53 protein-coding genes and 1 tRNA gene (1 of these 54 cut by a window edge) are annotated in these 56,084 nt (G+C 68.8%); 29 read left to right on the forward strand and 25 right to left on the reverse strand.

The annotated features are described in order from the left end of the window. The 4 genes from DFQ59_RS00075 to DFQ59_RS00090 form a co-directional block, all read right to left on the reverse strand. A partial coding sequence (locus DFQ59_RS00075) for a P-II family nitrogen regulator (protein WP_281268232.1) occupies positions 1-124 on the reverse strand: 124 nt, incomplete at its 3' end. A gap of 79 nt (positions 125-203) precedes the next feature. Beyond that, the gene (locus tag DFQ59_RS00080; protein ID WP_114277637.1) at positions 204-875 is read right to left on the reverse strand and encodes a TorF family putative porin; all 672 of its coding nucleotides are present in this window, start codon (positions 873-875) and stop codon (positions 204-206) included. A gap of 318 nt (positions 876-1,193) precedes the next feature. Next, positions 1,194-2,516, reverse strand: a complete 1,323-nt coding sequence (locus DFQ59_RS00085) for an ammonium transporter (RefSeq protein WP_114277638.1) — start codon at positions 2,514-2,516, stop codon at positions 1,194-1,196. 19 nt (positions 2,517-2,535) lie between these two features. Continuing rightward, positions 2,536-2,874, reverse strand: a complete 339-nt coding sequence (locus DFQ59_RS00090) for a P-II family nitrogen regulator (RefSeq protein ID WP_114277639.1) — start codon at positions 2,872-2,874, stop codon at positions 2,536-2,538. Between the two features lie 368 nt (positions 2,875-3,242). On the opposite strand from DFQ59_RS00090, the gene DFQ59_RS00095 reads away from it, so the two are divergent. From DFQ59_RS00095 to rep, 7 genes are all read left to right on the forward strand, one after another. Continuing rightward, the gene (locus DFQ59_RS00095) at positions 3,243-3,515 is read left to right on the forward strand and encodes an accessory factor UbiK family protein (protein WP_114277640.1); all 273 of its coding nucleotides are present in this window, start codon (positions 3,243-3,245) and stop codon (positions 3,513-3,515) included. Positions 3,516-3,570: 55 nt separating this feature from the next. Then, on the forward strand, positions 3,571-5,151 hold the full coding sequence (locus DFQ59_RS00100) for a YifB family Mg chelatase-like AAA ATPase (protein WP_114277641.1): 1,581 nt from the start codon (positions 3,571-3,573) through the stop codon (positions 5,149-5,151). A gap of 151 nt (positions 5,152-5,302) precedes the next feature. Then, entirely contained in the window at positions 5,303-7,054 is a 1,752-nt protein-coding gene (locus DFQ59_RS00105; protein WP_114277642.1) for an HD domain-containing phosphohydrolase, read from the forward strand. Positions 7,055-7,148: 94 nt separating this feature from the next. Further along, positions 7,149-8,249 (forward strand): dTDP-glucose 4,6-dehydratase, encoded by a 1,101-nt coding sequence (gene rfbB, locus DFQ59_RS00110; protein WP_114278439.1) that lies wholly within the window; start codon positions 7,149-7,151, stop codon positions 8,247-8,249. Next, positions 8,234-11,422, forward strand: a complete 3,189-nt coding sequence (locus DFQ59_RS00115) for a PAS domain-containing hybrid sensor histidine kinase/response regulator (RefSeq protein WP_114277643.1) — start codon at positions 8,234-8,236, stop codon at positions 11,420-11,422. The genes rfbB and DFQ59_RS00115 overlap by 16 nt, the downstream gene beginning before the upstream one ends. Positions 11,423-11,542: 120 nt before the next feature. Continuing rightward, a complete protein-coding gene (locus DFQ59_RS00120; RefSeq protein WP_170141973.1) occupies positions 11,543-14,911 on the forward strand; it encodes a response regulator in 3,369 nt (1,122 codons plus the stop codon). 79 nt (positions 14,912-14,990) lie between these two features. Continuing rightward, a complete protein-coding gene (gene rep / locus DFQ59_RS00125) occupies positions 14,991-16,997 on the forward strand; it encodes a DNA helicase Rep (protein ID WP_114277645.1) in 2,007 nt (668 codons plus the stop codon). Between the two features lie 98 nt (positions 16,998-17,095). On the opposite strand, the gene DFQ59_RS20420 is transcribed toward rep, so the two are convergent. After that, the gene (locus DFQ59_RS20420; protein ID WP_211314726.1) at positions 17,096-17,584 is read right to left on the reverse strand and encodes a c-type cytochrome; all 489 of its coding nucleotides are present in this window, start codon (positions 17,582-17,584) and stop codon (positions 17,096-17,098) included. A 271-nt stretch (positions 17,585-17,855) separates the two neighbouring features. Here DFQ59_RS20420 and DFQ59_RS00135 point away from each other — a divergent pair. The 3 genes from DFQ59_RS00135 to DFQ59_RS00145 all read left to right on the forward strand — a co-directional run bounded on the left by DFQ59_RS00135 (position 17,856) and on the right by DFQ59_RS00145 (position 27,409). After that, positions 17,856-17,932 (forward strand) — tRNA-Arg (locus DFQ59_RS00135). A gap of 589 nt (positions 17,933-18,521) precedes the next feature. Beyond that, the gene (locus tag DFQ59_RS00140; protein ID WP_114277646.1) at positions 18,522-27,122 is read left to right on the forward strand and encodes a glycoside hydrolase family 94 protein; all 8,601 of its coding nucleotides are present in this window, start codon (positions 18,522-18,524) and stop codon (positions 27,120-27,122) included. Positions 27,123-27,226: 104 nt separating this feature from the next. Further along, a complete protein-coding gene (locus DFQ59_RS00145) occupies positions 27,227-27,409 on the forward strand; it encodes a PLDc N-terminal domain-containing protein (RefSeq protein ID WP_211314727.1) in 183 nt (60 codons plus the stop codon). A gap of 161 nt (positions 27,410-27,570) precedes the next feature. Here the strand turns inward: DFQ59_RS00145 and DFQ59_RS00150 are convergent, their stop codons facing one another. Both DFQ59_RS00150 and DFQ59_RS00155 read right to left on the reverse strand, forming a co-directional pair. Further along, complete coding sequence (locus DFQ59_RS00150; RefSeq protein WP_114277647.1) at positions 27,571-27,762, reverse strand: Thivi_2564 family membrane protein; 192 nt, start codon at positions 27,760-27,762, stop codon at positions 27,571-27,573. A 161-nt stretch (positions 27,763-27,923) separates the two neighbouring features. After that, complete coding sequence (locus DFQ59_RS00155) at positions 27,924-28,496, reverse strand: lipid-binding SYLF domain-containing protein (protein ID WP_114277648.1); 573 nt, start codon at positions 28,494-28,496, stop codon at positions 27,924-27,926. Positions 28,497-29,029: 533 nt separating this feature from the next. Here DFQ59_RS00155 and DFQ59_RS00160 point away from each other — a divergent pair. From DFQ59_RS00160 to DFQ59_RS00180, 5 genes are all read left to right on the forward strand, one after another. Then, the gene (locus tag DFQ59_RS00160; RefSeq protein WP_114277649.1) at positions 29,030-29,704 is read left to right on the forward strand and encodes a hypothetical protein; all 675 of its coding nucleotides are present in this window, start codon (positions 29,030-29,032) and stop codon (positions 29,702-29,704) included. 236 nt (positions 29,705-29,940) lie between these two features. Next, entirely contained in the window at positions 29,941-30,558 is a 618-nt protein-coding gene (trhA, locus tag DFQ59_RS00165; protein WP_114278442.1) for a PAQR family membrane homeostasis protein TrhA, read from the forward strand. Positions 30,559-30,764: 206 nt separating this feature from the next. Further along, positions 30,765-31,070: a DUF1840 domain-containing protein gene (locus DFQ59_RS00170; protein WP_114277650.1), complete on the forward strand. Its 306-nt coding sequence runs from the start codon at positions 30,765-30,767 to the stop codon at positions 31,068-31,070. 32 nt (positions 31,071-31,102) lie between these two features. Next, positions 31,103-32,056 (forward strand): DnaJ C-terminal domain-containing protein, encoded by a 954-nt coding sequence (locus DFQ59_RS00175; RefSeq protein ID WP_114277651.1) that lies wholly within the window; start codon positions 31,103-31,105, stop codon positions 32,054-32,056. A 4-nt stretch (positions 32,057-32,060) separates the two neighbouring features. After that, complete coding sequence (locus DFQ59_RS00180; protein ID WP_114277652.1) at positions 32,061-32,387, forward strand: chaperone modulator CbpM; 327 nt, start codon at positions 32,061-32,063, stop codon at positions 32,385-32,387. Positions 32,388-32,433: 46 nt separating this feature from the next. Here DFQ59_RS00180 and DFQ59_RS00185 read toward each other — a convergent pair whose 3' ends face one another. From DFQ59_RS00185 to DFQ59_RS00235, 11 genes are all read right to left on the reverse strand, one after another. Next, complete coding sequence (locus DFQ59_RS00185; protein ID WP_114277653.1) at positions 32,434-33,315, reverse strand: F0F1 ATP synthase subunit gamma; 882 nt, start codon at positions 33,313-33,315, stop codon at positions 32,434-32,436. Continuing rightward, positions 33,312-34,865 (reverse strand): alternate F1F0 ATPase, F1 subunit alpha, encoded by a 1,554-nt coding sequence (locus DFQ59_RS00190; protein WP_114277654.1) that lies wholly within the window; start codon positions 34,863-34,865, stop codon positions 33,312-33,314. The genes DFQ59_RS00185 and DFQ59_RS00190 overlap by 4 nt, the downstream gene beginning before the upstream one ends. Beyond that, a complete protein-coding gene (locus tag DFQ59_RS00195; protein WP_114277655.1) occupies positions 34,862-35,692 on the reverse strand; it encodes a F0F1 ATP synthase subunit B family protein in 831 nt (276 codons plus the stop codon). The genes DFQ59_RS00190 and DFQ59_RS00195 overlap by 4 nt, the downstream gene beginning before the upstream one ends. Positions 35,693-35,695: 3 nt before the next feature. Beyond that, positions 35,696-35,968: a F0F1 ATP synthase subunit C gene (locus DFQ59_RS00200; RefSeq protein WP_281268205.1), complete on the reverse strand. Its 273-nt coding sequence runs from the start codon at positions 35,966-35,968 to the stop codon at positions 35,696-35,698. A gap of 39 nt (positions 35,969-36,007) precedes the next feature. Next, positions 36,008-36,703 carry a F0F1 ATP synthase subunit A gene (locus tag DFQ59_RS00205; protein WP_114277657.1) on the reverse strand — a complete coding sequence of 232 codons (696 nt, stop codon included), beginning with the start codon at positions 36,701-36,703 and terminating at the stop codon, positions 36,008-36,010. Further along, positions 36,693-37,016, reverse strand: a complete 324-nt coding sequence (locus DFQ59_RS00210) for an ATP synthase subunit I (RefSeq protein WP_114277658.1) — start codon at positions 37,014-37,016, stop codon at positions 36,693-36,695. Before DFQ59_RS00210 ends, DFQ59_RS00205 begins: the two co-directional genes overlap by 11 nt. Next, a complete protein-coding gene (locus tag DFQ59_RS00215; RefSeq protein WP_114277659.1) occupies positions 37,009-37,347 on the reverse strand; it encodes an AtpZ/AtpI family protein in 339 nt (112 codons plus the stop codon). The genes DFQ59_RS00210 and DFQ59_RS00215 overlap by 8 nt, the downstream gene beginning before the upstream one ends. Further along, complete coding sequence (locus tag DFQ59_RS00220) at positions 37,340-37,729, reverse strand: F0F1 ATP synthase subunit epsilon (protein ID WP_114277660.1); 390 nt, start codon at positions 37,727-37,729, stop codon at positions 37,340-37,342. Before DFQ59_RS00220 ends, DFQ59_RS00215 begins: the two co-directional genes overlap by 8 nt. Beyond that, entirely contained in the window at positions 37,719-39,155 is a 1,437-nt protein-coding gene (gene atpD, locus DFQ59_RS00225; RefSeq protein ID WP_114277661.1) for a F0F1 ATP synthase subunit beta, read from the reverse strand. Before atpD ends, DFQ59_RS00220 begins: the two co-directional genes overlap by 11 nt. A 152-nt stretch (positions 39,156-39,307) precedes the next feature. After that, complete coding sequence (locus DFQ59_RS00230) at positions 39,308-40,015, reverse strand: Crp/Fnr family transcriptional regulator (protein WP_245937129.1); 708 nt, start codon at positions 40,013-40,015, stop codon at positions 39,308-39,310. A 215-nt stretch (positions 40,016-40,230) separates the two neighbouring features. After that, positions 40,231-40,935 carry a Crp/Fnr family transcriptional regulator gene (locus tag DFQ59_RS00235; protein WP_114277662.1) on the reverse strand — a complete coding sequence of 235 codons (705 nt, stop codon included), beginning with the start codon at positions 40,933-40,935 and terminating at the stop codon, positions 40,231-40,233. A gap of 414 nt (positions 40,936-41,349) precedes the next feature. On the opposite strand from DFQ59_RS00235, the gene DFQ59_RS00240 reads away from it, so the two are divergent. The 3 genes from DFQ59_RS00240 (at position 41,350) to DFQ59_RS00250 (ending at position 42,718) form a co-directional block, all read left to right on the forward strand. Next, complete coding sequence (locus DFQ59_RS00240; protein ID WP_114277663.1) at positions 41,350-41,844, forward strand: glycine zipper 2TM domain-containing protein; 495 nt, start codon at positions 41,350-41,352, stop codon at positions 41,842-41,844. 325 nt (positions 41,845-42,169) lie between these two features. After that, a complete protein-coding gene (locus tag DFQ59_RS00245; protein WP_114277664.1) occupies positions 42,170-42,385 on the forward strand; it encodes a glycine zipper 2TM domain-containing protein in 216 nt (71 codons plus the stop codon). A 150-nt stretch (positions 42,386-42,535) separates the two neighbouring features. Then, positions 42,536-42,718, forward strand: a complete 183-nt coding sequence (locus DFQ59_RS00250) for a hypothetical protein (protein WP_114277665.1) — start codon at positions 42,536-42,538, stop codon at positions 42,716-42,718. Positions 42,719-43,069: 351 nt separating this feature from the next. Here the strand turns inward: DFQ59_RS00250 and DFQ59_RS00255 are convergent, their stop codons facing one another. The 4 genes from DFQ59_RS00255 to DFQ59_RS00265 form a co-directional block, all read right to left on the reverse strand. Beyond that, complete coding sequence (locus tag DFQ59_RS00255; protein WP_114277666.1) at positions 43,070-44,395, reverse strand: cation:proton antiporter; 1,326 nt, start codon at positions 44,393-44,395, stop codon at positions 43,070-43,072. 306 nt (positions 44,396-44,701) lie between these two features. After that, complete coding sequence (locus tag DFQ59_RS20425) at positions 44,702-44,833, reverse strand: hypothetical protein (RefSeq protein WP_281268206.1); 132 nt, start codon at positions 44,831-44,833, stop codon at positions 44,702-44,704. Between the two features lie 124 nt (positions 44,834-44,957). Beyond that, positions 44,958-45,374 carry an AF1514 family protein gene (locus tag DFQ59_RS00260; RefSeq protein WP_114277667.1) on the reverse strand — a complete coding sequence of 139 codons (417 nt, stop codon included), beginning with the start codon at positions 45,372-45,374 and terminating at the stop codon, positions 44,958-44,960. A 237-nt stretch (positions 45,375-45,611) separates the two neighbouring features. After that, positions 45,612-46,055 carry a hypothetical protein gene (locus DFQ59_RS00265; RefSeq protein ID WP_147275133.1) on the reverse strand — a complete coding sequence of 148 codons (444 nt, stop codon included), beginning with the start codon at positions 46,053-46,055 and terminating at the stop codon, positions 45,612-45,614. A gap of 329 nt (positions 46,056-46,384) precedes the next feature. Between DFQ59_RS00265 and DFQ59_RS00270 the strand changes: the two genes are divergently transcribed. Further along, positions 46,385-46,750: a phasin family protein gene (locus tag DFQ59_RS00270; RefSeq protein WP_114277669.1), complete on the forward strand. Its 366-nt coding sequence runs from the start codon at positions 46,385-46,387 to the stop codon at positions 46,748-46,750. A 71-nt stretch (positions 46,751-46,821) separates the two neighbouring features. Here the strand turns inward: DFQ59_RS00270 and DFQ59_RS00275 are convergent, their stop codons facing one another. Continuing rightward, on the reverse strand, positions 46,822-47,082 hold the full coding sequence (locus tag DFQ59_RS00275) for a hypothetical protein (protein ID WP_114277670.1): 261 nt from the start codon (positions 47,080-47,082) through the stop codon (positions 46,822-46,824). Positions 47,083-47,219: 137 nt separating this feature from the next. Here DFQ59_RS00275 and DFQ59_RS00280 point away from each other — a divergent pair, with 137 nt between their 5' ends. Then, entirely contained in the window at positions 47,220-47,714 is a 495-nt protein-coding gene (locus tag DFQ59_RS00280) for a retropepsin-like aspartic protease family protein (protein ID WP_114277671.1), read from the forward strand. A 381-nt stretch (positions 47,715-48,095) separates the two neighbouring features. Here the strand turns inward: DFQ59_RS00280 and DFQ59_RS00285 are convergent, their stop codons facing one another. Together DFQ59_RS00285 and DFQ59_RS00290 are read right to left on the reverse strand one after the other, a co-directional pair. Next, complete coding sequence (locus tag DFQ59_RS00285) at positions 48,096-49,583, reverse strand: DEAD/DEAH box helicase (RefSeq protein ID WP_114277672.1); 1,488 nt, start codon at positions 49,581-49,583, stop codon at positions 48,096-48,098. A gap of 223 nt (positions 49,584-49,806) precedes the next feature. Continuing rightward, positions 49,807-50,130, reverse strand: a complete 324-nt coding sequence (locus DFQ59_RS00290) for an HPF/RaiA family ribosome-associated protein (protein ID WP_114277673.1) — start codon at positions 50,128-50,130, stop codon at positions 49,807-49,809. Positions 50,131-50,300: 170 nt separating this feature from the next. Here DFQ59_RS00290 and nhaR point away from each other — a divergent pair, with 170 nt between their 5' ends. The 9 genes from nhaR to DFQ59_RS00330 form a co-directional block, all read left to right on the forward strand. Beyond that, positions 50,301-51,200, forward strand: a complete 900-nt coding sequence (gene nhaR / locus DFQ59_RS00295; protein ID WP_114277674.1) for a transcriptional activator NhaR — start codon at positions 50,301-50,303, stop codon at positions 51,198-51,200. Positions 51,201-51,399: 199 nt separating this feature from the next. Beyond that, positions 51,400-51,549, forward strand: a complete 150-nt coding sequence (locus DFQ59_RS19670; RefSeq protein WP_170141975.1) for a hypothetical protein — start codon at positions 51,400-51,402, stop codon at positions 51,547-51,549. Beyond that, positions 51,546-52,049, forward strand: coding sequence for a Na+/H+ antiporter subunit E (locus DFQ59_RS00300; RefSeq protein ID WP_245937130.1), 504 nt, complete (start codon positions 51,546-51,548; stop codon positions 52,047-52,049). Before DFQ59_RS19670 ends, DFQ59_RS00300 begins: the two co-directional genes overlap by 4 nt. Further along, positions 52,042-52,305, forward strand: a complete 264-nt coding sequence (locus tag DFQ59_RS00305; RefSeq protein WP_114277675.1) for an MrpF/PhaF family protein — start codon at positions 52,042-52,044, stop codon at positions 52,303-52,305. The genes DFQ59_RS00300 and DFQ59_RS00305 overlap by 8 nt, the downstream gene beginning before the upstream one ends. Further along, entirely contained in the window at positions 52,298-52,582 is a 285-nt protein-coding gene (gene mnhG, locus DFQ59_RS00310) for a monovalent cation/H(+) antiporter subunit G (protein WP_114277676.1), read from the forward strand. Before DFQ59_RS00305 ends, mnhG begins: the two co-directional genes overlap by 8 nt. Next, positions 52,579-53,535 carry a hydrogenase subunit MbhD domain-containing protein gene (locus DFQ59_RS00315; protein ID WP_114277677.1) on the forward strand — a complete coding sequence of 319 codons (957 nt, stop codon included), beginning with the start codon at positions 52,579-52,581 and terminating at the stop codon, positions 53,533-53,535. The genes mnhG and DFQ59_RS00315 overlap by 4 nt, the downstream gene beginning before the upstream one ends. Position 53,536: 1 nt before the next feature. Next, positions 53,537-53,821: an NADH-quinone oxidoreductase subunit K gene (locus tag DFQ59_RS00320; protein WP_114277678.1), complete on the forward strand. Its 285-nt coding sequence runs from the start codon at positions 53,537-53,539 to the stop codon at positions 53,819-53,821. Continuing rightward, positions 53,814-55,271 carry a complex I subunit 5 family protein gene (locus DFQ59_RS00325; RefSeq protein ID WP_114277679.1) on the forward strand — a complete coding sequence of 486 codons (1,458 nt, stop codon included), beginning with the start codon at positions 53,814-53,816 and terminating at the stop codon, positions 55,269-55,271. The genes DFQ59_RS00320 and DFQ59_RS00325 overlap by 8 nt, the downstream gene beginning before the upstream one ends. Next, positions 55,268-56,084 carry the 5' portion of a complex I subunit 5 family protein gene (locus DFQ59_RS00330; RefSeq protein ID WP_114277680.1) on the forward strand. The gene runs 686 nt beyond the window's last position, so 817 of the gene's 1,503 nt are visible here — the first part of the coding sequence; its start codon is at positions 55,268-55,270; its stop codon lies off the right edge, out of view. Before DFQ59_RS00325 ends, DFQ59_RS00330 begins: the two co-directional genes overlap by 4 nt.

Raw genomic sequence — 56,084 nt, forward strand, 5'->3', positions numbered from 1 at the left:
GACCCTTCTGCCGCCCGAAACCCTTCACCTCGGTGACCGTGATGCCCTGCACCCCCACCTCCGAGAGCGCCTCGCGCACGTCATCCAGCTTGAAGGGCTTGATGATTGCCGTTACCAGCTTCATGAGTCCTGTTCCTCCGTCCGGGGCCCGCCTGGCGCGGGCCCCTGTTGCGTGTGTCCGATGCCGTTGTCGTCCGGCCGTCTCAGAAGCTCTTGCTCCAGGAGACGAAGGCGATCACGTCATCACCGTTGGGATTGCCCGCCTCTTCCTCGGCCTGGGAGAGGCTCAGGGTGAAGTCGCCGAAATCACCGGCGCTCTTGCCCAGGTCCACCTGGTAGTGGGTGTAGTCATCGGCGCCGCTGTAGTCGAAGTCGTAGTGGCCGACGGTGAAACCGAGGCTGAACTCCTGCGGCAGGTCGAAGCTCAGGCCGGCGTAGTAGTAGAGATCACCTTCGGTGAAGGCGCCGTCATCCACCTCGCTGGCCAGGGTGTAGTTGAGGCCGGCGTTGAACATCAGGTAGCTGGCGCTCACACCCAGCTCGAGGAAGTTGGCGTCCCAGGAGGAGGGGTAGGTGTAGTAGAACAGCCCCACGTCGTAGCCGAACTCGCCCACCGAGCCGCCATAGCCGCCGTAGAGATCGAGCTCGTGGCCGGTGTCGTCGCCGAACTTCACGTTGGAGGCCCAGGTGCCGAGGTAGAAGCCGCTGTCATGGCTCCAGTCCACGCCACCCTGCACCGCCGGGCCATTGTCGCTCTGGGTGACGCCGCGCCAGACATAGTCGCTGGTGACGCCGATGTTGGCCGACAGCTCCGCCTGTGCCGCGCCGGCGCTCAGCAGCAGGCCCACGGCCAGGGGAAGGGTCTTCTTGATCATGTGTGCACTCTCCTGAATCACTAGGGTCGAATCCTGCGGGGCCTGCCTGGGGCCGTCACCCCGAATCAAAAGTCTTGCCACCCGTCCTTTGCAGAAGACGTGCCACTATTGAATTACCATTAATAAACAGTTTCTTATATAGGATTCCGCCCTCCAGCCACGCATCAATGGAGGGCTTGCCGCCGGGATGCGCACCAACCTGGTGCACGCCGGACCGGGTCAGCGGTGGCGGCGCACGGGAAACGTGCCGGGGCGGTTGCCGCGATGACAAAAGAAACGGGCGCCGAAGCGCCCGTCGATGGGGTTGGGAGCGGCTTCTCAGAGCACGTAGCCGCGCTCGTCGTGGGCCGCCAGGTCGAGACCCTGGGTCTCCGCCTCCTCGCTGACCCGCAGGCCGATGGTGAGATCCAGCACCTTGAGGATGACGAAGCTCAGCACACCGGTGTAGACCAGGGTGAAGAGCACCCCCAGCAGCTGCACCCAGACCTGTCCGCCGATGGTCACGCCCTCGGCCAGCCCCGCGCCACCCAGGGCCGCATCGGCGAACACGCCGGTGAGCAGCGCGCCGATGATGCCGCCCACGCCGTGCACCCCGAAGACATCCAGGGAGTCGTCGTAGCCGAAGGCGCGCTTCAGGCGGGTGGCGGCGAAGAAGCAGCCCACGCCGGCGGCGACGCCGATGGCGAGCGCCCCCATGGGGCCGGCGGTGCCGGAGGCCGGGGTGATGGCCACCAGCCCGGCCACCGCGCCGGAGGCGATGCCCAGCACGCTCGGCTTGCCGTGGCTCAGCCACTCGCTGAACATCCAGCCCAGCGCCGCCGCCGCCGTGGCCAGCTGGGTCACCGCCATGGCCATGCCGGCGGTCCCGTTGGCGGCCACCGCGCTGCCGGCGTTGAAGCCGAACCAGCCGACCCACAGCATGGAGGCGCCCACCACAGTGAGGGCCAGGTTGTGGGGCGGCATGGCGGTGGTGGGCCAGCCCTTGCGCCGCCCCAGCATGATGGCCGCCACCAGCCCCGCCATGCCGGCGTTGATGTGCACCACCGTGCCGCCGGCGAAGTCGAGCACCCCCAGGTCCCACATGAACCCGCCGTCACCGCTCCAGACCATGTGGGCGATGGGCGCGTAGACCAGCGTGAACCACAGCCCCATGAACCAGAGCATGGCGGAGAACTTCATGCGCTCGGCGAAGGCGCCCACGATGAGCGCCGGGGTGATGATGGCGAAGGTCATCTGGAAGGTCATGAACACCGTCTCCGGCACCGTGCCGGTGAGGCTGTCCACCGTCACCCCGCCCAGGAACGCCAGGTCGAGGCCGCCCACGAAGGAGCGCAGGTTGGTCACCCCCGCCTCCATGCCGGCGGTGTCGAAGGCCAGGCTGTAGCCGTACAGCGCCCACAGCACCGACATCAGCGCGGTGATGGCGAAGCACTGCATCAGCACCGAGAGCACGTTCTTGCTGCGCACCATGCCGGCGTAGAACAGCGACAGACCGGGAATGGTCATGAACAGCACCAGGGCCGTGGCGGTGAGCATCCAGGCGGTGTCGCCGGAATCGGGACCCGCCGCGTCGGCCGCCAGGGCCAGGCCCGGCCCCGCCAGCAGGGCGGCGAATGCCAGGAATCGGTTTGCGGTTTTCATCGGTATGCCTCTCCCGGCCTCACAGAGCCTCATCGCCCATATCCCCGGTGCGGATGCGCACCCCCTGCTCCAGCACGGAGACGAAGATCTTGCCGTCGCCGATCTTTCCCGTCCGGGCGGCGCCCGTAATGGCTTCGATGACCCCCTCCACCTGGGCGTCCGGGACCGCGGCCTCCAGTTTCACCTTGGGCAGGAAGTCCACCACGTACTCCGCCCCGCGGTAGAGCTCGGTGTGGCCCTTCTGCCGCCCGAAACCCTTCACCTCGGTGACCGTGATGCCCTGCACCCCCACCTCCGAGAGCGCCTCGCGCACGTCATCCAGCTTGAAGGGCTTGATGATTGCCGTTACCAGTTTCATAGGATCTGTTCCTCCGTCCGGGGCCCACCGACCCCGCCACCGTTCCCACCGTGCCGCGAAGTGCCGCACGGCATCCACCCGGATATGAGCAGCTTCCGTGCCAGTTGCAGGAGCCACGGATTATCAATGGGTTAGAATGGGGCCCGGCCCCCGGTATCCGGAATTGCGCCCCGATCCGCACCAATCTGGTGCACGCCCTCCATGTCCACCGGCACGTGATTTTCGTAAACTGGGGCGGCACACCGCATCCGGCCGCTGCCGGAGATCCGGTAGTGATGCGGTAAACTGGTCTCCCATGCAGGCGCGACGGGCTCCCGCGGAGCGCGTCCGGCCGCCGGGACCTTCAAACCTGCCGAGGAATACAACCGGTGCTCGACCCGAAACGACTCGATGAACTCTCCCAGCGCCTCGCCGGCGCGGTGCCCGGAGCACGGGAGATGCGCTCGGAGCTGGAGCGCAGCTTCCGCGCCCTGCTCAGCTCCACCTTCGAGAAGCTGGATCTGGTCAGCCGCGAGGAGTTCGACGTCCAGGCCCAAGTGCTCGCGCGCACCCGGGCCCGGCTGGAGGAGCTGGAACGGCAGGTGGCGCTGCTCGAGCGCCGCCTGCAGGATGACCCGGGAGCCGCCACCCCGGGCCACTGACGGGCCACGGCCCCGCGACGGCAGGAGCGCCGCCGCCTGACGGACAGGGAAGTCCATGCCACAGGATCCTGACATCACGCCCGCCGCGCACGCGGGCGCCGCGCCGTCCGCCGCCCGCGGCGACGGCAAGCCCGGGCTGGCCGTGGTGCTGAGCCGCGCCGCCGCGGGCCTGCACGCCCCGCTGGTGAGCGTGGAGGTGCACCTGGCCAACGGCCTGCCGGGCCTGTCCATCGTCGGGCTGCCGGAGGCGGCGGTGCGCGAGAGCAAGGACCGGGTCCGCGCGGCGCTGCAGAACGCCGGCTTCCAGTTCCCTCCGCGGCGCATCACCATCAATCTCGCCCCCGCCGATCTCCCCAAGGAGGGCGGCCGCTTCGACCTGCCCATCGCCGTGGGAATCCTCGCCGCTTCCGGCCAGCTGCCCCGCGCGGCGCTGGCGGACGTGGAGTTCCTCGGTGAGCTGGCCCTGGGCGCGGCCCTGCGCGGCGTGCCCGCCCTGCTGCCGGCGGCCCTGGCCGCGGGCCGGGACGGTCACCGCCTGGTAGTGCCGCGGGAGAATGCCGACGAGGCGGCCCTGCCCGGTGCGGCCGAGATCCTGCCCGCCGGGCACCTGCTGGGCGTCTGCGCCCACCTGCTGGGCCGGGAGCGGATCACACCCCACCACTACCGGCCCGGCCCCGTCGACCCGGCCGACGGCCTCGACCTGGCCGAGGTGCGCGGCCAGCACCGCGCCCGCCGGGCGCTGGAGATCGCCGCCGCGGGCAGCCACAGCCTGCTCCTCATCGGCCCCCCGGGCACCGGCAAGACCATGCTCGCCAGCCGCCTGCCGGGGCTGCTCCCGCCCATGTCCCACGCGGAGGCCCTGGAGGCGGCGGCGGTGGCCTCCATCAGCGGCACGCCCTTCCAGCCCGGGCGCTGGGGCGTGCGCCCGTTCCGCGCCCCCCACCACACGGCCTCGGGGGTGGCGCTGGTGGGCGGCGGCACCACCCCCCGTCCCGGTGAGATCTCCCTGGCCCATCACGGCGTACTGTTCCTGGACGAGCTGCCCGAGTTCGACCGCCGGGTGCTGGAGGTGCTGCGCGAACCGCTGGAATCGGGCCGCATCACCATCTCCCGCGCCGCCCGCCAGGCGGAGTTCCCCGCCCGGTTCCAGCTGGTGGCGGCCATGAACCCCTGTCCCTGCGGCTACCTGGGCGACCCCTCGGGGCGCTGCCGCTGCAGCGCCGAGCAGGTGCTCCGCTACCGCGCCCGCCTCTCCGGCCCGCTGCTCGATCGCATCGACATGCACGTGGAGGTGCCGCCGCTGCCGGCGGAAGCGTTGACCGCGGCCGACCCGCGCGCCGAGACCAGCGCGGCGGTGCGCGAACGGGTCTGCGCCGCGCGCAAGCGCCAGCAGGCCCGCTCGGACCGCCCCAACGCCATCCTCGACGAGCGCGCCATCGACCGCCACTGCCGCCCCGACGCGGCCGGCCGCGCCCTGCTGGCCCAGGCCACGGCACGGCTCGGGCTCTCCGCCCGCGCCCACCGCCGCGTGCTCAAGCTCGCCCGCACCATCGCCGACCTGGACGGCGCTGAGGCCCTGTCGGTGACCCACCTCACCGAGGCCATCGGCTACCGGCAGATGGACCGGACCCGCTGAGCCGAACCGCCGGACACAATTTTTCACGGCCCGGGGAATCCGAATGTGGCGACATCGCCCACGCCTGTGCAATTCTCGGTTCTGGAGGTGGTAACCACGTGTCACCGCGTGGGTTTTTCCTGCCTGTTCCGGGACTGCAGCAGAGGATTGCATGACTCCACGCCGACGCGGCCCGCACTCCCCCGCCCTCAGGGCCGCGGGGCTGTTCCTCGCTCTCGGCGGAGGCTGGATCCTGCTTACCGACCTCATCGTCGAACGACTGAGCCACGATGCCGCGATCCGGTCGTGGCTGCAGCACCTCAAGGGCATCCTCTTCGTTATCGGCGCCAGCCTGGTGGTCTACCTCATCGCCCGCCGCCGTGAACGGAGTGAAACCGAACTGCGCGAGAGCGAGGCCCATTTCCGGGCGCTCTACGAGAATGCCCCGCTGGGCTACCAGTCGCTCGATGCGCAGGGACGCATCCTGGACGTCAACCGTGCCTGGCAGGAGACCCTGGGCTACGAGCGCGGAGAGGTCATCGGGCGCTGGTTCGGGGAATTGCTGCCAGAGACCCAGCAGGCCTTGTTCCGGGAGCGTTTTCCCCGTTTCAAGCATGACGGCCATATCCACGCGGTGGAATTCGACCTGCGCCGCAAGGACGGAACCTACCTGACGGTCATCTACGACGGCCGCATCGGCCTGGACAGCAACGGGCACTTCCTGCGCACCCACTGCATTCTCGAGGACATCACCGAGCGCAGGCGCGCCGAACTGCACCTGCGCCGCCTCAACCGCGCCCTGCGCACCCTGTCGGAGTGCAACCAGGCGCTGGTGCGCTCTCCGGACGAGTCCAGCCTGCTGCAATCGATCTGCCGGACCCTGGTGGAGCAGGGCGGCTACCCCCTCGCCTGGATCGGCTTCGCCGGGCAGGACGCCGCGAAAACCGTCCTCCCGGCGGCCCATGCCGGCGCCGGCGGCGACTACCTGAACCGGATCACCGTCACCTGGGGGGACGACCCCCTCGGCCAGGGTCCCGTCGGCCGTACCATCCGCACGGGAGAGCCGGTGGTGGTGCGCCGGATCGAGGCGGACCCGGACTTCTCCCCCTGGTTCGAGGTGGCCCGGGAGCATGGCTTCGGTTCCATCGCCGCCCTGCCCCTGTTCAACGGCGATCAGGTCGCCGGCTCGCTGGCGGTCTATGCGCGGGAGCCGGAGGTCTTCGACAAGGAGGAGATGGCCCTGCTGGGGGAGCTGGCCGACGACGTGAGCTATGGCCTGCGCGCCCTGCACACCAGCGCGGAGCGCGACCGTATCCGCGGGCATCTCGGCCAGGCCCTGCTGCAGACGGTGCGGGCCGTGGCCCGAACCGTGGAGGCCCGGGATCCCTATACCGCCGGTCACCAGGAGCGGGTGGCCGAACTGGCCACGGCCATCGCCACCGAGATCGGCTGGGACACAGAGCGGGCGGAAGGGTTGCGGCTGGCGGCGCTGATCCACGATATCGGCAAGATCTACATCCCGGCGGAGATCCTGACCCGGCCCGGCGCCATCACCCCCATCGAGATGAGCCTCATCAGGACCCACGCCCGGGTGGGCTTCGAGATCATGCAGGATGTCGTGACGCCCTGGCCCCTCGCCCGGGCCATTCTCCAGCACCACGAACGTCTCGACGGCAGCGGCTATCCCGAGGGGCTGACGGGCGATGCCATTCTGCCCGAGGCCCAGATCCTCGCGGTGGCCGACGTGGTGGAGGCGATGGCCTCCCACCGGCCCTACCGGCCGGCACTCCGCATCGAACAGGCGCTGATGGAGATCGAGGCTGGCCGCGGCAGCCGTTACAACGGGATGATGGTGGATGCCTGCCTGCGGGTGTTCCGGGACCGGGGCTTCCGCTTCAGCATCCGCGCGGACGATCCGGCCTGAGACATGCCAACGGGGCCGGGCCGGACGCGCACACTCACGATCGGAGCCTGGAACCGGTATGCTGTGGCGGATTGAAGGGGAGAACGGCCTGTCCATGCAGACCCTGATCGTCACCGGCGGCGCCGGCTTCATCGGCGGCAACTTCGTGCGCCACGCGCTGGCGCACGGCGCGGCGCGGGTGGTGGTGGTGGACGCGCTCACCTACGCCGGCCACCGCGAGAGTCTCGCCGGGCTGGAGGAGGATCTGCGCTTCGAGTTCGTGCGGGCGGACATCGGCGACCGCGCGGCCATGGCGGCGCTGTTCGGGCGCGTGGCGCCCGCGGCGGTGGTGAACTTCGCCGCCGAGACCCACGTGGACCGCTCCATCGACGACCCGCTGCCCTTCGTCACCACCAACGTGCTGGGCACGGCGGTGCTGCTGGAGGCGGCCCGCCGCCACTGGCGCGCCCTGCCGGAGGCGCAGCGGAGTTCCTTCCGCTTCCTGCATGTCTCCACCGACGAGGTCTACGGGACCCTCGGGCCGGAGGGGCGCTTCAGCGAGACCACCCCCTATGCGCCCAACTCCCCCTACGCGGCCAGCAAGGCCGGGGCCGACCATCTGCTGCGGGCCTGGCACGAGACCTACGGCCTGCCGGTGCTGGTGACCAACTGCTCCAACAACTACGGCCCCTGGCAGTACCCGGAGAAGCTGATTCCCCTGATGGTGCTCAACGCCCTGGAGGGGCGGGCGCTGCCCATCTACGGCGACGGGGGCAACGTGCGCGACTGGCTCTTTGTTGAGGACCACTGTGAGGGCATCGCGCGGGTGCTGGAGGCGGGGCGTCCCGGGGAGCACTACAACATCGGCGGCGAGTGCGAGCGCAGCAACCTGGAGGTGGTGGAGGGGATCTGCGCGGTGCTGGAGCGGGTGCGCCCGGCGGCGGCGAACCCGGCCCTGGCGGCGCGCGGCATCACGAGCTACGGGGCGCTGAAGACCTTCGTGCCGGACCGGCCGGGCCATGATCGGCGCTACGCCATCGACGCGGCGAAGATCCGCGCCGAGCTGGGCTGGGCGCCCCGGCACGACTTCGAGGCCGGGCTGGAGGCCACCGTACGCTGGTACCTGGAGAACGCCGGGTGGTGCGCGGCGGTGACCCGCGATCACTATGATGGCGGCCGCCTCGGACTGGGAGCTGAGCCGTGCCCCAGCATCTGACCCACCTCAAGCCCGTACCCGCCTCCCCCGCGCAAATCCCCCTGGGAACCCGACTCACCCCGCTCTACGGTGCGCTGGCCGGCGGCCTGGTGGGCCTGGTCTTTCCCGCCGTGGCCTGGAGCGTGGACATTCTCGCTTCCGGCCTCGACTTCTCCGCGGCCAGCGTCGCCGCCGTCCATGCCCAGAGCCTGTGGCACTGGCTGCTGGATCTGGCGCCCCCGGCACTCGCCTTCACCGGCTTCCTCGGCGGGCGCCAGCGGCTGCATGCCGAGCAGGAGCTGCGCCGCCGCAGCCTCGAGCTGGCTGCGAACGAACACTATCTGCGGGTGCTCCTGGAGAGCCTGGCCGACGGGGTCATCACCATCGACGACCGGGGCGTCATCCAGGGCATCAACTCCCGGGCGGCGAAGATGTTCGGCTACACGCCCGGGATGCTGGTGGGACGCGACCTGGCGCTGCTGATGCCCGAGCCCTACCGCCAGGCCCACAACGACGCCTTCATCCGCCACCTGGCGAACGGGCCCGGACAGCCGCTCGGCGAGGTGCGCGAGCTCAGCGGGCAGCGCGCCGACGGCAGCATCTTTCCCCTGGAGCTGAGCATCGCCGAGGTCAAGAGCGTCGCCGCGCCGCTGTTCGTGGGCACGGTGCGGGACGTCAGCGCCCGCCGCGCCCGCGAGGCCGAACGGCGGCGCCTGGTCCAGGCGCTCGAGTCGAGCGCCGACGCGGTGATGGTGACCGATGCCGATGCCCGCATCATCTACGTCAACCCCGCCTTCTGCAGCATTACCGGCTGGCCCCGGGAGGAGGCGCTGGGACAGCTGCCGAGCATCCTCAAGAGCGACCGGAATCCGGCGGAGGTCTACGCCGAGCTCTGGCACCGGATCACCCACGGCGAGAACTGGAGCGGCCGCATCCTGAACCGCCGCCGCCCGCGGGCCGAATCCGACCCGCCGGTGCCGGAGTACTACTGGGCGGCGGTGACGGTCACGCCGATCCGCGACCAGGGCGACAAACCGCTCGGCTTCGTTGCCATCCACCGCGATGTCACCGCCGAGGTGGAGGCGGAACAGCACGACGCCCTGCTGCGTGAATCGGCCGAGGCCCGCGCCCGCATCGCCCGCCACCTGCAGGAGGGCGGGCCGCTGCGCGAACGCCTGCGCCGGGTCCTGGAGTGCCTGGTCCATCTCGACGGCCTTGATCTGCTCCACCAGGGCGCGGTCTATATCCAGCCGGAAGGCGGCGATCATCTCCTGCGCTACCTGATCCACGGTGATCCGCCCGAGAATCCCGGGTTCGAGCCGCCGCCCCGGCTCCCCCTGGAGGCGCTCGCCTACGGGGAGCCCACCCCGGAACCGGCCGTCCGGTTCGCCGCACTGTGCAGCGATTCCGGCTGCGCCGACCACTGCCCGGCCCCCGGCCCCGACCACGGACACCTCCTCGTGGCACTGGGGCATGGCGGGAAGCAGCTCGGCACCCTGTTCCTCTTCACCCCCCCGCAGGCCGGACTGGAGACGCCCCATCTGGAGACCCTGCGCCAGGTCGGCGAACAGATCGGCCTGGCCATCAGCTCCGACCGCGTGCACCGGGCCCTGACCGAAGCGCGCCGCAACGCCGAGGGGGCGGCGCGGGCCAAAAGCGAGTTCCTCGCCAGCATGAGCCACGAGATCCGCACCCCCATGCACGGGGTGCTGGGCATGCTGGAGCTGATCCGCAACACCCCCCTCACCGAGGAGCAGCACGAGTACGTGGACACGGCGCGCAGCTCCGCCGACAGCCTGCTCAACCTCATCAACGACATCCTCGACTTCACCAAGATCGAGGCCGGGCGCATCGAGCTGGCGCAGCTGGAATTCGACCCGGCACTGCTGGTGGAAGAGGTGACCTCGCTGCTGGCCCGCAGCGAGTCCGCCAGCGGGCTGGAGGTGGCCTGCCACATACCGGCCCCGCTGCCGGCCCTGGTGCGCGGGGATCCCTTCCGCCTGCGCCAGGTGCTCACCAACCTGGTGGGCAACGCGGTGAAGTTCACCGAGGCCGGCGAGGTGGTGGTGCGCGCGGAGGTGGAGGCCGCCACGGAGGGCGAAGTCCGGCTCCGCTTCACCATCCGCGACACCGGCATCGGCATCGACACGGCCACCCGGGAGCGCCTGTTCCAGGTCTTCTACCAGGCCGACTCCACCGATACCCGGCGCTATGGCGGCACCGGGCTGGGACTGGCCATCTCCAAGCAGCTGGTGGAGCTGATGGGCGGCGGGATCGGGGTGGAGAGCCGCCCCGGCCTGGGCAGCACCTTCTGGTTCAGCGTGCGCCTGGGCCGGGTGGCCGATGCCGGCCGGCCGCGGCTCGCCGAGCTCGCCGGGCTGAAGGTGCTGGTGGTCGACGACAACGCCACCAACCGGCTCATCCTGCGCGACTACCTGCGCCACATGGGCCTGGAGGCCGTGGAGTGCGTGGACGGCAGGACCGCCCTGGAAAAGCTCGAGGCCGCCGCCGACGCGGGCAGCCCCCTGCCGGTGGCCCTGCTGGATCTGCAGATGCCCGGCATGGACGGACTGGAGCTGGCCCACCGCATCCGCACCGACGCCCGCCTGGCCCGGACCACCCTGGTTCTGCTCAGCTCCATCACCCCCGGCGACAGTGAACGGGCCGGTATCGACGCCTGGCTGATGAAGCCCGTGCGCCAGGGCCAGCTCCAGGATGCGCTGCTCACGGTCCTGCGCCACGACCGGCCGGCCCGGCCGGACCCCGTGCTGGAACCGAAGAGCCTCAGCGGCCGTATCCTGCTCGTGGAGGACAACCCGGTGAACCAGAAAGTGGCGCGCAGCATGCTGCGGAAACTGGGGCTGGAGGCCGAGGTGGCCGCCAATGGACGGGTCGCCATGACGATGGTGGAGTCGGAGCGGTTCGATGTCATCCTGATGGACTGCCAGATGCCGGAGATGGACGGCTTCGAGGCCACCACCGCCATCCGGCGCCTGGAGCAGGAACGGGGGCTGCCGCGCACCCCCGTCATCGCCATGACCGCCGCCGCCCTGGCGGGCGACCGCGACCGCTGCCTCAGCGTGGGGATGGACGACTTCCTCAGCAAGCCGGTGAAGCTGGGCGTGCTGCGCGAAGCGGTAATGCGCTGGCTGCCGGACGCCGGAGCGCGCGAACCGGTTCACAATTCGGAGTAGACTCGACAGCCGGATACCCGCCGCGCCGGCTTGACATTCCCGCCCCAGGGCGGATGAATTGAACCCCGATAACCATAGCGACAGTTCGGGAAAATGGCAGGGCCGCGGTGCGCGGCCTGGATGGAGACCCGAAAAGGCTACATGAGCACCCCGGAGCTGACCCACAACGGCACCATCCTGCCCACCATCGCGGCCGAGTCCCGGCCGGTGGAGGATCACGCCGCCGAGCTGCTGGCCGCACGGGTGAGTATGCTCTACGACCAGGCGGCCAAGGGTTTCCTGGCCACCCTGGTGGCCGCCGCCGTGCTCGCCTTCCTGCTCGTGGAGCGGCTCGACTACGCCCGGGTCACGGGCTGGCTGCTCGCCGTGGTGTTCATCATCGCGGCACGCTACGCCACCCTGGTGGCCTACCGGCGCACCCGTCCCGGCCCCGGCGAGGCCGCGCGCTGGATGCAGCGCTTCTCGGTCGGCACCCTCTTCTCGGGCCTCGCCTGGGGCATCGCCGGGGTGCTGCTGTTCCCGCCGCAGTCCATTCCCCACCAGGCCTTCCTGGCCCTGATCCTCGCCGGACTGGTGGCCGGCGCCGTGCCGGTGCTGGCGCTGTCGATGCGCACCCTGGCCGCCTTCACGGTGCTGTGCCTGACCCCGGCGATGCTGCAGTTCTTCGCCCAGGAGACCGACATCCAGCGCGCCATGGGCTTCATGTTCGTGGTCTACATGGTGTTCATGCTGAGCGTGGCCTGGCGCATCAACCAATCCATGACCCGCTCCCTGCAGCTGGGATTCGAAAACATCCACCTGGTGGATTACCTCCGCTCGGCGAAGGATGCGAGCGAGCAGCTCAACGAGGGGCTGAAGGCGGAGATCAGCGAGCGGCGCAAGATCGAGACGGCGCTCAAGCAGGCCAAGGAGGAGGCGGAGCAGGCCAGCCGCGCCAAGGGCGAGTTCCTGGCCACCATGAGCCACGAGATCCGCACTCCCATGAACGGGGTGCTCGGCACCCTGGAGCTCCTCGCGGACATGCCCCTGGGGGAGGAGCAGCGCGACCTGGTGTCCACCGCCCAGAGCTCGGCGGAGTCGCTGCTCACCATCATCAACGACGTGCTGGATTTCTCCAAGATCGAGGTGGGGCAGCTCGATCTCGAGGACATCAACTTCGACCTGCGCCGCACCGTCTCCGAGGTCTGCGCCCTGATGGGCAAGCGCGCCGAGGCAAAGGGGGTGAAGGTCAAGTGGTCGGTCCCCGAGCGGTTCGGCACCCAGCTGCGCGGCGATCCCACGCGCCTGCGCCAGATTCTCCTCAACCTGGTGGGCAACGCGGTGAAGTTCACCGAGCGCGGCTTCATCGAAGTGCGCGCCAGCGTGCTGCGGGAGACCCGCGCCGATGTCATCCTGCGCCTCGAGGTGGAGGACTCCGGCATCGGCATGACGCCCCAGGTCCAGGCCCAGCTGTTCCGGCCCTTCACCCAGGGGGACCAGTCCATGGCCCGCAAGTTCGGCGGCACCGGGCTGGGGCTGTCCATCGCCAAGCGGCTGGTGGAGCTCATGGGCGGGCAGATCGGGCTGAACAGCCAGGAGGGGGTGGGCAGCACCTTCTGGTTCACCATCCGGCTGGGCAAGCCGGTGACCAGCAGCGGACGGGTGCGCGTGGACCTGCGCGGCACCCGGGTACTGCTGGTCATCGACAACCCCGAAACCCGGGATTCCATCGAGAACCTGCTGCGCCGCTGGGGCGCCTCCTTCGACAGCGCCGACAACGCGCTGGAGGCCATCGACAAGCTCAACTACTCGGCGCGCATCGGCCTGTCCTGGCTGTTCGACGCGGCCATCATCGACTCCAAGCTGCGCGGCACCGACCCCTTGCGCCTGTCCCGCCAGATCAAGGACAACCGCATCTTCTCACCGGTGGTGCTGCTCCTGCTCGGCTCCTCCGGCGACACCGACGCGGAGCTGGACGCCGGCTTCGAGGGCGTGCTGGCCCAGCCGCTGCGTTCCGCCGAGCTGTTCCATCTGCTCGCCACGCTCACCCGCGAACCCATCAACCGCGACACCTACTACACCGGCGGCATGGTGCCACTGGAAACGCCGCAACGCTCCGCCTCGGAGCCCTACCCGGCGACGCCTGAACCCGCCGACACGGAACCGCCCGCCCGCCTCAGCGGTCACATCCTGCTGGTGGAGGACAACCCCGTGAACCAGAGCGTGGCCCGGACCATGCTCCAGCGGCTGGGGCTGAGCGTGGACTTGGCGAACAACGGCCGGGAAGGCGTCCGCGCCCTGGAGTCCGGCCGTTTCGACGTGGTCCTCATGGACTGCCAGATGCCGGAGATGGACGGCTTCGAGGCCACCGCCGCCATCCGCCGCAGGGAGAAGAAGGACGGACGGGCCCGGCAACCCGTCATCGCCATGACCGCCAACGCCATGGAAGGGGATCGCCAGCGCTGCATCGCCGCCGGCATGGACGACTACCTGGCCAAGCCGGTGAAGCAGATGGAGCTGCGCCGGATGCTGCACCAGTGGCTGCAGCGAACCGCCACCTCCGCAACGGAGGGGCAGCCGGCAGCGGCCGCCGCACCCGCGCAACCCCGTCCCGCCGGCCGCTCGCCGCTGGAGCTTCCGGACCTGGACCTGCTGGCTGATGGCGGGACCACCGCACCCGCCGCCGGCACTCCCCCCGCCGAATCGCCGGCCCCGGCCCCGGCGCCGTCCACCGAGACCCTGTCCGGCCGCATCCTGCTGGTGGAAGACGATGCCACCAACCAGAAACTGGCCCGCGCCATGCTCACCAAGCTCGGGCTGATGGTGGATATGGCCGACAACGGACGCCAGGGCTTGCACGCGGTGTTCGGAAGCCACTACGATGCAGTGCTTATGGACTGCCAGATGCCGGAGATGGACGGCTTCGAGGCGACCGCCGGCATCCGCCGGCAGGAGCAGCTGCAGGGACTGCCCCGCATTCCCATCATCGCCATGACAGCCAACGCCATGGAGGGAGACCGGGAACGCTGCCTGGAGGCCGGCATGGACGATTACCTGTCCAAGCCGGTCAAACGCAGCCAGCTCGCCGACACCTTGCGCAAGTGGCTGCCGGAACCCGCGCACCCCACCGGACCAGGTTTAGACACGATGACCCAGACCGAAGCCCCTTCGCCCCGCACCCCCGCCGTCGACAAGGCGGTTCTGGTGGAGCTGCGGGAGATCATGGAAGACGCTTTCGCCGAGCTGATCCAGACCTATCTCAGGGACACGCCCACCCGCCTGGTCGCCATCCGCGACGCCATCGACAAGACCGACGCCGATGCCCTGCGCGCCGCCGCCCACACCATGAAATCGAGCAGCGCCAACCTCGGCGCCATGCCCCTGTCCGCCCTGGCCAAGGAGCTGGAGGCACTGGGCCGATCCGGCACCACCGAAGGCGCCGCCGAGCTGTTCCGCAGCGCCGCCGCCGAGTACACGCGGGTGAAGCAGGCCCTGGAAGCCTCCTTGTGACCCGGCCGTGATGCGGCCGGTTGTAGCGCCACGGGCGATGGCGGATAATCGCCGCCCCGTGCCCCTCGCCTGATCCCGGATGCCTGCACTCAACCCGCGCCAACAGGCCGCGGTCCGCCACCTCGACAGCCCGCTGCTGGTGCTGGCCGGTGCCGGCAGCGGCAAGACCCGCGTCATCACCGAGAAGATCGGCTGGCTGATCCGGGAGTGCGGCCTGGCGCCGCGGAACATCGCCGCGGTGACCTTCACCAACAAGGCCGCCCGGGAGATGAAGGCGCGCGTGGGCGGGCTGCTGGGCCAGAACGAGGTGCGCGACCTCACCGTCTCCACCTTCCATACCCTGGGCCTCAACATCCTGCGCCGCGAGCACAGGCGCCTCGGGCTGCGTGCCGGGTTCACCATTCTCGACGCCCAGGACAGCGCCGGGCTGGTGCGCGAACTGCTGCGCCAGGACAGCGGGGCCGACCCGGCCCTGGCCGAGTCGCACCTGCACCGCATCTCGCGCTGGAAGAACGACCTGCTGGACCCGGCCGTGGCGCTCTCCCGCGCCGGCGATGCGCTCGAGGCGGCCTGCGCGCGCCTCTACGCCGCCTACGAACGGCAGCTGCGCGCCTACAACGCGCTCGATTTCGATGATCTCATTACCCTGCCGGTACGGCTGTTCCGGGACCACCCCGAGGTGCTGGAGTGGTGGCAGAACCGCATCCGCTACCTGCTGGTGGACGAGTACCAGGACACCAACGCCGCCCAGTACCAGCTGGTGCGACAGCTCACCGGGGTGCAGGGCGCGTTCACCGTGGTGGGCGACGACGACCAGTCCATCTACGGCTGGCGCGGCGCGCGCCCCGACAACCTGGCCCGCCTGGCGGAGGACTACCCGCGCCTGACCGTCATCAAGCTGGAGCAGAACTACCGCTCCAGCGGCCGCATCCTGCGCTCGGCCAACCGCGTCATCGCCAACAATCCCCACGTCTTCGACAAGGCGCTGTGGAGCGAGTATGGCCCGGGGGATCCCCTGCGCATCCTGCAGGTGGCCAACGAGGAACAGGAGGCCGAGCGGGTGGTGACCGAGATCATCAGCCACCGCTTCCAGCACCGCACCCGCTACGGGGACTACGCCATCCTCTACCGCGGCAACCATCAGGCACGGCTGTTCGAACGGGTGCTGCGCGCCCACAACGTCCCCTACCACCTGAGCGGCGACACCTCCTTCTTCGCCCGCACCGAGGTGAAGGACGTCATCGCCTACCTGCGCCTGCTGGCCAACCCCGAGGACGATGCCGCCTTCCTGCGGGTGGTGAACACCCCGCGCCGGGAGATCGGGCCCGGCACCCTGGAGAAGCTGGGCGAGTACGCCCGCCGGCGCCAGGCGGGCCTGCTCGCCGCCGCCGGCGAGCTGGGGCTGGCCCAGCACCTACCGGAGCGGGCCCTGGAGCGCCTGCAGCGCTTCAGCCACTGGCTCGAGGGGCTGCGCCGGCGGGCCGAGGGCGACGACCCGGTGGAGGTGACCCGCCAGCTGCTGCGGGACATCGACTACGAGGGCTGGCTTTACGAGACCTGCAAGGATCCCAAGACCGCCGAGCGGCGCTGGGAGAACGTCCAGGAGCTCGTCGGATGGGTGGAGAACCTGGCCCGCCACGAGGATCGCGGCAAGAACCTCGCCGGCATCGTGGCCCACATCGCCCTGATGGACCTGCTGGATCGGGACGACGGGGAGGACGCCGGGGACCAGGTGCGGATGATGACCCTGCATGCCGCCAAGGGGCTGGAGTTTCCCCACGTGTTCATGGTGGGGGTGGAGGAGGAGATACTGCCCCACCGCAGCAGCCTCGAGGAGGACAACGTGGAGGAGGAGCGGCGCCTGGCCTACGTGGGCATCACCCGCGCCATGCGCACCCTCACCCTCACCTACTGCCGCCGCCGCAGGCAGTACGGCGAGTGGGTGGAGTGCGTCCCCAGCCGCTTCCTCGAGGAGCTGCCCGCCGAGGATGTCGCCTGGGAGGGCCGCGGCGAGGCCCGCAGCCCCGAGGAGCGCCAGACCACCGGCCGGGCCCATCTGGCCAACCTCAAGAGCCTGCTGGGATAGCCGGGACCCCGGCGACATCGGCTCCCCGCCGGTGCCGACCGGAAAAGAAAAGGGCCTCCGGAGAGGCCCTTTTTGCACTGCGGCGGAAGGCTTGAAGCTTACTGCGCCTTCGAGATCATGAACTCGATGCCGTTGCGCAGGTCGTCGTCGGAGCAGTCCATGCAGGTGCCGCGGGGCGGCATGGCGTTCAGGCCGTTGATGGCCGACTGCAACAGGGCGTCGATGCCCTTGGCGATACGCGGCTCCCAGGCCGCGGCGTCGCCCAGCTTGGGCGCACCGGCCACGCCGGCGGCGTGGCAGGCGATGCAGGCCTTGTTGTAGATGGCCTCACCGGCCGCGGCACCGGAGGCGGCGGCGGGCGCGGCGGCCGCGGTCTCGGTCGCGGCGGGCGCGGCCTCGGCCGGAGCGGCGGACTCACCGGCCGGCGCCTCGGCGGCCGGCGCGGGGGCGGCGGCCACCGTCACCTCGCCCATGGGCTTGAGCCGCTCGGCCACGGCCTGATCATCCATGGGCGCCTGCGGCGGAGCGCCGACGAATACCTTGTAGACCGCCCCCACCAGCACCACGACGGCTACCAGAACCGCCACGGAAGTCCCGAAATACGTGCTGTTCGACTTGCTCACAATCGAATCCTCTTTATTGTCCAGTCAGCTGTCCTGTAGATGCCACCTGGCGCTGCAACCGGGCCCTTCCGCCAGGGTCATGGGAACATCAGATTATACTGATAATTATCAATGGAGAAACCCAAAGGGCTGCAAATACCTAAATAGACACAGCTTTTCACCGGGAATCCCGGACATTCCCAAGACCCGTGGACGCCACCGCTGCGACAGGGTATCCTATGCCACCTTCACGCCTGCGCCCGTAGCTCAGCTGGATAGAGCGCTGCCCTCCGGAGGCAGAGGTCAGAGGTTCGAATCCTCTCGGGCGCGCCATTACTCCCGGATATGCGACACCGTGATCCGGAGCCCGTTTTCATTTCCGCCAGTCTATTTTCCGACCGCGAAATGCCGCCGGAGATTGCTTCCGGACGACATTCATCCGGATCTTCCCAGCCGGTGTTGAGGCCATTGCCGGGACCAACCGCATCGGCCGCCTCCGGCCCGTCTTCTCACGCCCCGACCAGCCTCGAAGGCGCCGACCACCGGCTGCAGGCAGACCTGGTCCATCGGACCTATCCTATATTCTCAAGTACACCTCGGTGAGATATCAGGGTGACTGAACCACGCGCGTCACCCCGCCGCGGTCCAGGGAATGCACCCCGGTGTCCGGGTCAGGCCGCACCGAGAATTCCGATCATCATCATCCTGGTGTCATGCCGGGTGACGAAGCAGCAGCTGTTCGACGAACGGCCGGGAGAATGGCGTGGCCCCCCCACGGAAGGCAGGAAAATCGAATCTCTACGGCCACTGGCGCCGGATCAGGTCCCACCTGACAGGGGCGCGCCCAGGCGGTGGCGGGGCGGCAGTCAAGCCTTTCACCAACGAGCCGGCGCTGCGTGCGGAGCTGTTCAGCATCGAGCAGATGGAACAGCACGGCGTGCGCCTGGCGTCCGCCCACCGCTTGGCCCCGGGGCGCCTGCCGGACCAGTTGCTGTCACGGCTGGCCGCGAACGAGCGTGTGCTGATCGCGACCTGCGAGAGTCTGACAACCGCGGTCCAGGCAAGTCGCCGCATCACGCCCGCCGCGGAATGGCTGCTCGATAATTTGTATCTCGTCGAAGAGCAGATCCGCACCGCCAGACGCCACCTGCCCAAAGGGTACAGCCGGGAACTTCCGGGCCTGTCCCAGGGCACCTCCTCCGGGCTGCCGCGCGTATATGACATCGCCCTTGAGACCATCGCCCACGGTGATGGACGGGTGGATCCGGACAGTCTCAGCCGTTTCGTTGCGGCGTACCAGACGGTCACTCCCCTGCGCCTGGGGGAGCTGTGGGCCATCCCCATCATGCTGCGTCTGGCGCTGATCGAAAATCTGCGCCGTGTCGCGGTCCACATCGCCGATGGCAGAAGGGACCGGGACCTGGCCACCGTCTGGGCCAACCGGTTGACGGAGACCGCCGACCGGCACCCGAAGAACCTGATCCTTGTGATCGCGGACATGGCGCGATCGAATCCGCCCATGACCCCCCCGTTCGTGTCGGAACTGGCGCGCCGCCTGCAGGGCCAGGGCCCCGCCCTCGCCCTGCCGCTCACCTGGATCGAGCAGCAACTCGCCGAGTCAGGCCTGAGCGTCGAGCAGCTGGTCCGGTCGGGCAACCAGCAGCAGGCGGCCGACCAGGTCTCCATCAGCAACAGCATCGGCAGCCTGCGCTTCCTCGGGACCATGGACTGGCGCGAGTTCGTCGAGTCCATGAGCCTGGTCGAACGGACCCTGCGCACGGACCCGGGCGCTGCCTACGCGGCGATGGACTTCGCCAGCCGCGACCGCTACCGCCACGTCATCGAGAAGGTGGCCAGGGCCAGCGGGCGGTCCGAGGACACTGTGGCTGAACACGCGATCGGACTGGCGCGGGCGGGCGCGGCTCGGCATGGTGGCGGCGACCGAACGGCGCACGTGGGCTACTACCTGATCGACCAGGGCCTGGCCGAGCTGGAGGGCGCGACCCAGGCGCGCCTGCGCCCGGCCGCGGCGCTCCGCCGTGGCGCCGGCCGATCGCCGCTGCTGCTGTACCTGGGCACGATCACCCTGCTCACAGTGCTCCTCGCCGCCGGTCTGCTGGCGGGGACAAGGTCCCAGGGCCTGGTCGGTTGGGCACTGCTGCCGCTGGGCCTTCTCGCATTGTTCGCCGCCGGTCAGCTCGCCGTGGCGCTGGTGAACTGGCTGGCCACCTTGCTGGCGTCGCCTCATCCACTGCCGCGCATGGACTTCTCCGCGGGTATCCCGCCGGCTTCGCGCACCCTGGTGGTGGTCCCGACCCTGCTCACCGGCGTGCGCAACATAGAGAACCTGATCGAGGCGCTGGAAGTCCGGTTCCTCGCCAATCGCGACGCGAACCTGCACTTCGGCCTGTTGACCGATTTTCGTGACGCGGCCGAGGAAACACTGCCCGGGGACGCGCCGCTGCTGGCGCTGATCCGGGAGCGGATCGAAGACCTGAATGCGCATTACGCGGGCGGCGGGAACGACATCTTCTTCCTGTTCCATCGCCCGCGCCGCTGGAACCCACACGACCGGATCTGGATGGGTTACGAGCGCAAGCGCGGCAAGCTGGCGGACCTGAACAGTCTGCTGCAGGAGGGCAACAGCGACGGCTTCTCCCTGGTGGTCGGCGCAACCGCGGTGCTGGCGGGTGTGAAGTACGTCATCACCCTGGACACCGACACCCATCTGCCGCGCGACGCCGCGCGCCAGTTCGTCGGCACCATGGCGCACCCGCTGAACCGGCCGGTCTACGATGCAACCCTGCAGCGGGTCCGCGCGGGCTACGGCATCCTGCAGCCGCGCGTGAGCGTGAGCCTGCCCGGCAGCGGTCAGTCGCGCTATGCGCGCCTGCACGGCGGCGAACCGGGCATCGACCCCTATACCCGCGTCGTGTCCGACGTCTACCAGGACGTATTCCAGGAGGGCTCGTTCATCGGCAAAGGGATCTACGACGTCGAAACATTCGAACAGTCGCTCAAGGATCGCTTTCCCGAGAACCGCATCCTCAGCCACGACCTCCTGGAAGGCTGTTACGCCCGCGCCGGCCTGATGAGCGACGTGCAGTTGTACGAGGAATACCCGACCCGCTACGGCGCCGACGTCAACCGCCGCTACCGCTGGATCCGCGGTGACTGGCAACTCGCGGGCTGGCTGCTGCCGAGGGTGCCCGGGCCTGACGGGCGGTACCGAAAGAACCCGCTCTCGGGACTGTCGCGCTGGAAGCTGTTCGACAATCTGCGCCGCAGCCTGGTGCCGACGGTGTTGACGCTGCTGCTGCTGCTGGGCTGGACAGTCTTTTCAGCGGCCGCTTTCTGGACCCTGGCGGTGCTTGGCGTCCTCCTGATCCCGCCCGTGCTCGCCGCCCTGCTGGAGGCCTTGCGGAAACCGGACGACATGCGGCCGGTACAGCATCTCGCCGCCGCCGCCCACGCCACCGGCCAGCGCTTCATACAGACGGGCTTTGCCCTGGCAACGCTGCCCCACGAGGCGTTCTACAGTCTGGATGCCATCCTGCGCACCCTCTGGCGCCTGCTGGTCTCGCACCAGCGGCTGCTGGAATGGAATCCCTCCGGCGACCAGGAACTGCTGAGCCGCACCGATCTCGCCGCCGCATTCCGTACCATGTGGTTTGCCCCCGCGCTCGCCGCCGGCACGGCCGGCACCCTGGCGGTGGTGAATCCGGCCGCACTGAGCGTGGCGGGCCCTCTCCTGATCCTGTGGCTGGCGTCCCCTGCCATTGCCTGGTGGATCAGCCGGCCGCTGGTCCGCCATGAAGCCCCGCTGACGACCGGGCAGACCCGTTTTCTCGGCCGGATCGCCCGCAAGACCTGGGCCTTCTTCGACACCTTCGTCGGCCCGGATGACCACTGGCTGCCGCCGGACAACTACCAGGAAAACCGCGCCGACGCGCTGGCCCATCGCACCTCGCCCACCAACATGGGACTGGCGCTGCTGGCAAACCTGTCCGCCCACGACTTCGGCTACATCCCGGCCGGGCAACTGGTCGAGCGCACGGCCCATACCCTGGAGACGATGGTGGGACTGGAACGCCACCGCGGCCATTTCTTCAACTGGTACGACACGCAGTCGCTGCAGCCGCTGCACCCGGCCTACATCTCGACGGTGGACAGCGGCAACCTGGCGGGCCACCTGCTGACCCTGCGCCCGGGACTGACGGCGCTGCTCGATCGCCCGATCCTGGAACCGCGCTGGCTGGACGGCCTGCTCGACACGCTAGAGATCCTGGAGGAGACCGTGGGTGACGCCGCACCGGCCGCGCTGCCGCGGTTCCGGGCGGAGCTGGAATCCGCCGCCGCTGCGCCGCCCGCCACGCTCCCGGCGGCACGGCGCCTGCTGGAGCGGCTGACGCTGGCCGCCGAGGCGATCGCCGGTATCCCGGTCAACGCGCCCGGGAGCACGGAGGAGTGGTGGGCACAGGCGCTGGTCCGGCAATGCCGGGCGGCACGCGACGAGCTGGCATATCTCGTCCCCTGGACCGGGCTGCCGGAGGGGCCGGACGGATTGGCTGACCTCCCTGAACTCCATGGGATCCCGACCCTGCGCGCCCTGGCGGGTCTCGATGTGGCGTTGTCGGCCCGCCTCGCGGACCGGCCCGGGGCGGAGCCGACCCCGGAACAGGGTGCCTGGCTGGCCGATCTGCGCCGGCTCATCGGGCACGGCAGCGAACGCGCCCGGACCCGCATCGCGGCCATCCAGCACCTGGTTCTGCAGGCGGGTGAGCTCGCGGACATGGAATACGGCTTCCTGTACGACAAGACGTCGCGTCTGCTGAGCATCGGCTACAACGTGGACGAGCGGCGGCGGGACGCGACTTACTACGATCTGCTGGCTTCGGAAGTGCGCTTGTGCGTGTTCGTCGCCATTGCCCAGGGACAACTGCCCCAGGAGAGCTGGTTCGCCCTGGGGCGGCTGCTCACGACCGCCGGCGGCGATCCGATTCTGCTGTCCTGGAGCGGCTCGATGTTCGAATACCTGATGCCGCAACTGGTGATGCCGTCCTACGAGCACACGCTGCTCGACCAGACCGTCCGGGCGGCCGTGGCGCGCCAGATCGACTACGGCCAGCAGCACGGCCTGCCGTGGGGCATCTCCGAATCGGGCTACAACACGGTGGACGTGCAGCTCAACTACCAGTACCGCGCCTTCGGCGTGCCGGGCCTGGGGCTGAAACGCGGACTCGCCGAGGACCTGGTGGTCGCGCCCTACGCCTCGGTGATGGCGCTGATGGTGGCGCCGGAGGCGGCCTGCCTGAACCTGCAACGGCTCGCCGCAGCCGGGGCGGAAGGGCGGTTCGGCTTCCATGAAGCCATCGACTACACACCGGCACGGCAACGGCACGGCGAAACCCATGCCCTGCTGCACTCCTACATGGCCCATCACCAGGGCATGAGCCTGCTCGCGCTGACCAGCCTCCTGCTGGACCGTCCGATGCAGAAACGCTTCGCCTCCGACCCGCTGCTCCAGGCCACCCTGCTGCTGCTGCAGGAACGGATTCCCAGGGCCTCGGCGTTCCATGCCCATACCGCCGAACCTACCGATATCCAGACCGGCACGGGCAGCGGCGTGATGCCCATACGCGTGCTCGAAAAACCCGACACGCCGGTTCCGGAAGTGCAGCTGCTGTCCAATGGCCGCTACCACGTGATGGTCACCCACGCCGGCGGCGGCTACAGCCGCTGGCGGGACCTGGCTGTGACCCGTTGGCGCGAGGACGTCACCCGCGACCACTGGGGCACCTTCTGTTACCTGCACGACGTGGACAGCGGTTCGACCTGGTCGACAGCGCACCAACCCTCCTTGCGGCCGGCGCAACACTACGAGGCGATCTTCTCGGAGGGACGGGCGGAGTTTCGCCGGCGCGACGGCGATTTCGAACTCCATACCGATATCGTCGTCTCCCCGGAGGACGACATCGAACTGCGCCGGGTGCGGATCACCAACCGCTCCTCCGCACGCCGGACGATCGAGATCACGAGTTATACCGAGGTGGTGCTGGCGGCGCCCGTCGCGGACGCCCTGCATCCGGCGTTCAGCAATCTCTTCGTGCAGACCGAGATCGTTGCGGCCCGCCAGGCCATCCTCTGCACCCGCCGCCCCCGCTCCCGCGACGAACCGGTGCCGTGGATGTTTCACCTGATGGCCGTGCACGATACGGAGGTGGACCGGTTTTCCTACGAGACCGACCGGGCGCGCTTCATCGGCCGTGGCCGCAACACCGTTGCGCCCCGGGCGATGGACGCTGCCGGGGCGCTGTCCGGCACGCACGGCTCGGTGCTGGACCCGGTGGCGGCCATCCGCTGCCGAATCAGCCTTGACCCGGAACAGTCGGCCAACGTGGACCTGGTATACGGCATCGGCACCAGCCGCGACGCGGCCCTGGGGCTGGTCGAAAAGTACCAGGATCGACGCCTCGCCGACCGCGTCTTCGAGCTGGCCTGGACTCACGCCCAGGTGGTGCTGCACCAGATCAACGCCAGCGAGGCGGACGCGCAGCTCTACGGGCGCCTGGCCAACTCGATCCTTTACGCCCATGCCTCGCTGCGCGCCGACAGCAGCGTGCTCATGCGCAACCGGCGCGGGCAATCCGGCCTGTGGGGCTATGCGATTTCCGGCGACCTGCCCATCGTCCTGCTGCGCATCGCCGACCCGGCCAACATCGAACTGGTGCGCCAGCTCATCCAGGCCCATGCCTACTGGCGCCTGAAGGGACTGGCGGTGGACCTCGTGATCTGGAACGAGGACCGTGCCGGTTACCGGCAGCTGCTGCAGGAACAGATCCTGGGCCTGGTGGCCGTGGGCCTGGAAACCCAGGTGATGGATCGACCGGGCGGCATCTTCCTGCGCTCGGCGGAGCAGATCTCGGAGGAGGATCGCATCCTGTTCCAGAGCGTCGCCCGCGCCATCCTCAGCGACAGCCGGGGGACCCTGGCGGAACAGATCAACCGCCCCGGCCCCGCGCCGGTGCGCGTGCCGGCCCTCGAGCCCAGCCGGCCCCGGGAGGAGGAGTCAACCGCCGATTCCGTACTGCCACCACGCGAGCTGATCCTCGCCAACGGCATGGGCGGCTTCACCCCGGACGGGCGCGAGTATGTCATCACCACCACGCCCGGCAGGCAGACGCCGGCGCCGTGGGTGAACGTGCTGGCGAACCCCCGCTTCGGCAGCGTCGTCTCGGAGAGCGGCCAGGCCTACACCTGGGGCGAGAACGCCCACGAGTTCCGCCTGACGCCCTGGCACAACGACCCGGTCTCCGACCCGAGTGGCGAGGCCTTCTACCTGCGCGACGAGGAGAGCGGCCACTTCTGGTCGCCGACACCGCTGCCCGCGCGTGGCGCCACGCCCTACGTGACCCGCCACGGCTTCGGCTACAGCGTCTTCGAGCACGCCGAGGACGGCATCCGCAGCGAGCTCTGGGTCTACGTGGCCCAGGATGCGGCGGTCAAGTTCTCCGTGCTCAAGGTGCGCAACACCTCCGGCCGGCCGCGCCGGCTCTCCGCCACGGGCTACGTTGAATGGGTGCTGGGCGACCTGCGGCCGGGATCGGCCCCGCACGTGACCACCGAAGTCGATCCCTACAGCGGGGCGCTCTATGCCCGCAACCCCTACCACACCGAGTTCCCCGACCGGATCGCCTTCTTCGACGTTGACGACACGAGCCGCACCGCCAGCGGCGATCGCGCCGAGTTCATCGGCCGCAACGGCAGTCTGGAGCGTCCCGCGGCGATGGCGCGGAGCCACCTCTCCGGGCGCCTGGGGAGCGGCCTGGACCCCTGCGCCGCCCTCCAGGTGCCCTTCGAGCTGGCCGACGGGCAGGCGCGCGAGATCACCTTCCTGCTCGGCCTGGGCGGTGTCCCCGGCGGCGAGGACGCCGGCCGGCTGGTGCAACGCTTCCGCGGCGGCGACGCCGCGCGACGTGCCCTGGACGCCGTGTGGCACTACTGGAACCACACCCTCGGCGCGGTCCAGGTGGAAACGCCCGACGAGTCCCTCAACGTGCTCACCAACGGCTGGCTGCTGTACCAGACGCTCGCCTGCCGCCTGTGGGCCCGCAGCGGCTACTACCAGTCGGGCGGCGCCTTCGGCTACCGCGACCAACTGCAGGACGCCATGGCGCTGGTGCACGCCGAGCCGCGGCTGTTGCGCGAACAGTTGCTGTTGTGCGCGGGCCGCCAGTTCCGGGAAGGGGACGTGCAGCACTGGTGGCATCCACCCTCCGGCCGGGGCGTGCGCACCCGCTGCTCCGATGACTACCTGTGGCTGGCGCTGGCCACCTGCCGCTACGTGCTGGCCAGCGGCGACACCGGGGTGCTGGAGGAGCCCGTCGGCTTCCTGGAAGGCCGTCCGCTCAATGGCGACGAGGAGTCCTATTACGATCTCCCGGGCCGCTCCGGGGCGACGGAGAGCCTCTACCAGCACTGCGTGCGGGCCATCCGCCGCGGGCTCGCGGCGGTCGGCGCCAACGGCCTGCCGCTCATGGGTTCGGGTGACTGGAACGACGGCATGAACCGGGTGGGCATCAAGGGCAGGGGCGAGAGCGTGTGGCTCGGGTTCTTCCTGTACGAGGTGCTGCGCCGGTTCGGGGTGCTGGCCCAGCGGCGGAATGATTCCGCCGTCGCCGATCTGTGCGCGGTGGAAGGATTGCGCCTGGGCGAGAATCTCGAACGGCACGGCTGGGACGGCGCCTGGTATCGCCGCGCCTGGTTCGACGACGGCACGCCCCTCGGCTCCGGGGACAACAGCGAGTGCCGGATCGACTCCATCTCCCAGAGCTGGGCGGTGCTCTCCGGAGCGGGCGACGGCGAACGCACCCGCATGGCGATGCAGGCCGTGGACGATCAGCTGGTGCGCCGCGACCACGCCCTCATCCAGCTGCTCGATCCCCCCTTCGACCAGTCGGACCTGGACCCGGGCTACATCAAGGGCTATGTCCCGGGTGTGCGTGAAAACGGCGGCCAATACACCCACGCCGCCATCTGGGCCGCCATGGCCTTCGCCAAGCTGGGTGACAGTGCGCGCGCCTGGGAGCTTGCGACCCTCATCAACCCCGCCAACCATGCCAAGTCGGCAGAGGCAAGCGCCGTCTACAAGGTGGAACCCTACGTCATGGCGGCCGACGTCTACGCGGTGGCGCCCCACACCGGCCGCGGCGGCTGGACCTGGTATACCGGCTCGGCCGGCTGGATGTACCGGCTCATTGCGGAGTCCCTGCTGGGGCTGCGGCTCGAAACGGACCGGCTGAGGTTCGCGCCGTGCCTGCCCGCCCACTGGGCGGGGCTCAAGATCCACTACCGCTATCGGGAGACGGTCTATCATATCGAGATCGCGCAGGTACGCGTCAGCGACGGGGGGAAGCCCGGCGTGAGCGGCGTCACCGTCGACGGTATCGAACGCGACGACCTGGCCATCGCCCTGGTGGACGATCACCAGGAGCACACCGTCCGGGTGATGGTGAACGCATAAGGGGAGTGCAGACTCGCCGGGTGGCGTTGGTCATTCAGGCTGGGCTGCTACACTTCCAACGGCGCATCGTCTCTTGCCGTCCAATCCAGCACGAGGAAAAAACCATGGAACTGTCCCAACTTGCCGCGCTCATCATTCTGGTCGCGGACATCTATGCCATCGTGATGGTCCTGCAGAGTTCGGCCAGGAACATCGAGAAGCTGCTCTGGGTTTTGGTCATCCTGCTGCTGCCGCTGATCGGCCTGGTGATCTGGTTTTTTGCGGGACCCGGCAAGAAGCCATTCTGAGCCTGTTCCGGCAGCCGGACCGCGGAACACGCCATCCTTCCCGTTCACGAGGCGCTGGCGGGGATCCGTTCCACAGAATCCCCGTCTTCGCGGCACCGACCGGAGGGCCGGGTTTCATCGCTGCAGCTGCTTGCGGCAACGACCGTCACCCTTGCACAGGGTCAGCGGCCGATGCGTATGCTGTCCAGCGATCCCAGCACGCCGAAGACCTGCAGCAGCCATAAGACGACGACAATCAGGACGACGATGTTCAGGATGTTCTTGATTTTCCGATCCATGGGGATATACGCATTGACGAGCCAGAGCAGCACGCCAACGACAATCAGGACGATGACCAGGCTGATAAGTGACATGCGGGTTCTCCTGCCGGTTCATTGGGTTTCCACTTGCCGAAACGGACGTTCGCGGGTGTAGCCTGCTGTGCAATCCACCGTCGCGGCAGCCATCAGAACCTCCGTGCCCGGGGCTACGGAATCACCGGGATGCGCGCACGCGGCGCGCATCCCGGTTTGGTTCACCGTATGATTTTGGAAATCTTCGTTCCCTCGATGCTGACACCCGCCATCAAGCCTTGCTGACTGAAGATGAACGCATAGGCGTCATCCTGCAGCGAGGAGGAGGACAGGTTCTTCGCGACCCCTTCGTCCACCACAACGACGGTGGGGCCGACGCCAATCTCCCATCCCTTGGTATCTTCCACATAGCGCACAGCTTCATCGGTCATCAGAAACATGGCATAGCCGTAGGACTGCGCACCAATCTGCAGACCCCAGGAACCCGTGACGGAGTTGTAGTAGTCGACAACGTTCGAGCCCCTGAGCAACACGCCCTCGCCATAGCTGCCGCCGAACACGAACCCGGCCTTCACCATGTTCGGAAATACCAGCACCGCCTTGGCCGTGCGTGAGAGCTGCTCGGCAAGCGGCTCGGTCTTGTAGAGCGTCTGCAAGGCCTGCCGGGAATCCCTGTCCAGATCCTCCGCGGTTGCCGCGATTGCCTGGCTCATCACACCTATCGCAACGATGGACGTCATGGCGATGACGAGTGCGAGGAATTTTCGTTGGATGCTGTATTGGATGGTGTACATGTGTGTGCTCCTTGGTGGGTGGGGGACGGTGCGGAAGCCGGTTGCCGGAAAAGCCAATCGAGCGTCCGCCTGTGGCAGCGACCCACTGCAACCGGTGCGCTCTGGCACCCTGCCCCTCGGTAGCCTGCAGCAACGCCGCAATGTGGCCAGGGTCGGTGCCGATCACATTGAAACTCGAGATACTGAAATCAAGTTATCTCCGCGACCAGTCACAGTCTGTACGGTGACGCACATTGAGGCGCGCGCACCCAGAGGAGCACCTGCAACCCGAGTTCAGCAACCCGACGACGCGCCTGTGTTCGCCAGCGCACCGACCGCGAAACGCGCCGGATGTATACATGACCTCTCGCATCCGGTTGCGTGCCTGAACGTGCACTCTTCAGCAACGGGACATTGGTTCGTTCAACATCAAGGGGAAGACAACCATGAAGACCTCACTACTCGCAGCGGCTATCGCCTGCACCTTATCTGCCCCTGTGGTATCGGCGGATGAGCCACCCGTGCCCACGGCATCGCCGTCGGATCGTCCCGGCATGATGGGCGGCCCCCCCCAGGGCGGCTACGGCGGCCCCGGCATGATGGGCGGCCCGCAGGGCGGCTACGGCGGCCCGGGGATGATGGGCGGCCCCCAGGGCGGCTACGGCGGCCCGGGGATGATGGGCGGCCCGCAGGGCGGCTACGGCGGCCCGGGGATGATGGGCGGCCCGCAGGGCGGCTACGGCGGCCCCGGCATGATGGGCGGCCCCCCGCAGGGCGGCTACGGCGGCCCGGGGATGATGGGCGGCCCGCAGGGCGGCTACGGCGGCCCGGGGATGATGGGCGGCCCGCAGGGCGGCTACGGCGGCCCGGGGATGATGGGCGGCCCCCCCCAGGGCGGCTACGGCGGCCCGGGGATGATGGGCGGCCCGCAGGGCGGTTACGGCGGCCCGGGGATGATGGGCGGCCCGCAGGGCGGCTACGGCGGCCCGGGGATGATGGGCGGCCCGCCGCAGGGCGGCTACGGCGGCCCGGGGATGATGGGCGGCCCGCCGCAGGGCGGCTACGGCGGCCCGGGGATGATGGGCGGCCCGCAGGGCGGCTACGGCGGCCCGGGGATGATGGGCGGCCCCCAGGGCGGCTACGGCGGCCCGGGGATGATGGGCGGCCCCCAGGGCGGCTACGGCGGTCCCGGCATGATGGGCGCTCCGTACGGACCCGGGGACCAGTGATCTTCGAATCCGAGCGGGCGATCGCCAAGCCGGATGTCACCAACCGCGCTGTGATACCGGACAACACAAACAGCATCAGGGGCGGGCCCTGCGCGGGCTGTCGATGACTTCGATACGAACGCGCTGAAGCGCCACGTGCGGAAATGAACAGGGGGGCAGGGTCCTGTGCAACGGGCTCCTCCCCCCTGCTCTCCTCTGCGGAGCGGTCGCCCGTGTTCGGGTTCTATACTTCCGCCATGTTCAAGGGCGAGCGCTTCAACAGCATTTCACATCTGGTGGGCACCGCGCTGGCATCGGCGGGTGGTGTGGTGCTGGTGGTGGTGGCGTCGCAGGGTGGCGATACCCGCCGCATCGTCGCCTTCAGCATCTATGGCGCCACCCTGTTTCTCCTCTATCTCGTGTCCACCCTTTATCACGGCCTGCCACCGGGCCGTGCGAAGCATGTGTTTCGCGTGCTCGATCACCAGGCCATCTATCTGCTGATCGCCGGCAGCTACACCCCGTTCACCCTGGTCTCCCTCGACGGTCTCGTGGGCTGGCGGATGTTCGGTGCTATCTGGTCCCTGGCGGTGCTGGGCCTGGTGCTGGATGCGCTGCCGCGGCGCGGTGCGCGGGTGCTGCCGTTGATCATCTACTTCGTGATGGGCTGGTTGATCGTGCTGGCCATCGATCCGCTGCTCGCCGCCCTGGCACCCGCCGGCTTCGTCTGGCTCCTGGCCGGTGGCCTGTTCTACACCTCGGGCATCGTGTTCTATGCCCTCGATCGCCGTTACCCCTGGATGCATGGGATGTGGCATCTGTTCGTACTGGCCGGCAGCGTCAGCCATTATGTGGCGATTCTCGTCTATGTCTGATCGTCCGTTGGAACACCCAGCCAGGGGGCCCTGCGTGAACCAGGGCCAACACCAATTGAGGCGCCACCCATCGTATCAGGAGAATACCTGCCATGATCTTCGTGAATACAGCGCCTATCCTCTGGTTAGAGTGCATCGAATGCACGGCAAGGCGGTAGACGCGAGGCGACCACCACCTTGTCCACCCATCAGCGAGGAAGGCGATCATGCTCGTTACCTTTTCCTGTCCGGCTTATGCCAACATCACCCTGTTCGGCAACGTGGCCATCCGACTGCTTCAAATGACCGGTCACAGCGGCACGGTGCCCGGTGCGCTGCAGGCCGAAGAGGTTCCGGGGGCACTGGCGCGTCTGCAGACTGCGCTCAAGCAGCTGCCCGCGTCGGAAGAGCCCGCTGAAGGAGACGACGGGGAACCGGCCGTGAGCATCCAGCACCGCGCCCTGCCGCTCGTCGAGTTGCTCGAGGCTGCGGCAGAGGCACAGTGCGACGTGATGTGGGAGCGCGGCAGCTGAACCGGCGCGGTCGGAAAATGCGGTAGGGCGCGATGGAATACAAGGACTACTACCAGGTCATGGGTGTGGCGCGCGACGCCACGCAGGAGGAGATCAAGCGCGCCTATCGCAAGCTCGCCCGGAAGTATCACCCGGACGTGAGCAAGGAGCCTGATGCCGAAGCCCGCTTCAAGGAGCTCGGCGAAGCCAACGAGGTGCTCAAGGACCCGGAGAAGCGCGCCGCCTACGATCAGCTGGGCCGGGAGTGGAAGAGCGGGCAGGAGTTCCGTCCGCCGCCGGACTGGGATGCCGGGTTCGAGTTCCGCGGGGGTGGCTATACGGCCGGCGACACCGACGAATACAGCGATTTCTTCGAAGCGCTGTTCGGCCGTGGCTTTGCGCGCGGCGGCGGAACCTCGGGTCGGCAAGCCTTCCGCATGCGCGGGGAACACCACCATGCCAAGGTGCTGATTGACCTCGAAGACAGCATGAACGGCGCAACCCGCGCCATCTCCCTGCGCATGCCGGAGCTGAGCAGGGAGGGTCATGTGGTGACCCGCGAGCGGACGCTCAACGTGCGCATTCCCAAGGGCATCCGCCCCGGCCAGCAGATTCGACTCGCCGGCCAAGGCGGGACCGGACTCGGGGGCGCGGAGCCGGGCGATCTCTATCTGGAGGTGGAGTTCCGCGAACACCCGCTCTACAGCGTAGACGGCGCGGACCTCCATCTCCTCCTGCCGGTGGCGCCCTGGGAGGCGGCGCTGGGCGCCACCATCAAGGCACCGACGCCGTCCGGGGTGGTCGACCTCAAGATTCCGGCCAACTCCAATCAGGGGCGCAAGCTGCGACTCAAGGGCCGGGGCCTGCCCGGGAAGCAGCCTGGCGACCTGTATATCGTGCTGCAGGTGGCGCTGCCGCCGGCCGACAGTGAAGTCGCCAAGTCCCTGTACCGGCAGATGGAAGACCAGCTCGGGTTCAACCCGCGCGCCACAATGGGGGTAGCCTGATCCCATGGCCGAGAGAGACCCAACCACTCCGTCCGTCGAGCTGATTGACGAACAGACGACCTTCACCCTGGCCGAGCTGTGCCGCTGCTGCGCCGTGGAGGCGGAGCTCATCGAGGCGCTGGTGGAGCACGGGATACTGGAACCGGTGGGCCGATACGGCCACCACTGGCGCTTCCCCTCCAGCAGCCTGCGCCGCACCCGCATCACCATTCACCTGCAGCGCGACCTCGGGGTCAATCTCGCCGGTGCCGCTCTGGCACTCGATCTGCTCGAGCGCCTCGAGGCGCTCGATGCCCGGTTGCGCGCCATCAAGGGTGACCGGTTGCCCTGAAGGCGCCCAGGGGCCGGTGGCCGCGGGTCAGCAACAGGGCGTCACATCACGCCTCCCCGCTCAGCGCCTCGAAGCCGGAGATGACGTCGAACAGCTCCTCGTCGATGCCACTCTGGCGCAGACGGTGGAAGGTGCCGTGGAGATCCTCCAGCAGGTCGTCGATGTTCTTGTCGGCCCGTTGCATCGCCGCCAGGCGGCTCGCGTTCTCGCTCGCGAGGGACTCGGCGCAGGCGCGAAACAGCGAGACGAAGAGGTATTCGCGAATCAGCGCCCGCAAGGCCGTGGTGGCGCTTCCCATGACCTCCGGCAGGTTTCCTGTGGGCCAGGGGCGTTCCGCCAGCCCGCGGCGCCAACGCTCGTCCAGCGGCAGCAGTCGCTGGCTGACGGGCGTGTAGGCCGTATCGGGCGTGGGTCGGTTGTAGATGAGGTGCAGCTCGGTGACTTCACCCCGGCCGCGCCGGGCCGTGCTCTCCACCAGAATTCTTCCCACCAGCGGGGTGATGGCCTTGACGGAATTCGGCACGGGAAAGAGACCCGCCAGGGGCAGGCCCGCGTCCGCCAGGCGCCCGTGAACGCGCTCCCCCACGGCCCAGACCTCCGCCCCGCCCGGCAGCGCCGTCAGCGCCTTGACCGCGTAACCGGCCACCACCTCATTGAACTGCCCCACCAGCCCCTGGTCGGAGCCGAACACGATGGCACCCGCAACCGCCGATCCGCGCTCTCGCGGCATCAGTTCCGCGGACCCGCTGCTCCGGAAACAGACGCTCAACCCAAGCTGCACGGTGCGGTAGTAGTCCCCCAGCGCGCGCACCGACTGCTCGTACTGGCCGATGCTCGACGCGGCCAGGGCCTTCATGGTGCGGACCACGGACTGCAGGTCTTCGGCGCTGGTGATCTTCCGCTGAAGGCTCGCGGCGGTGTCGCTCATGCCGCCCCCTCGGGTTCTTCACTGCTCCGGAAGGGGGCGAGCGACTCGCGGGCCAGCCCGAGGATCGTCTCCCGATCCGCGGCACTCAGCGTCTCGGCGGTCTCCAGCCGCGCGCTCACCGCCGCGGGGATCGCGGCGGCCGCCGCGCGCACGGACTGCTCGGCCTCCGTCATCCGTTCCAGCGGCAGCTCGTCGAAAAGGCCGGCGGTCAAGGCCAGCAGGATGGCCAGCTGTTCGGGGACGGACACCGGGGCGAACTCCGGCTGCTTGAGACAGGCGCGGATGCGCCGTCCATGGTCGATGACCCGGCGGGTGTTCTCGTCGATGCGGGCGCCGAACCGGGCAAAGGTTTCGAGCTCCTCGAACTGCGCATAGGCGAGCTTGAGGTCGCCCGCCACCTCGCGATAGGCCGCCCGTTGCGCCTTGCCGCCCACGCGCGAAACGGACTTGCCCACATCCACCGCGGGCAGCACGCCCAGTTCGAAGAGCGACGGCGAGAGGAAGATCTGACCGTCCGTGATGGAGATGAGGTTGGTGGGGATATAGGCGGAGATGTTCTGCGCCTCGGTCTCGATGATGGGCAGGGCGGTGAGCGACCCGCCGCCGCGCTCCCCGCGCAGGTGCGTCGCCCGTTCGAGCAGCCGGGAGTGGATGTAGAAGATGTCGCCGGGGAAGGCCTCCCGGCCCGGCGGACGGCGCAGCAGCAGCGACAGCTCGCGATACGCACGGGCATGGTGGGTCAGGTCGTCATAGACGATCAGCACATCGCGGCCCGCTTCCATGAAATGCTCCGCGATGCTGGTGGCGGCGTAAGGGGCGATGTAGGCGAGACCCGGGGGATCGTTGCCTTCGGCCACGACCACGACGCTGTACTCCATGGCGCCCGTTTCCTGCAGGGTGGCCACGGACTTCGCCACGGAGGATGCGCGCTGGCCGATGGCGCAATAGACACAGAGCACCCCTTTCCCGCGCTGGTTCAGGATGGTGTCGATGGCAATGGCGGTCTTGCCCGTCTGCCGGTCACCCAGAATCAGCTCGCGCTGCCCGCGCCCCACGGGTATGAGTGCATCGATGACCTTCAGGCCGGTCTGCAGCGGCACGGTGACGGGCGCGCGGTCCATGATCGGCGCCGCGGGGCGCTCGATGGGCAGTCGGCCGCTGGCGGGCACCGGTCCGTGGCCGTCCAGGGGCCGTCCGAGCGGGTCGATGACGCGCCCCAGCAGCCCCTCGCCCACGGCCACATCCATGACCCGGCCGGTGCGCGCCACCTCGTCACCGGCGTGAAGCTGCCCGTACTCCCCGAGCAGCACCACGCCCACTTCCTCGGGGTCCACGTTGAAGGCGATGCCGAACACCTCGCCGCGAAACTTCACCAGCTCCTCGAAACCGACGCCGGGAAGGCCGGTGACCCGGGCGATGCCGGTGGAGATGCTGGCGATCGTCCCCACCTCGTGGGGCAGCAGATCCGGCGTGAAGGCCTCGCGTCCCCAGCTCAGGCCGTCGAACGCACGGTCGAAGACCTGCCGCAACGTTTCCTCCGGCGCGCTCATCCCGTGACCCCGCCCGCTTCGGCATCCGCCCCGGGCTTCCGCTGGCCACCCTCTCCGGCGGTGGTCCTGGCCTGTTCCTTCAGCACATCGCCGACGCTCTTCTCCAGGGACGCGAGGTAATCCGCGATGCTCCAGGCGACCTTCAGTCCGTTCGTGGTGAGCTCGATGCCGCTGATGATGTCCGGCGCGGTTTCAAACTGCAGGGGGATATCCGCCGAGAAGGTCTCGTTGAGCGCCTTCCGGATGGCGGCGCGCTGGACCTCCGGCAGGCCAAAGGAACTGCGCACACGCGCCGGCGCAGAGGCGCCGGCCAGGGCCCTGGCGAGTTCCTCCTTCGCCTCGCCACCGAGATCCCGCAGGCGCTGTGTAAACACTTCGGTCATGCGCTCCTCGAGACCGACCCCGGCGAGGTCCGTCAGCGTCCTTCTGGCGATGGCAAACACCTCCTCCCGGGTGCGGCGGGTGATCTCATCGCTCAGGCTCTGCTGTTCGCGCAACACCGCGTCCTGACGTTCGCTGCGCAGGGTGTCGGCCGCCTGCCGTGCCTCGTCGAGGAGCCGCAGGCGCTCGGCGCTGGCCGCGTCGGTCGCCTGGCTCAGGAGCGTGGCACGCTCCTGGTCGAACAGCTCGTTCTTCCGCCGGTACTCATCACGCTCCCTCGTGGCTTCCGCCCGCTTCCCGTCGGCGTCCGCCAGCTCCGCGGCAATCCGCTTCTCCCGGGCGTCAATGGCGTGGAGGATGGGCTTGTAGAGAAAGCGCTTCAGCAGCCACACCAGGATGATGAAGTTGAGCGCTTGCGCACCAACCGTGAACCAGTCGACCAACATGGGCTACTGTCCCGCCACCTGGGCGATGGCGTGATTCCAGAAGGGGTTGGCGAAGATGAGAATCATCGAGACCACGAAGCAGTAGATGGCCGTGGACTCGATCATCGCCAGACCGACGAACAGGGTGCGGGTGATGGTGGCCGAAGCGTCGGGTTGCTGGGCCAGCGAGGTCAGCGCCGCCGCCACCGACCGCCCTTCGCCCAGAGCCGGCGCCATGGTGCCGAAGCCGGTGGTGAGGCCGGCGATGGCGATGGAGGCCACTGCGATAATCGTCATGCTATCCATAGTGTGTCCTTCGCTTGTCTCGTTGCAGGTTCAAGGCGCGGGCCCCTGCTGGTGCGCGGGCTTGCGGCTCCGCGTCGCGGCCGCGATGTAGACCGTTGCCAGGATGAAGAAGATATAGGCCTGCACCATGCCGGTGAGCAGGCCGAGCGCAGTCATGACGATGGGAAAAATGAAGGGCGTGATGGCCAGCAGAATCCCGATGATCATCGCCCCACTCATCATGTTGCCGAACAGGCGCACGGCCAGGGCCAGGGTGCGCGAAACCTCGCTGATGATGTTGAAGGGCAGCATGATGAGCGTCGGTTCCACGTAGGATTGGAGGTAGCCGCGCAGGCCCTGCTCCTCGATGCCGAACAACGGCACGGCAACGAACACGCAGAGGGCAAGGGCCACGGTGGTGGAGAGGGAACCGGTCGGCGGATCGTAGCCGGGAATGATGGTGCAGAGGCTGGCCGTGGCGATGAGCAGAAAGAGCGTGCCGAGGAAACCGAGATACCTCTCAGGGTGGTGAAGGCCCACCTCCTCGATCTGCTTCTCGATGGCGGTGACGACGATCTCCAGGAGGTTCTGCCAGCGGGATCGTTCCAGCCCCGTGGAGAGCCTGCGGGTGACGAGCGCTGACCCGACGGCCAGAAGCAACATCAGTCCCCACGTAAATACGATGGTGGCGTTGAGCTTGAGAAACCCGTATTGCCAGAAGATGATCTCGTCGGGACTAAGGCGCATGACCGGCCTCCCGCTCGCGGGACGCCACCGGCGGGCCGGTGAAGCGCATGACGAGAAAGCGCGCGACGAGGAATCCGAGCAGGCAGCTCAGCATCCGCTCCCCTTGACCGCCAGCGACCCCATAGAACCCGGCGACCCCATAGAACCCGGCGAGGACCAATCCGGTCCGCAGCAGCAGGCTGCCCAGAAACCACGCCGCCGGATGGCCGGAGGAAACGCCCTTGCGCACCGTCCACCAGAGCCCGCCAAAGAAGAGGGTTCCGAGCAGCGCGCCGGCCATGAGTGCCAGCGCCAGGGACAGAGGTTCACTCATCTTCGTCTTCCTGATCGTTGCGCATCGCCTTGTCTTCCCGGGTGACCCAATGCCACGCATTCAGACAACCGATGGTGAGTCCGGCCACCAGCAGCGCCAGCGTCCAGGAGTGGCTTCCCGGATGATGGTTGTCCAGCCAGCCGCCGAGCGCCGCGCCGAGCAATGTCGGAACCACCACCGACCACCCAACCAGCCCCATCATGCCCAGCCCGAACCAGACGCCCTGCGTGGCATCGCGCCGCGCCCTGAGCTTTCGTTCGGCCTTCGTCCCCACCTGCCGGGCGAATGACGACCGGTCCTTCAACGCACCTGGTGGCCGCTTGTCATTCATGCTGGAAAGTCGCGAAGCGACGCAGGAAGCCGGTTTCCAGCTTGTCCATCACCGAGCGCACGCTCTGCTCGTGGTCGTCGAGGGTCAGGAACTCCTGCTCCACGACCGCGCGCAGTTGACCGAGATCCTCGGCGCCGAGCGCCCGGCGCACGGAGACGAGCACATCCGCACCGGTCTTGACCAGGATCCCTTCATCCACGGCCAGGCAAACCTCGCCTTCGAGGTCGGTTTCGTAGATGAGGATTCCCGGTGCGAGGGCCGCCACGCAATCGAGCCGGTGGGGCAGGAGTCCGAAGGCACCCTCGGGTGTCTCCGCGACGATGCGCGATACCCCGGTCTTCTCGGCGAAAATCTGAAACGGCAGGAGTACCTTAAGCGTCATTCCCGGGTGTGACATGCCTGGCCTCCGTTGCGGGGTTCGCGCCCGGCTTCGCTTCGTCTATCGCTCCGATCATGTAGAGGGCGCTCTCCGGGTAGTCCTCGAACTCGTCGCGCAGGATCCGCTCACAGCCCTCCAGCGACTGCTCCAGCCTGACGAGCCGGCCCTTGATGCCGGTGAACTGCTCGGTCGTGAAGAACGGCTGGGTGAGGAACCGCTCCAGGCGCCGGGCACGCGCCACCACGTTGCGGTCCCCCGGCGACAGTTGCTCCAGGCCGAGCATGGAGATGATGTCCTTGAGCTCCGCGTACTGTGCCAGGGTGCGCCGGATCTCCTGGGCGATGCGGTAGTGCCGCTCACCGACGACACCCGGCGTGGCCATCCGGGAGCTGGATTGCAGCGGATCGATGGCCGGGTAGATGCCCTCGCTCGCCCGCTTGCGCGACAGCACGATGGACGCGGAAAGATGGGAAAAAGTGTGGACCGCCGCCGGGTCGGTGAAGTCGTCCGCCGGGACATACACCGCCTGGATGGAGGTGATGGCGCCGGTATCGGTGTTGGCGATGCGCTCCTCCAGCCCCGACAACTCGGTACCCATGGTGGGCTGATAGCCCAGGCGCGAGGGCATCTGCCCCAGCAGGCCGGACACCTCCGCGCCGGCCTGGATGAACCGGAAGATGTTGTCGATGAGCAGCAGCACATCGCGATGCTCGTCATCGCGGAAATATTCGGCCATGGTCAGTGCCGCATGGCCGACGCGGAAGCGGCTGCCCGGCGGCTCGTTCATCTGCCCGAAGATCATCACCATGTTCGGCAACACGCCCGCGTCCTCCATCTCGCGGTAGAGTTCCTCCCCTTCGCGGCAACGCTCGCCGATGCCGCAGAATATGCTGACGCCCTCCTGGTGGCCGATCATGTTGTGGATCATTTCGGTGAGCAGCACCGTCTTGCCCACACCCGCGCCGCCGAACAGGCCCGCCTTGCCGCCGCGCTCCAGCGGCACCAGCACGTCGATGACCTTGATGCCCGTCTCGAAGATCTCCGAGCGGGTGGAACGCCGGGCCAGAGCCGGCGGGGCGCGATGCACGGAACGCCATTGGATGTCCGTGGGCGCGGGCTGGCGGTCGATGGCGTTTCCGAACACGTCGAACATCCGTGAGAGCACCCCTCTTCCCACCGGCGCCATCAGCGGACCGCCCGTGTCCCGCACCGCCATGCCGCGCGCCAGACCCTGGGTGGGCGTCAAGGCGATGCCGCGCACGCTGCGCGCGTCGCGCTGCGCCAGAACTTCTATGACGATTTTCCCTTCATCACCCGCGCGCAGAATCGAATAGATGGGCGGCAGCCGCGCCTCGAACGCCATGTCCACGACGCTGCCGCGCACCGAGACCACCACGCCAAGATTTGACAGACCGGTTTGGGCTTCCATGCTGGGCTCCTGCATGCTTATCGGTCAGTTTAGTTCAGATGCACGGGATAGCTTCGTCAGGGCGTCTGGCGCCCCGGGTTGGCGCATGAAGAAGGCCGTCAACTCGGGGGATTGACGTGCGAGCGGCGGGCGGAATGACAGCCCGGTTGATGCTACCCCATGATGCGGCCGTAGGTAGCCCTGTCGGCCGCATAGCAGCCGCAGGAAGCGGTCTCCAGGCCGCGGCGATCGAGAATCGTGATGTCCCCGCGACGGTAGCGGATCAGTTCGCGCTGCTGCAGGGAGTTGGCGGCCTTGGTCACGCCGACGCGACGCACGCCGAGCATGTGGGCCATGAACTCGTGCGTCACATGAAACCGGTCGGCGTGCGCCCGGTCCTGCGTCATCAGCAGCCAGCGCGCAAGGCGCGCCTCCAGCAGGTGGAAACGACTGCAGGACGCCTTCCGGGCAAGTTGGCCCATCACCACATAGAGGTAGCGCTTCAGCTGACGTTGGAGCGCGGGGCTCAGCGCGAGCGCCTGCCTGAATGGCTCACTGTCCATGCGCAGAGCGGGCCCCGGACCCTGCACCACCGCGTGCAACGGTGAAACGTCCACACCGAGGACGAGTGAGACCCCGAGCATGCCTTCGTCGCCAACCAGCCCCACTTCGAGGCTGGTGCGGCCGTCTGCCGGCGTGGTCAGCGCGATGAAGCCTTGCGTAGGAAAGTAGACGTGACGGATCGGCGTGCCGGGGTCGGCCAGGATCTCGGCGAAAGCCAGCTCGACCAATTCACAACCCGACAGGAACCGCACGCGGTCCTTGCGTGGCAGCGCCATGAGCAGGCGATTGGCGGCAGGCTGGATCCGGGGGGATGGCACTGGGGTCTCTCCCTTGTGTTGGGCCAACCGGGCGCGCGGCATACCGAACAGCGGTAGTGGCATGGGGATGCCGGACACACCCGCGAGTGACGGACCTCACCCATGGAGGCACAGGGAAGCATGGCGCCAAACCCAGCCGGTGTCTGGGCGGTAGCGTACAAAGCCGGTGGACAGCCGGCGGCGCGCAAGGAGCGGTGGAAGTACGGGCGAAGGGCCTACAGGAGCAGGCGGTCGAACTCCTTCCTGACCACGGCGTAGCACTCGCAGGCCCGCGCCTCCAGCCCGGCCCGGTCGACCACGGTGATGTGGCCGCGGTGGTAGGTGATCAGGCCGGCCCGCTGCAGGTTGCCGGCGGCCGCGGTGACGCCTTCGCGGCGCACCCCGAGCATGTTGGCGATCAGCTCCTGGGTCATGACCAGTTCGTCCGACTGCAGGCGATCGTGGCTCAACAGCAACCAGCGGCAGAGCTGCTGATCGAGGGTGTGGTGACGGTTGCACACCGCCGTCTGTCCCATCTGGGTGAGCAGCGCCTGAGTATAGCGCAGCAGGAGATGCTGCAGCCCGCCGGAGTGGTTGAACTCATCCTTGAGCAGCTGACCCTTCAGCCGATAGGCGTGTCCGGCACTCTGGACGAGGGCCCGGTTGGGCATGGTCTCTCCACCCATGAACAGGGCGACGCCGATGATGCCCTCGTTGCCCACCACGGCGATCTCGGCCGATGCGCCATCCTCCATGACATAGAGCAGCGAGACGATGGAATCAGTGGGGAAGTAGACATGGCGCAGTTCGCTGCCGGACTCGTAGATCACCTGGCCGAGGGGCAGCGGGACCAGTTCCAGCCCGGGCTCAAGCCGGGCAAACTCCTCCGCCGGCAGGGCGGCAAGAAGGTGGTTCTGGCGTGGGGAGCTGGGGATTGTCATGGGCGAACATCCAGTCGTCGTAGGCGAACCGTCGGTTCATCGATAGTCCAATCCTTGGTCACGTCCGAACGGGTACACACGAGTAACTGTGGGGTGAACCCCGTGAGGAAATTGTAGCCGGAAGCCGGCGCCTTTCAAGCGTGTCCCAGGCGACCCCGGACGGGCGCCACCCTCCTGCTCACCGGCCCCCGGTCGGGATACCGCGGGACACGGTGCAATGAGCGCCAGCGTACAGAGAAGGTCCTTGAATCGGAAGATGATGGAAGAACAGGGAGAAGCGCCCCCCAGCCGGACGTGCGCCATGGAGTGACGACCCATCCGGCGACGGTTACAGGCCATCAAGGGGCACCTCTGCGACTGCGACGCCGGCTCCGCCGGCACGCAACCCCTGACAAATCCTTAAGGAGATAGCTCATGAAATACATCAAGGAGAGCGGCACGGTACTCGGCCTGGTGGGCATCCTCGCCCTTGGCGCCTGCGCACCCATGGCCAGTCAGAACAATGCACCGAACTACGACGGGGCCTCCAGCCAGGGCAACAACTACTCGGACGCGTACACCCGCTCCGCGTACGGGGTGGTCGAGTCCATCGAGCGGGAGAACCAGGGCAACGGAGGCATTGGCGGCAGCGGCCTCGGCATGGGCACCGTCGCCGGCGCGGTGGTCGGCGGCGTGGTTGGCCACCAGGTGGGCTCCGGATCCGGCAACACGGCGGCGACGGTCATCGGCGCGGCGGGTGGCGCCTATGTGGGCCACCAGTTGGAGAAGCAGCAGCAGAGCCCCGATGCATACAGGATCACCATCCGGATGGAGGACGGGACCTATCAGTCTCTGATCCAGGCAACTGACCCCGGTCTGCGCGTGGGCGACCGGGTGCGGATCGACAACGGTGTCGTGCGCCGCTATTGAAGCCGGCAGGGGCGTGGCCATCCAGCGCCTGTGTTCGGTAGCAGACAGACGGCGTCGGCCATTCCCCCTATCCTGTAATTGTCGGAGCGAACAGAGGTGTGAGGTCTGCACCGATGCAGAGCGCAATGAAAGAATCTGGCGCGCTCCCGGCGGAGTGAAGCAGGTGCCCGGCGTTGCTTGCCCATGCACCGCATCACCCCACCGGACAAGGCAAGGAGAGCAAACAGACCCAGCATCGACCTCGGCGCAGTGCGGTGCAATCGCACATCGCCGTCGGCGATGTACGCAGTATCGGAAGCAAGATGTTGGAGTATGAGGCCATACCATGAAGCGTTATCAGAAGGTCGTGCTCAGCACAATGGTGGCAGCAATGCTGCTCGGCTTGGCCGGTTGTTCCGGCATGTCATCACAGGATAAGAACACCGCGGTCGGCGCGGGTATCGGTGCTGTCGGCGGTGCGGTTCTGACGGGCGGCAGTGCAGTTGGAACCGTCGGCGGCGCAGCCGTGGGCGGCTTCATCGGCCACGAAATGAACCAGTAAGCGATGTTTGCGGTTCGGCATTGCGACGCACCGACTTCCGCGGGGCGGGCGGTGCATCGCAAACGCCAGGGACTCTGATCCCCCCGACGAGGCTGAACCTCCCGGTCGGGCTTTTCTTGTAAGCAGATCCCATCCAGGGGAGTACCGGTGATGAAACCGCATGTGGGTCCAAGGGCGCTCCTGGCGCTGGGCGTGTTGCTCGCCACCCTGTCAGGTTGTCAGCAGGAAGGCCCGGCAGAGCAGGCCGGCAAAGAGGTCGACAAGGCCATGTCGAACATCGGCGAGCAGATGGAAAAGGCCGGTGAAGAGGTCCAGGACTCGGTGCAGCGGTAGTCGGAGAAGGAGCGAAGGAACAGACTTCTGGCTTTGCGGAAAGATTCGTGGGTGCAGGAACGACAACCGATTCTCGCCAGGACGCCAATTTCGCCCAGGAAGCGCGCCTGTTGTGCAGGCGCCTTCAGCGACGCGTATGAGCCAGGCTGCCTGCGTAAACCGCCTCCAACCACCCTGGGCCGAATCTACCCCCTGCATCCCCGTCTCCTTCTTCCGGCATGGCCGCCTCCTTCCTTGGCGATCTTTGCGCCTAGGCGAGAACAACGCGAAGCATCCGGTTCCGGGAAAATCGGTCGCAAACGTTCCCCCGCCACCTTCAATCGTCCATGGATATCTTCCCCGAGCCAATCGCTACGCGCCCTGACGCGCCTTTCGTCGCCGGTAGAGATGCATCATCGGCCGCACGGTGATGCCATGGAACAGGATGGACACAACCACCACCGCGAGCGTGATGGCCGTGATCGGTTCGGCCAGGGAAAGGGGCAGGCCCTGATGAACGGCGTACATCAGGTAGTAGACCGAGCCGATGCCCCGGATTCCGAACCAGGCGATCATGAGCCGCTGATCCCGGGACACAGGCGCGCCGAGAAGCCCCAGCCACACGGACGCGGGGCGAATGGCCAGGAACAGCAGCGCCAGGAACACGAGCGCGCGGGCGGGCAAGTGGGTGAAAGGCAGCATGGCTCCCACCACCAGCACCACCGCCAACTCGCCGATTCGCTCCAACTGCTCGTTGAAGCCCCGGACCGCCACCATCATGTAGGCGCTGGTGTGATCAGCCTGGATCGCCTGGGCGGCCCGCCGTTCATCGGCGGGGGCGTCGGGCTGTGGCCCGGCGGCCTTCGCCCCGGGCGCCACAATCCGTCGCGACTGCTCCCTCACCCGCTGCAGGGCGAGACCTGCCGCAAACACGGCCAAAAAGCCGTAGGTGTGGGCAAGCACGGCAAACCCGTAGGCGAGCGCGATGAGGCCCAGGGCCAGGAACTCGTCCAACCCGACGGATTCCTGATGGCGAGCGCGCAGATAGACCACCAGCCTGCCGATCAACGCGCCCATCGCGGTGCCGATGAGCAGGCCGCCGGCGGTGGCCCAGAGGACGTCCACCGCCAGCCAGCGCCAACCCCATGCGCCCAGGTCGTGCAACCCCAGCAGTCCGAGACCCAGCATCACGAACGGAAAGGCGGCACCGTCGTTGAAACCACCCTCCCCCGTCAGACTGAAGCGCAGACGGTCGCGGTCTCCCGATGACTCCACCTGGACGGCTGCGGCGAGCACCGGGTCGGTCGGGGCGAGGATCGCGCCCAGCAGGATGGCTCCGCCGATCGGGAGACCCAGCCCCACTACGGCGATGGCGGCGATGAACGACACGGTCAACGTCATGGACACGAAGGCCAGACGCAACGGCAACAGCCAGTGACGATTCGACAGGGGAAGTCCCAGCTTCAGACCGGCGGAGAACAGCGAGATCAGGACCGCCGCCTCGGCCACCCGTTCCAGGAGGGCCGCGTGATTCAGCGGGTGGGGCGTCAGGACCGCCCACCCGGCCGGCCCCAGGGCGAAACCGCCTGCCAGGTAGAGCATGGCGGTGCTCAGCGGCAGTCGTTTCAGGAGGGTGCCGGACAACACCATGGCGATGAGCAGCACGCCGATGATAAGGACCCAGAGTGCGACGGTCATGGCCGGTGGGGTGACTCTACTGAAGGTGAAGGGCTGCCGGAGACACTCCGGCCCGGCGACACCGGGACCACACCCGCGTGCCAGCGCTCGCCGAAGGGGTCGAAGGGCTCTACCTCAATCCAGCGCTACGGGTACAGGCGCCTCCACCTTACGTGGTCGAGAATTACCGTGCGTTCGGAAGCCGCATGCAATCAAAGGGCGGTCGTGGCCCCGCCATCATGACCCCGGCTGCTTCCGCAGCGGCCTTTGGCTTCTTCCCGGCCGTGCTTCCTCTCGCCTCGGCAGTGCGCAGCACAAGGGGTGGACTCAAGGCGCCTTGACGATAAAGGGGGCGCCATCGCCGGCATGCTTCTTCGCCTGCTTGGCGGCCTTTCTCTCCTTCGGCGTCAAAATGGGCTGCTTCTTCGCTTCCCGGTTGGATTTCTGGGGTCTGGACATCTGGGTTCACTCCTGAACTTGCCGGAGGGACACACCACGGTGAAGTCGTCGTGGCCGAGGTGGTGCATCCACAGTATTGGGCCCGTGGCGGGGTTGCCACGTCCCCGGCGAAATGGCCTGAACATCAGAACTGGTCGGCCAACCATCCGTCCAGGGGCGTACAGGCCTCGGGGGTGGGCCTGGTGGCGGTTTTCCCCAGGATGGGGGTGAAGCACAGATATTCATTGCCGTGGCCGTCCGACAGGTTGCGCAGGGGCATTTCACCCAGAGTCTCGTAGCCGGACGCGTCCATCATGATGAACTGGTATTCATCCCCCACGCTGATCTCCAGGCTGCCGCCATTGCCGGCGCCGAATTTCTTCCACCACGTTGCCGGGTTGGAGCCGTCGAAATAGGGCGGAGACTCCTGGGCGCCGAGTCGATGCCACGCCATGATGGTGGGGTCCTGCATCTGCTTTTCCCTGGCAAGCTCCTTTGCGAGCAGACTTGCGCTCTGGTAGTTGAGGGCGGTTCCCTGATGGTCGATGTGAGCGTTTTGCATCTTTATCTTCCTTCCGGATATGGAAATTCCGGGAGAGGCGGCGGCGAGGTTGCCGCTTGACCTGTGACACCAGCATGCACCTATTACCGAGCGTTGTCGTCAACTATTTTCATGGTCAATCTCTCGCCGCCTGTCCGTCATTAGAAGACCGGTGCAGCAAAGGCTCCGGCACAACGCTCAATGCCGGAGCCTGCTACGAGGAAATGAGGGGAACCGGCGCGACGGCCGATGGGGGGATCAGCGCAGACCGGCCACCAGCACCTCGCCGGTGGTGACCTGCAGCGCCAGCAGGTCGTGGTTCAGCTCCTCGAGCTCGGTGCTCACCGTATCGAGTTCTTTCCGCGCCTGATCGGCGCTGTGCTTGCGGAAGGCGGCGTAGAGCAGGCCGCCGGGCATGATGGCCGCGATCAGCGCATCCTTCGCCCCGAACCGGCGCTCCTCGACCCGGGTGGAGAGGGCCTCGCTCTCCTCGCGCAGATCGGCACGCAACGACCGGACCTGGGCGAGCAGCTCGGGGGCCGGCAGCGGCGCCGGCATCTGCCACGCCAGGCCGCTTTCGACTGCCGGGAACGGCGCCGTGGCGGGCACGGCCTGCTCCTCGGCCACGACAGCGTGGGCGGCGACCAGCGAACCCAGCATGAGGCCGACCCGGGCAAGGCGGCGGTGGGAAATTTTTCTCATCGATGACCCCCGTTGCAATCGCGAGGGGGTAGATTACGGAAAACCGATAAACGACTACAATGACGCAGGTCATTGTAATCAAAGATAATTATATTCCCAGGACTTCCGGTGCCAGATGATGGGGGCGGAGTGCCGCGCCAGGATAACCGTCTCCCGCCCGCCGCGCCAGGGCCCGCCGCAGCCCCATGGACGCCGTTTCACCGGAATCGATGGGGCAACTTTTAACATACCGGAAACAAAAGACTTGTTGCGGCGCAACAATCTCTCTGCTAAGCTGATTTCCAGTTGAGCTGATTTGCTCTCCCCCCAACTGCCAGAGGATTGCCCCCATGTACCAGGACCTGTTCAACAGCTGGACCGTCAACGCCGAAAAGATGTTCGCCCCTTCCCGCAAGATGGCCGACCTGACCATCGCCAGCACCGAGAAGCTGTTCGCCCTGCAGATGGCCCTGACCCAGGGTTACTTCGAGCTGGGCATGAAGCAGCTGAAGTCCATGCTGGAAGTGAAGGACGCCGAGAGCCTGAAGTCCTTCGTCAGCCTGCAGGCCGAGGTCGCCAAGAACGTCAGCGAGAAGGTGATGGCCGACGCCAAGGCCGTGGCCGACCTGAACGCCGAAGTGGGCGCCGAGGTCCAGAAGCTGACCCAGGAGAGCCTGCAGTCGGTGGTGGCTCCCAAGGCCAGGAAGGCGGCCTGATCATTCCAGCCTGACAACGCCAGTGAAAGCCGCCGGACCCGATCGGGTCCGGCGGCTTTTTCATTTCTCTCTCAGCGCTGCGGCTGGCCGGGCGCCATGCCCGGCACCATCTGCATCGGGTTGACCTGCTGCATCTGCCGGCTGCCCTGCAGGACCGCCTCCGCCATGTGGTCGACGCTCGCCCGCATCCCCTTCACGTCGGCGCTCAGCTCGGCCACCTGCCCGGTCATGCGTTCCATGTGATCGCTCATGTCCGCCATGATCTTGACCATCGCCAGGAACGCCACCCCGGCCACGGCCGTGAGGACCCACACCGCCACTCTGTTGCCCATCCCGCGCCTCCCTGAACGCCCGCACAGTCCCACTGGGAGATTAGCCCAGCACCCGGCTCCTGGCGACCACACGGGGCGCGCCGCCCCGGCGCACGGATAGCTCCGCCGCACGCCCCGGGCACGTTACACTGGCCGGCATGAACCGCATCGGCACCGGCAACGTGATCCTGGCCTGGATAGTGATTCTCGGCCTGCTCACCTGGGGCTTCTCCGCGCTCCTGGACTACCAGCGCAATCCCAACCGCGCTCTGGCCACGCACACCGACGGCAGTATGAAAGAGGTGGTGCTGAAACGGAACCGCGACGGCCATTACGTGGCCGATGGCGCCATCAACGGGCATACGGTGACGCTGCTGGTGGACACCGGCGCCACCACCGTCACCCTCCCCGGCGCGCTGGCGGCGCGGCTGGGCCTGGCGCGCGGCGCGCCCCTGCGGGCCCAGACCGCCAACGGCACCGCCACCGTCTACGCCACCACCCTGGCCAGCGTCGCCCTGGGCGGCATCGTGCTCCATGACGTGCGCGCCAACATCAGCCCGGGCATGACCGGCGAGGAGGCGCTGCTGGGCATGAGCTTCCTGCGCGGGCTGGAACTGATCCAGCGCGACGGCACGCTGCGAATCCGGCAGTAGGGCTGGTTAAAACGGCTCGTCAGCCGAATTCGCCGGTGCGGAGAGAAGAAGCTTTCTCTCGCCAAGAGGCCCGGAACGCCAAGGAGCCAACCATTCTCTTCCAGCCGATCAACGATCCGGGCGATCCCCTGCCGGATGAGCACCTCGCCGAATTTGAGACCTCGGTACTCGACTTCCCTTGGCGTTCTTGGCGAGAGCCAAAAGGATTTCCTCCCGGAATGGCACAACCCGGGAAATGTGCCTCGCCGCCACTACTGTCCATGCGCATCATGCACATGGCGCTCGTCATGAGCGAAACATCCACCCACGGATTCTGCGGACGAACCGAAAAAAAGGCCGGGGGTCGCCCCCCGGCCTCTCATGCGCGCAAGACCGACGGCCTCAGTCGCGGCCGCCGCCCAGCAGGGCCGGCACCTCGCGCCGCGGGCGGGCGTTGAAGCGCTCGGCCGCCGGGCGGCCGCCACGGGGCTTGCCCGCGCCGTTGCCGCCGCCGTTGCCGGAACGGTTGCCGCCCTGGCGCTGACCGCCTTCGCCGGCGGCGCCGCTACGGGCCGCCCGCGCCCCTTCCTGGGAGCGGCCGTCCCCGCGCCGGCCACGACCGGCGCCCGCCTCCTGGCGCGGGGCGCGACCACGGCCGTTGCCGTTGCCGTTGCCGTTGCCATTGCGTCCGCCACCGGCCGGCCGGCCGCCGCGCCCGTTCCGACCCTGGAGGATGGGCTCCGCCTTGATGCTGGGATCGGGCTTGAAGCCCTCGATGATCTCCTTCGGGATCTCGCGCTTCAGCAGCCGCTCGATGTCGCGCAGGAAGGCGTGCTCGTCCACGCACACCAGGGAGACCGCCTCGCCCTCGTTACCGGCACGGCCGGTGCGGCCGATGCGGTGCACGTAGTCCTCGGGCACGTTGGGCAGCTCGAAGTTCACCACGTGGGGCAGCTGGTCGATATCCAGGCCGCGGGCGGCGATGTCGGTGGCCACCAGCACCCGCACCGCGTTGCGCTTGAAGTCCGCCAGCGCCTTGGTGCGCGCCCCCTGGCTCTTGTTGCCGTGGATCGCCGCGGCGGTGATGCCGTCGCGCCCCAGCTGCTCGGCCAGGCGGTTGGCGCCGTGCTTGGTGCGGGTGAACACCAGCACCTGGCGCCAGTTGTTGGAACCGATGAGGAAGGAGAGCAGCTCGCGCTTGCGCTTGGCGTCCACCGGGTGCACCCGCTGCGAGACCCGCTCGGCGGTGGTGTTGCGCCGGGCCACCTCGATGAGCGCCGGGTTGTCCAGCAGGTCGTCGGCGAGGGTGCGGATCTCCTCGGAGTAGGTGGCCGAGAAGAGCAGGTTCTGCCGCTTCTTCGGCAGCAGGGCGAGAATCTTGCGGATATCGCGGATGAAGCCCATGTCGAGCATGCGGTCCGCCTCGTCCAGCACCAGGATCTCCACCTGGGAGAGGTCCAGGGTGCGCTGGCTCACGTGGTCCAGCAGCCGGCCGGGGGTGGCCACCAGGATGTCGACACCGCGGCGCAGGGCCGCGATCTGGGGGTTGATGCTCACCCCGCCGAAGATCACCGCCGACTTCAGCGGCACGTGCCGGCCGTAGGTCTGCACGCTCTCGGCCACCTGGGCGGCCAGCTCGCGGGTGGGGGTGAGAATCAGGGCGCGCACGGCGCGCCGCCCGCCACCGGGCACGGTGGCGTGGAGCCGGTGCAGCAGGGGCAGGGTGAAGCCGGCGGTCTTGCCGGTCCCGGTCTGCGCGCCCGCCATGATGTCCCGGCCCTCGAGGATCACGGGAATGGCCTGGCGCTGCACGGGGGTGGGCTCGGTGTAGCCCTTTTCGGTAACGGCGCGGGTGACTTCGGCCGACAGGCCGAGGGAACTGAAAGGCATAAGAGTTGAAGCTCCTGGTAAAGCCTGCCGGGAATGCGTCCCGGGCCGGCCCAGGCGAAAATCGATAGGTTTGGGGTGGTTCGAGGCAGATCGGAAGTGGATTACCGCGACAACCTGGCGCAGGCCGGAGTGCGCCGGATGCCGCACTATAACAGAACCTGACCGTCAACGTGTGTTTATTTACGCCAGCGCGGCGGAGTCGCCCCGGCGCACCCCGGCCACATCAACGCGCCCGCGCCGCGCTCCAGCGCGGGCGGGCCAGCTGTCGCTCCACGGCCCGGCCGGCCCGGTCCAGGGCGCGGCTGATGGCCCGGTGGAGGTCCGCCTCCCGGTCCTCGATCACCACTTCGGCCTGCCCCTTGATCCGCACCCGCACCCGGCAGCACAGGTCCGGCCCGCCGCGGGAACCGTTGCGATCCTCCAGCCTCACGCTGACGCCCCGCACCCGCGTCCCGTGGCGGGTCAGGGCCAGCCGCACCCGCCGCTCCACCTGCTCACGCAGGGGCTCCGTCAGGGCGAATCCCAGGGCCTGGATATCGATATGCATCCCATTCGCCTCCTCCGCCGGACGATGGATGTGAGACTAAGTTCCGCTAACGCTTCGGATAAGTCGATTAACATCGGACAAAGCATCGGAAAAACCGAGGAACGAACCTTGGCCGCACAGGCTCTCTTACTTTGCGGCCAGCGCGATACGGGACCCATCGGGAGGGGGAGATGTTCCAGCTCAACCTGAAGCACCTGCGCTACTTCTGGGTGGTGGCCTCCCTCGGCACCATCGCCCGCGCCTCCGAGCGCCTCCACCTCACCCCCCAGACCATCAGCGGCCAGCTGCGTCTGCTGGAGGAGCGCATCGGCACGCAATTGTTCGAGAAGTCCGGCCGCAACCTGGTCCTCACCGAGACCGGACGCCTGGTCTTCTCCTACGCCGACGAGATGTTCCGGCTCGGGACCGAGTTGCAGGACCTCATCGAGGGCCGGCCCCTGGAGCGGGGGCTGGTCTTCAACGTGGGGGTGGCCATGGTGGTGCCCAAGCTGCTCGCCTACCGGGTACTGGAGCCGGCGATGCAGATGCCGGAGAAGGTGCGGCTGGTCTGTCACGAGGCGCCCCTGGTGGACCTGCTGGCCGACCTCTCGGTGCACCGGCTGGACCTGGTGCTGGCCGACGCCCCGGTCAGCCCGACACTCAACATCCGCGCCTACAACCACCTGCTCGGCGAATCGGGCAGCACCTTCTTCGCCCGGGGCGAACAGGCACGGCACTACCGTGAGGGGTTTCCGCGCTCCCTGGATGGCGCCCCCGTGCTGATGCCCACCGCCAGCAGCGCCCTGCGCCGTTCCCTGGAACAGTGGTTCGAGCATGAGGGGATCCGCCCCCGGGTCGCGGCGGAGTTCGAGGACCGCGCCCTGATGAAGGCCTTCGGCGAGGCGGGCATCGGCGTCTTCACCTCGCCGGCCGCCATGGAGGCGGACGTGCTGGCCAAGTACGGCGTCGAGGTCATCGGGCGCACGGACGCGGTGCAGGAGCGCTACTACGCCATCTCCGCGGAACGCCGCATCAAGCACCCGGCGGTGGCCGCCATCACCGCATCCGCCCGCACCGATCTCTTCACCTGAACACCCGCGGGCCACGCCCCGCGCCGTCGCCATGGGGCGGGCCGCGCGCCTTGCGGCGGGCGGTTTCCGGCCCGCTGACAGTTCGCAATAATCGAACTGTCAGCGACAACAATACGAATTATCCGCAGCTTCCAACCTCGACTATAGTCGGATCAGGGCACACGCCGTGCCCGCCGAGGCGACACTGGAGGAGGCCACCATGATCCTGCTGCTCACCACCCTCTCGGGGCTGGCCACCGGCTGGCTGCCGGCCGTTCTGGCCGGCCGCGGCGAGCGCCCCGGTCCGGCCCTGCAGCCGTTGCCCGTGCGGATCCGCAACCGCCCCGGCCGCCGCCGGGACGCGCCGTGACCCCGCCCGCCCCCCTCTCCCGCGGCTTCCGCCCGGCCACCGCCCTGCTGGCGGCGGCGGTGCTGTGGTGGATCCTGGCCGGCGGCAGCGCCGCCTCCTGGGCGATCGGCGTCCCGGCGGTGGTGCTGGCCGCCTGGTCCGCCCGCCGGCTGGGGACGGGGTCGGCCCTGTCCCTGACCGGCCTGCTGCGCTTTCTGCCCTTCTTCGCCTGGGAGTCGCTGCGCGGCGGCGTGGACGTGGCGCGGCGCACCCTGGGGCCGCGGCTGCGCATCGCGCCGGGCTTCCTCGACTATCGCACGGCGCTGCCCGAGGGCGCGCCGCGCCGTTTCTTCGCCACCTGCGTGAGCCTGCTGCCGGGCACCCTGGCGGCGGAGATCGAGGGCGACACCCTCGCCGTCCACCAGCTCGACGCCGGCGGCGACAGCCAGGCCGAGCTGGCCCGACTGGAGCGGGCCGTGGCGGGCCTGTTCGGCCTGCCGGGGGCGCGCCCCCATGGCTGAATTCCTGGGTCTCGCCGCCACCCTGCTGCTGGTGACCGTCGCCCTGGGGCTGATCCGGGTACTGAAGGGCCCCGACGCCGGCGACCGGCTGCTGGCCGTCCAGCTGCTGGGCACGGCCGGCGTGGGCTTCCTGCTGCTCCTGGCGCCCCTGCTCGGCCAGCCGGCCCTGGTTGACGTGGCGCTGGTGCTGGCCCTGCTGGCGGTGGTGGCGGTGGCGGCCTTCACCCGCGGCGGCCCGGAGGCGGACCATGACTGACCTGCTCACCCTCCTCCTCGTCGGCGCCGGACTGCTGTTCTACCTGGCCGGCAGCATCGGGCTGCTGCGCCTGCCGGACCTCTACACCCGCCTGCACGCGCTGACCAAGGCGGACAACCTGGGTCTGGGCCTGCTGGTGGCGGGGCTGGCGCTGCAGGCGGAGAGTCCGGCGGCGGTGCTCAAGCTGGCGCTGGTCTGGCTGCTGGTGCTCGCCGCCAGCGGCACCGGCGCCCACCTCATCGCCCGGCGCGCGCGCCGCGGGGAGGACCGGCCGTGAGCGGACCGCCCGGACTCCTGCTCGACGGCCTGCTGGCGCTGCTCCTGCTGGGGCTGGCGGCGGCCGTGATCAGCAGCCGCGAGCCGCTGCGCGGGGTGATCCTGTTCATCGCCTTCGGCCTCCTGCTGGCACTGGTGTGGGCGCGCCTCGGCGCCCCCGACGTGGCCCTGGCGGAGGCGGCCATCGGCGCGGGGCTGAGCGGCGCCCTGCTGCTGGCCGCCGCCCGCGACGAACGCGGCGACGCAGCGCAACCGGGCGCCGACCGGCCGGTGACGATACTCCTGGCCCTGCTCGCCGCCGGCTTCGGGCTGGTGCTGGCATGGGCGCTGGCCGCCAGCCTGCCGGCCGCCGACCCGGTGCGCCTGGCCGGCGCCGTGGCGGAGCAGCTGCCCCGGAGCGGCGTCACCAACCCGGTGACCGCCGTGCTGCTCAACTTCCGCGCCTACGACACCCTGCTGGAGCTGGCGGTACTGCTGGCCGCGCTGCTCGGCATCAACGCCCTCGGCGCCGGGCGCCCCGCCTACGGCCCCGCCCCCGCCCTGCTCTCCGGGCTGGCCGGCTGGCTGGTTCCGCTGCTGCTGCTCACCGGCGCCTACCTGCTCTGGGCCGGCGCCCACGCCCCGGGCGGCGCCTTCCAGGCCGGCGCCCTGGTGGCCGCCGCGGGGGTGTTGCTGCGCCTGGCGGGCGTGCGCGCCGCGGGACTGCCCGCCGGCCTGCCGCTGCGCCTGGCCGCGGCGGGCGGCGTGGGGCTGTTCCTGGCGGTGGGCCTCGCGGTGACCCTGGCCGGGAACGCCTTCCTGCAGTACCCGGCGGCGGCGGCCGGGCTGCTCATCCTCCTCATCGAGAGCGCGGCGGTAACGGCCATCGCCGCGGCCCTGGTAATCGCCTTCCTGGGCGGAGAGCCCGAACCCTGGTCACCGTCCACGGACCGTTCCCGGCCGGAGCAGGCCTGATATGCCCGCCCCCCAGCTCATCTACCTCCTCAGCGGCTGCGCCCTGGCGGCCCTGGGCCTGTTCGGCGCCCTGGCCCACGCGGCGCTCCTGCGCCGGGTGATGGCGCTCAACATCCTCGGCGGCGGGATCTTCCTGCTGCTCATCGCCACCGCCTGGAACGGTCCCGGCGCAGCCGCCGACCCGGTGCCCCACGCGCTGGTGCTCACCGGCATCGTGGTGGCGGTGAGCGCCACCGCCTTCGCCCTGGCCCTCGGCCGGCGCCTGCGGGCGACCCGCGATGAGTAACCTCCTCGCCGGGATCGTGGCCCTGCCCCTGGCCGCCGCCCTGCCGGCGCTGGTATGGCCCGTGGCCGGCCGGCCGCTGGCGCTGGCCGCCACCGGCCTGACCCTCGCCGCCACCCTCCTGCTGCTGGGAGAGGTGGCCGCCGCCGGCACGGTGACGCTGGTACCCGGGGGCTGGACGGCCGGGCTCGGCATCGTCCTGCGGGCCGACGGGCTCTCCGCGGCGCTGCTCGCCATGACCGCCGCGGTGGCCCTGGCCGCCACCCTCTACGCCGGGCGCTACTTCGCCGGCCATCCCGCCGGACGCCACTTCTGGCCCCTGTGGCTGCTCCTGCTCACCGCCCTCAACGCCCTGTTCCTGGCCGCGGATCTCTTCAACCTCTACGTGACCCTGGAGCTGCTGGGGCTCGCCGCGGTGGCGCTCGCCACCCTGGCCGGCACGCGGGCGGCGCTGGAGGCGGCGCTGCGCTACCTGCTGGTGGGCCTGCTGGGCTCCATGGCCTACCTGGCGGGCGTGGCCCTGCTCTATGCCGCCTACGGCCGCCTCGACCTGGCCGGGGTGGCCGCCGCCATCGGCCCGGACCCGGCGGCCGCGGCGGCGCTGGCGCTGATGTTCGCCGGGCTGCTGCTCAAGACCGCCGCCTTCCCGCTCCACTTCTGGCTGCCGCCGGCCCACGGCAGCGCCCCGGCCCCCGTCAGCGCGGCCCTCTCGGCGCTGGTGGTGAAGGCGGCCTTCTACCTGCTGCTGCGCCTGTGGCTGGACCTCTTCGCCCCGGTGGCGGGCGCCGGGGTGGCGACGCTGCTCGGCGCACTCGGCGCCGCGGCGGTGCTGTGGGGATCCTGGCAGGCCCTGCGCGCACCCCGGCTGAAGCTGCTGGCGGCCTACTCCACCGTGGCCCAGGTGGGCTACCTGCTGCTGTTCTTCCCGCTGCTCGCGGTCCTGCCCCCCGGGCCGGCGCGGGAGGCGGCCTTCGGCGGGCTGGTGCTGCTGGCCCTCAGCCACGGCTTCGCCAAGGCCGGCTTCTTCCTCGCCGCCGGGGTGGTGCAGCGGCACGCCGGCCACGACCGCATCGCCGAACTGGACGGCACGGTGCAGCGCCTGCCGGTGACCAGCTTCACCCTGGCGCTCGCCGGGGTGGCCCTCATCGGCCTGCCGCCGAGCGGCACCTTCCTGGCCAAGTGGCAGCTGCTTTCCGGCGCCATCGGCGCCGGGCTCTGGTGGCCGGTGGCGGTGGTCGCGATCGGCACCCTGCTGGCGGGCGCCTATGTCTTCCGCCTCCTCGGCCACCTGTTCGGCAACGCCGTGCAGCCCGCCGGGCGGCGCCTGGCGGGGGCGGGCGAGGAACTGCCGCCGCTGCTGCTGGCGCTGGCGGCCGCCGTGGCACTGGGGCTGTTCGCCGCGCCGCTGTGGGAGCTGCTCGCCCCCCTCCCCGCCCCGGGGCCGCGGCCATGACCCTGCAGACCACCCTGCCCGCCCTCATTGTCCTCAGCTCCCTGCTGCCGGGGCTGGTGATCTTCCTCCTGCGCGAGGAGGCCCACCGCCTGCGCACCGTGCTCAACCTGGCCGGCGCGGTGCTCAAGCTGGCGCTGGTGGGGGTGATGATGTGGGGGGTGTTCCAAGGCGCGGCCTACGAGAGCCGCTGGACCCTGGCCCCGGGGCTCGACCTGGTGCTCCATGCCGACGCCCTCTCGGTGCTGTTCGTCACCCTCTCCACGGTGCTGTGGCTGGTGACCACCCTCTACGCCATCGGCTACCTGGAGCACTCGCCCCACCGCAGCCGCTTCTTCGGCTTCTTCAGCCTCTGCGTCTCGGCCACGGTGGGCCTGGCGCTCGCGGGCAACCTGTTCACCTTCCTGGTCTTCTACGAGGTGCTGACGCTGGCCACCTACCCCCTGGTGGCCCATCGCGGCACCCCCGAGGCCACCCGCGGGGCGCGCATCTACCTGGCCTACACCCTCGCCGGCGGCACCGCCCTGCTGGTGGGCACCGTCTGGCTGCGGGCGGTGGCCGGGCCGCTGGAGTTCGTGGAGGGCGGACTGCTCGATGCCCTGCCCCCCGGACTGCACCCGGAGCTGCGGCTCATCTTCGTGCTGCTCATCGCCGGGCTGGGGGTGAAGGCGGCGCTGGTGCCGCTGCACGGCTGGCTGCCCCAGGCCATGGTGGCGCCGGCGCCGGTGAGCGCCCTGCTGCACGCGGTGGCGGTGGTGAAGGCGGGGGCCTTCGGCATCGTGCGGGTGGTGTACGACGTCTACGGGGTGGAGTTCG

Source organism: Thioalbus denitrificans (assembly GCF_003337735.1).
GTDB classification, from domain to species: Bacteria; Pseudomonadota; Gammaproteobacteria; order DSM-26407; family DSM-26407; genus Thioalbus; species Thioalbus denitrificans.

Excerpts from the sequence above, each read along its gene's own strand:
- DFQ59_RS00080 (WP_114277637.1), bottom strand. The coding sequence starts at position 875 with ATGATCAAGAAGACCCTTCCCCTGGCCGTGGGCCTGCTGCTGAGCGCC.
- DFQ59_RS00085 (WP_114277638.1), bottom strand. The coding sequence starts at position 2,516 with ATGAAAACCGCAAACCGATTCCTGGCATTCGCCGCCCTGCTGGCGGGG.
- DFQ59_RS00090 (WP_114277639.1), bottom strand. The coding sequence starts at position 2,874 with ATGAAACTGGTAACGGCAATCATCAAGCCCTTCAAGCTGGATGACGTG.
- DFQ59_RS00100 (WP_114277641.1), top strand. The coding sequence starts at position 3,571 with ATGCCACAGGATCCTGACATCACGCCCGCCGCGCACGCGGGCGCCGCG.
- DFQ59_RS00105 (WP_114277642.1), top strand. The coding sequence starts at position 5,303 with ATGACTCCACGCCGACGCGGCCCGCACTCCCCCGCCCTCAGGGCCGCG.
- rfbB (WP_114278439.1), top strand. The coding sequence starts at position 7,149 with ATGCAGACCCTGATCGTCACCGGCGGCGCCGGCTTCATCGGCGGCAAC.
- DFQ59_RS00120 (WP_170141973.1), top strand. The coding sequence starts at position 11,543 with ATGGAGACCCGAAAAGGCTACATGAGCACCCCGGAGCTGACCCACAAC.
- rep (WP_114277645.1), top strand. The coding sequence starts at position 14,991 with ATGCCTGCACTCAACCCGCGCCAACAGGCCGCGGTCCGCCACCTCGAC.
- DFQ59_RS00140 (WP_114277646.1), top strand. The coding sequence starts at position 18,522 with ATGGAACAGCACGGCGTGCGCCTGGCGTCCGCCCACCGCTTGGCCCCG.
- DFQ59_RS00145 (WP_211314727.1), top strand. The coding sequence starts at position 27,227 with ATGGAACTGTCCCAACTTGCCGCGCTCATCATTCTGGTCGCGGACATC.
- DFQ59_RS00150 (WP_114277647.1), bottom strand. The coding sequence starts at position 27,762 with ATGTCACTTATCAGCCTGGTCATCGTCCTGATTGTCGTTGGCGTGCTG.
- DFQ59_RS00155 (WP_114277648.1), bottom strand. The coding sequence starts at position 28,496 with ATGTACACCATCCAATACAGCATCCAACGAAAATTCCTCGCACTCGTC.
- DFQ59_RS00160 (WP_114277649.1), top strand. The coding sequence starts at position 29,030 with ATGATGGGCGGCCCCCCCCAGGGCGGCTACGGCGGCCCCGGCATGATG.
- trhA (WP_114278442.1), top strand. The coding sequence starts at position 29,941 with ATGTTCAAGGGCGAGCGCTTCAACAGCATTTCACATCTGGTGGGCACC.
- DFQ59_RS00170 (WP_114277650.1), top strand. The coding sequence starts at position 30,765 with ATGCTCGTTACCTTTTCCTGTCCGGCTTATGCCAACATCACCCTGTTC.
- DFQ59_RS00175 (WP_114277651.1), top strand. The coding sequence starts at position 31,103 with ATGGAATACAAGGACTACTACCAGGTCATGGGTGTGGCGCGCGACGCC.
- DFQ59_RS00180 (WP_114277652.1), top strand. The coding sequence starts at position 32,061 with ATGGCCGAGAGAGACCCAACCACTCCGTCCGTCGAGCTGATTGACGAA.
- DFQ59_RS00185 (WP_114277653.1), bottom strand. The coding sequence starts at position 33,315 with ATGAGCGACACCGCCGCGAGCCTTCAGCGGAAGATCACCAGCGCCGAA.
- DFQ59_RS00190 (WP_114277654.1), bottom strand. The coding sequence starts at position 34,865 with ATGAGCGCGCCGGAGGAAACGTTGCGGCAGGTCTTCGACCGTGCGTTC.
- DFQ59_RS00195 (WP_114277655.1), bottom strand. The coding sequence starts at position 35,692 with ATGTTGGTCGACTGGTTCACGGTTGGTGCGCAAGCGCTCAACTTCATC.
- DFQ59_RS00200 (WP_281268205.1), bottom strand. The coding sequence starts at position 35,968 with ATGACGATTATCGCAGTGGCCTCCATCGCCATCGCCGGCCTCACCACC.
- DFQ59_RS00205 (WP_114277657.1), bottom strand. The coding sequence starts at position 36,703 with ATGCGCCTTAGTCCCGACGAGATCATCTTCTGGCAATACGGGTTTCTC.
- DFQ59_RS00210 (WP_114277658.1), bottom strand. The coding sequence starts at position 37,016 with ATGAGTGAACCTCTGTCCCTGGCGCTGGCACTCATGGCCGGCGCGCTG.
- DFQ59_RS00215 (WP_114277659.1), bottom strand. The coding sequence starts at position 37,347 with ATGAATGACAAGCGGCCACCAGGTGCGTTGAAGGACCGGTCGTCATTC.
- DFQ59_RS00220 (WP_114277660.1), bottom strand. The coding sequence starts at position 37,729 with ATGACGCTTAAGGTACTCCTGCCGTTTCAGATTTTCGCCGAGAAGACC.
- atpD (WP_114277661.1), bottom strand. The coding sequence starts at position 39,155 with ATGGAAGCCCAAACCGGTCTGTCAAATCTTGGCGTGGTGGTCTCGGTG.
- DFQ59_RS00235 (WP_114277662.1), bottom strand. The coding sequence starts at position 40,935 with ATGACAATCCCCAGCTCCCCACGCCAGAACCACCTTCTTGCCGCCCTG.
- DFQ59_RS00240 (WP_114277663.1), top strand. The coding sequence starts at position 41,350 with ATGAAATACATCAAGGAGAGCGGCACGGTACTCGGCCTGGTGGGCATC.
- DFQ59_RS00245 (WP_114277664.1), top strand. The coding sequence starts at position 42,170 with ATGAAGCGTTATCAGAAGGTCGTGCTCAGCACAATGGTGGCAGCAATG.
- DFQ59_RS00250 (WP_114277665.1), top strand. The coding sequence starts at position 42,536 with ATGAAACCGCATGTGGGTCCAAGGGCGCTCCTGGCGCTGGGCGTGTTG.
- DFQ59_RS00255 (WP_114277666.1), bottom strand. The coding sequence starts at position 44,395 with ATGACCGTCGCACTCTGGGTCCTTATCATCGGCGTGCTGCTCATCGCC.
- DFQ59_RS20425 (WP_281268206.1), bottom strand. The coding sequence starts at position 44,833 with ATGTCCAGACCCCAGAAATCCAACCGGGAAGCGAAGAAGCAGCCCATT.
- DFQ59_RS00260 (WP_114277667.1), bottom strand. The coding sequence starts at position 45,374 with ATGCAAAACGCTCACATCGACCATCAGGGAACCGCCCTCAACTACCAG.
- DFQ59_RS00265 (WP_147275133.1), bottom strand. The coding sequence starts at position 46,055 with ATGAGAAAAATTTCCCACCGCCGCCTTGCCCGGGTCGGCCTCATGCTG.
- DFQ59_RS00270 (WP_114277669.1), top strand. The coding sequence starts at position 46,385 with ATGTACCAGGACCTGTTCAACAGCTGGACCGTCAACGCCGAAAAGATG.
- DFQ59_RS00275 (WP_114277670.1), bottom strand. The coding sequence starts at position 47,082 with ATGGGCAACAGAGTGGCGGTGTGGGTCCTCACGGCCGTGGCCGGGGTG.
- DFQ59_RS00280 (WP_114277671.1), top strand. The coding sequence starts at position 47,220 with ATGAACCGCATCGGCACCGGCAACGTGATCCTGGCCTGGATAGTGATT.
- DFQ59_RS00285 (WP_114277672.1), bottom strand. The coding sequence starts at position 49,583 with ATGCCTTTCAGTTCCCTCGGCCTGTCGGCCGAAGTCACCCGCGCCGTT.
- DFQ59_RS00290 (WP_114277673.1), bottom strand. The coding sequence starts at position 50,130 with ATGCATATCGATATCCAGGCCCTGGGATTCGCCCTGACGGAGCCCCTG.
- nhaR (WP_114277674.1), top strand. The coding sequence starts at position 50,301 with ATGTTCCAGCTCAACCTGAAGCACCTGCGCTACTTCTGGGTGGTGGCC.
- DFQ59_RS19670 (WP_170141975.1), top strand. The coding sequence starts at position 51,400 with ATGATCCTGCTGCTCACCACCCTCTCGGGGCTGGCCACCGGCTGGCTG.
- DFQ59_RS00305 (WP_114277675.1), top strand. The coding sequence starts at position 52,042 with ATGGCTGAATTCCTGGGTCTCGCCGCCACCCTGCTGCTGGTGACCGTC.
- mnhG (WP_114277676.1), top strand. The coding sequence starts at position 52,298 with ATGACTGACCTGCTCACCCTCCTCCTCGTCGGCGCCGGACTGCTGTTC.
- DFQ59_RS00320 (WP_114277678.1), top strand. The coding sequence starts at position 53,537 with ATGCCCGCCCCCCAGCTCATCTACCTCCTCAGCGGCTGCGCCCTGGCG.
- DFQ59_RS00325 (WP_114277679.1), top strand. The coding sequence starts at position 53,814 with ATGAGTAACCTCCTCGCCGGGATCGTGGCCCTGCCCCTGGCCGCCGCC.